This is a genomic window from Thiocystis violacea (genome assembly GCF_016583575.1).
Classification (GTDB): Bacteria; Pseudomonadota; Gammaproteobacteria; order Chromatiales; family Chromatiaceae; genus Thiocystis; species Thiocystis violacea.
Genome location: NZ_NRRG01000021.1, coordinates 1 through 57671 on the forward strand (window position 1 = coordinate 1; position 57671 = coordinate 57671).

43 protein-coding genes, 1 tRNA gene and 1 pseudogene are annotated in these 57671 nt (G+C 64.2%); 14 read left to right on the plus strand and 31 right to left on the minus strand.

The window, feature by feature from the left end; all coding sequences use genetic code 11:
* Positions 1–74: 74 nt before the first annotated feature.
* The 3 genes and pseudogenes from CKO27_RS25280 to CKO27_RS11640 all read right to left on the minus strand — a co-directional run.
* Positions 75–369: pseudogene (locus tag CKO27_RS25280) on the minus strand (IS3 family transposase); the annotation flags it as partial.
* A 92-nt stretch (positions 370–461) separates the two neighbouring features.
* Positions 462–537: transfer RNA gene (locus CKO27_RS11635), tRNA-Asn, on the minus strand.
* Positions 538–644: 107 nt separating this feature from the next.
* Positions 645–1829, minus strand: a complete 1185-nt coding sequence (locus CKO27_RS11640; RefSeq protein WP_200375064.1) for a pyridoxal phosphate-dependent aminotransferase — start codon at positions 1827–1829, stop codon at positions 645–647.
* A 151-nt stretch (positions 1830–1980) separates the two neighbouring features.
* On the opposite strand from CKO27_RS11640, the gene uvrB reads away from it, so the two are divergent.
* Positions 1981–3990 (plus strand): excinuclease ABC subunit UvrB, encoded by a 2010-nt coding sequence (uvrB, locus tag CKO27_RS11645; RefSeq protein WP_200375065.1) that lies wholly within the window; start codon positions 1981–1983, stop codon positions 3988–3990.
* Positions 3987–4808: a glutaminyl-peptide cyclotransferase gene (locus CKO27_RS11650; protein WP_242470869.1), complete on the plus strand. Its 822-nt coding sequence runs from the start codon at positions 3987–3989 to the stop codon at positions 4806–4808. Before uvrB ends, CKO27_RS11650 begins: the two co-directional genes overlap by 4 nt.
* A gap of 22 nt (positions 4809–4830) precedes the next feature.
* Here the strand turns inward: CKO27_RS11650 and CKO27_RS11655 are convergent, their stop codons facing one another.
* Positions 4831–6123, minus strand: a complete 1293-nt coding sequence (locus CKO27_RS11655) for a dicarboxylate/amino acid:cation symporter (protein ID WP_200375066.1) — start codon at positions 6121–6123, stop codon at positions 4831–4833.
* Between the two features lie 258 nt (positions 6124–6381).
* On the opposite strand from CKO27_RS11655, the gene CKO27_RS11660 reads away from it, so the two are divergent.
* Complete coding sequence (locus CKO27_RS11660; RefSeq protein ID WP_200375067.1) at positions 6382–7023, plus strand: carbonic anhydrase; 642 nt, start codon at positions 6382–6384, stop codon at positions 7021–7023.
* Between the two features lie 162 nt (positions 7024–7185).
* Entirely contained in the window at positions 7186–11553 is a 4368-nt protein-coding gene (locus tag CKO27_RS11665; protein ID WP_200375068.1) for a response regulator, read from the plus strand.
* A gap of 37 nt (positions 11554–11590) precedes the next feature.
* Here the strand turns inward: CKO27_RS11665 and CKO27_RS11670 are convergent, their stop codons facing one another.
* The 5 genes from CKO27_RS11670 to CKO27_RS11690 all read right to left on the minus strand — a co-directional run bounded on the left by CKO27_RS11670 (position 11591) and on the right by CKO27_RS11690 (position 16567).
* Positions 11591–12643, minus strand: coding sequence for an HD-GYP domain-containing protein (locus CKO27_RS11670; protein ID WP_200375120.1), 1053 nt, complete (start codon positions 12641–12643; stop codon positions 11591–11593).
* Between the two features lie 513 nt (positions 12644–13156).
* On the minus strand, positions 13157–14551 hold the full coding sequence (locus CKO27_RS11675; RefSeq protein ID WP_200375069.1) for a diguanylate cyclase: 1395 nt from the start codon (positions 14549–14551) through the stop codon (positions 13157–13159).
* A gap of 85 nt (positions 14552–14636) precedes the next feature.
* Entirely contained in the window at positions 14637–14921 is a 285-nt protein-coding gene (locus CKO27_RS11680) for a hypothetical protein (protein WP_200375070.1), read from the minus strand.
* A 72-nt stretch (positions 14922–14993) separates the two neighbouring features.
* Entirely contained in the window at positions 14994–15659 is a 666-nt protein-coding gene (locus CKO27_RS11685) for a PilZ domain-containing protein (protein WP_200375071.1), read from the minus strand.
* A gap of 23 nt (positions 15660–15682) precedes the next feature.
* Entirely contained in the window at positions 15683–16567 is an 885-nt protein-coding gene (locus CKO27_RS11690; protein ID WP_200375072.1) for a M90 family metallopeptidase, read from the minus strand.
* A gap of 200 nt (positions 16568–16767) precedes the next feature.
* Between CKO27_RS11690 and CKO27_RS11695 the strand changes: the two genes are divergently transcribed.
* The 4 genes from CKO27_RS11695 (at position 16768) to ribF (ending at position 19942) form a co-directional block, all read left to right on the plus strand.
* Positions 16768–17400, plus strand: coding sequence for an SCO family protein (locus CKO27_RS11695; protein WP_200375073.1), 633 nt, complete (start codon positions 16768–16770; stop codon positions 17398–17400).
* Between the two features lie 59 nt (positions 17401–17459).
* A complete protein-coding gene (locus CKO27_RS11700; protein WP_200375074.1) occupies positions 17460–17915 on the plus strand; it encodes a copper chaperone PCu(A)C in 456 nt (151 codons plus the stop codon).
* Positions 17916–18147: 232 nt separating this feature from the next.
* The gene (locus CKO27_RS11705; RefSeq protein ID WP_200375075.1) at positions 18148–18777 is read left to right on the plus strand and encodes a c-type cytochrome; all 630 of its coding nucleotides are present in this window, start codon (positions 18148–18150) and stop codon (positions 18775–18777) included.
* A gap of 223 nt (positions 18778–19000) precedes the next feature.
* The gene (gene ribF, locus CKO27_RS11710) at positions 19001–19942 is read left to right on the plus strand and encodes a bifunctional riboflavin kinase/FAD synthetase (RefSeq protein ID WP_200375076.1); all 942 of its coding nucleotides are present in this window, start codon (positions 19001–19003) and stop codon (positions 19940–19942) included.
* Positions 19943–20264: 322 nt separating this feature from the next.
* Here the strand turns inward: ribF and CKO27_RS11715 are convergent, their stop codons facing one another.
* Positions 20265–21281, minus strand: coding sequence for a DNA-methyltransferase (locus CKO27_RS11715; protein ID WP_200375077.1), 1017 nt, complete (start codon positions 21279–21281; stop codon positions 20265–20267).
* 62 nt (positions 21282–21343) lie between these two features.
* Here CKO27_RS11715 and CKO27_RS11720 point away from each other — a divergent pair, with 62 nt between their 5' ends.
* The gene (locus tag CKO27_RS11720) at positions 21344–21580 is read left to right on the plus strand and encodes a helix-turn-helix domain-containing protein (RefSeq protein WP_200375078.1); all 237 of its coding nucleotides are present in this window, start codon (positions 21344–21346) and stop codon (positions 21578–21580) included.
* Positions 21577–22092 (plus strand): PDDEXK family nuclease, encoded by a 516-nt coding sequence (locus CKO27_RS11725; protein WP_200375079.1) that lies wholly within the window; start codon positions 21577–21579, stop codon positions 22090–22092. The genes CKO27_RS11720 and CKO27_RS11725 overlap by 4 nt, the downstream gene beginning before the upstream one ends.
* A 467-nt stretch (positions 22093–22559) precedes the next feature.
* On the opposite strand, the gene CKO27_RS11730 is transcribed toward CKO27_RS11725, so the two are convergent.
* The 13 genes from CKO27_RS11730 to CKO27_RS11790 all read right to left on the minus strand — a co-directional run bounded on the left by CKO27_RS11730 (position 22560) and on the right by CKO27_RS11790 (position 39841).
* Positions 22560–23420 carry a ferredoxin reductase domain-containing protein gene (locus CKO27_RS11730; protein ID WP_200375080.1) on the minus strand — a complete coding sequence of 287 codons (861 nt, stop codon included), beginning with the start codon at positions 23418–23420 and terminating at the stop codon, positions 22560–22562.
* A 97-nt stretch (positions 23421–23517) separates the two neighbouring features.
* A complete protein-coding gene (locus CKO27_RS11735) occupies positions 23518–23685 on the minus strand; it encodes a hypothetical protein (protein WP_200375081.1) in 168 nt (55 codons plus the stop codon).
* Positions 23678–24268: an electron transport complex protein RnfA gene (locus CKO27_RS11740; RefSeq protein WP_200375082.1), complete on the minus strand. Its 591-nt coding sequence runs from the start codon at positions 24266–24268 to the stop codon at positions 23678–23680. The genes CKO27_RS11735 and CKO27_RS11740 overlap by 8 nt, the downstream gene beginning before the upstream one ends.
* Positions 24258–24959 carry an electron transport complex subunit RsxE gene (gene rsxE, locus CKO27_RS11745; protein WP_200375083.1) on the minus strand — a complete coding sequence of 234 codons (702 nt, stop codon included), beginning with the start codon at positions 24957–24959 and terminating at the stop codon, positions 24258–24260. The genes CKO27_RS11740 and rsxE overlap by 11 nt, the downstream gene beginning before the upstream one ends.
* 18 nt (positions 24960–24977) lie before the next feature.
* Complete coding sequence (locus CKO27_RS11750; protein ID WP_200375084.1) at positions 24978–25664, minus strand: RnfABCDGE type electron transport complex subunit G; 687 nt, start codon at positions 25662–25664, stop codon at positions 24978–24980.
* Between the two features lie 112 nt (positions 25665–25776).
* Positions 25777–26829 (minus strand): RnfABCDGE type electron transport complex subunit D, encoded by a 1053-nt coding sequence (locus CKO27_RS11755; RefSeq protein WP_200375085.1) that lies wholly within the window; start codon positions 26827–26829, stop codon positions 25777–25779.
* A gap of 13 nt (positions 26830–26842) precedes the next feature.
* Positions 26843–28237, minus strand: coding sequence for an electron transport complex subunit RsxC (gene rsxC, locus CKO27_RS11760; RefSeq protein ID WP_242470871.1), 1395 nt, complete (start codon positions 28235–28237; stop codon positions 26843–26845).
* Positions 28238–28408: 171 nt separating this feature from the next.
* A complete protein-coding gene (locus tag CKO27_RS11765; RefSeq protein WP_200375087.1) occupies positions 28409–33337 on the minus strand; it encodes a 2-oxoacid:acceptor oxidoreductase family protein in 4929 nt (1642 codons plus the stop codon).
* A 213-nt stretch (positions 33338–33550) separates the two neighbouring features.
* A complete protein-coding gene (locus tag CKO27_RS11770; RefSeq protein WP_200375088.1) occupies positions 33551–34417 on the minus strand; it encodes an RnfABCDGE type electron transport complex subunit B in 867 nt (288 codons plus the stop codon).
* 344 nt (positions 34418–34761) lie between these two features.
* Positions 34762–35628: a COG3904 family protein gene (locus tag CKO27_RS11775; RefSeq protein WP_200375089.1), complete on the minus strand. Its 867-nt coding sequence runs from the start codon at positions 35626–35628 to the stop codon at positions 34762–34764.
* 41 nt (positions 35629–35669) lie between these two features.
* Positions 35670–37262 (minus strand): imidazole glycerol phosphate synthase subunit HisF, encoded by a 1593-nt coding sequence (hisF, locus tag CKO27_RS11780; protein WP_200375090.1) that lies wholly within the window; start codon positions 37260–37262, stop codon positions 35670–35672.
* 99 nt (positions 37263–37361) lie between these two features.
* Complete coding sequence (locus CKO27_RS11785) at positions 37362–38321, minus strand: MerR family transcriptional regulator (RefSeq protein ID WP_338116002.1); 960 nt, start codon at positions 38319–38321, stop codon at positions 37362–37364.
* Between the two features lie 341 nt (positions 38322–38662).
* The gene (locus CKO27_RS11790) at positions 38663–39841 is read right to left on the minus strand and encodes a ChaN family lipoprotein (RefSeq protein WP_200375092.1); all 1179 of its coding nucleotides are present in this window, start codon (positions 39839–39841) and stop codon (positions 38663–38665) included.
* A gap of 108 nt (positions 39842–39949) precedes the next feature.
* On the opposite strand from CKO27_RS11790, the gene CKO27_RS11795 reads away from it, so the two are divergent.
* Positions 39950–42070, plus strand: coding sequence for a M1 family aminopeptidase (locus CKO27_RS11795; protein ID WP_200375093.1), 2121 nt, complete (start codon positions 39950–39952; stop codon positions 42068–42070).
* A 419-nt stretch (positions 42071–42489) separates the two neighbouring features.
* On the opposite strand, the gene CKO27_RS11800 is transcribed toward CKO27_RS11795, so the two are convergent.
* The 8 genes from CKO27_RS11800 to CKO27_RS11835 all read right to left on the minus strand — a co-directional run bounded on the left by CKO27_RS11800 (position 42490) and on the right by CKO27_RS11835 (position 55526).
* The gene (locus CKO27_RS11800; protein ID WP_200375094.1) at positions 42490–45303 is read right to left on the minus strand and encodes a PAS domain-containing hybrid sensor histidine kinase/response regulator; all 2814 of its coding nucleotides are present in this window, start codon (positions 45301–45303) and stop codon (positions 42490–42492) included.
* Positions 45304–45631: 328 nt separating this feature from the next.
* Positions 45632–46609: a sulfite dehydrogenase subunit SoeC gene (soeC, locus tag CKO27_RS11805; protein ID WP_200375095.1), complete on the minus strand. Its 978-nt coding sequence runs from the start codon at positions 46607–46609 to the stop codon at positions 45632–45634.
* A 118-nt stretch (positions 46610–46727) separates the two neighbouring features.
* Positions 46728–47450 carry a sulfite dehydrogenase subunit SoeB gene (soeB, locus tag CKO27_RS11810; RefSeq protein WP_200375096.1) on the minus strand — a complete coding sequence of 241 codons (723 nt, stop codon included), beginning with the start codon at positions 47448–47450 and terminating at the stop codon, positions 46728–46730.
* A gap of 246 nt (positions 47451–47696) precedes the next feature.
* The gene (soeA, locus tag CKO27_RS11815) at positions 47697–50594 is read right to left on the minus strand and encodes a sulfite dehydrogenase subunit SoeA (protein WP_200375097.1); all 2898 of its coding nucleotides are present in this window, start codon (positions 50592–50594) and stop codon (positions 47697–47699) included.
* Positions 50595–50760: 166 nt separating this feature from the next.
* On the minus strand, positions 50761–51033 hold the full coding sequence (locus CKO27_RS11820) for a hypothetical protein (protein WP_200375098.1): 273 nt from the start codon (positions 51031–51033) through the stop codon (positions 50761–50763).
* 370 nt (positions 51034–51403) lie between these two features.
* Entirely contained in the window at positions 51404–52498 is a 1095-nt protein-coding gene (gene metA, locus CKO27_RS11825; RefSeq protein ID WP_200375099.1) for a homoserine O-succinyltransferase MetA, read from the minus strand.
* Positions 52499–52640: 142 nt separating this feature from the next.
* The gene (locus tag CKO27_RS11830) at positions 52641–53492 is read right to left on the minus strand and encodes an ATPase (RefSeq protein ID WP_200375100.1); all 852 of its coding nucleotides are present in this window, start codon (positions 53490–53492) and stop codon (positions 52641–52643) included.
* 135 nt (positions 53493–53627) lie between these two features.
* Positions 53628–55526 carry an ATP-binding cassette domain-containing protein gene (locus tag CKO27_RS11835; RefSeq protein ID WP_200375101.1) on the minus strand — a complete coding sequence of 633 codons (1899 nt, stop codon included), beginning with the start codon at positions 55524–55526 and terminating at the stop codon, positions 53628–53630.
* A gap of 219 nt (positions 55527–55745) precedes the next feature.
* Between CKO27_RS11835 and CKO27_RS11840 the strand changes: the two genes are divergently transcribed.
* The 3 genes from CKO27_RS11840 to CKO27_RS11850 all read left to right on the plus strand — a co-directional run bounded on the left by CKO27_RS11840 (position 55746) and on the right by CKO27_RS11850 (position 57627).
* Positions 55746–56453 carry a Crp/Fnr family transcriptional regulator gene (locus tag CKO27_RS11840; RefSeq protein WP_200375102.1) on the plus strand — a complete coding sequence of 236 codons (708 nt, stop codon included), beginning with the start codon at positions 55746–55748 and terminating at the stop codon, positions 56451–56453.
* 307 nt (positions 56454–56760) lie between these two features.
* Positions 56761–57180 carry a DUF6858 family protein gene (locus CKO27_RS11845; protein WP_200375103.1) on the plus strand — a complete coding sequence of 140 codons (420 nt, stop codon included), beginning with the start codon at positions 56761–56763 and terminating at the stop codon, positions 57178–57180.
* Positions 57181–57225: 45 nt separating this feature from the next.
* A complete protein-coding gene (locus tag CKO27_RS11850) occupies positions 57226–57627 on the plus strand; it encodes a NifB/NifX family molybdenum-iron cluster-binding protein (protein ID WP_200375104.1) in 402 nt (133 codons plus the stop codon).
* Positions 57628–57671 lie beyond the last annotated feature (44 nt).

Genomic DNA, 57671 nt, shown 5'->3' on the forward strand with positions numbered 1-57671 from the left:
GGTGGGCATGGGTTGAGATTCCCTCGGTTTTTCGTCTTCCAAGGGCAGGGGTTCATGCTACCTGTTTTTCTCCCCTGCTGAGTGCCGATCCAGTCTTTCAGGAACTGAACCGGTGATGTGTAGCCGAGGGTGGAGTGCAAGCGCTTGCGGTTGTAGAACAACTCGATGCACTCGAAAGCCGTGGCCTTCATCACTTCCCGCGTGGCGAAGCGCTCATCGAAGATCCGCTCGTGCTTGAAGCTGTTGAACCAGCTCTCGGTGGGGGCCTTTGTCCCAGCCGTTTCCCTGGCGGCTCATGGAGCCGATCATCCCGTATTGGGTCAGCGTGTCCTGGAACAGATGGCTGGCGTACTGGCGGCCCCGGTCGGAGGCGGATTCAGGGGCAACCCGCGACCAACGGCAACAGGAAGGGCGGAAAAGCACAACGGCCTAGACGCATAACGCCTAAGCCGTTGTTTTATTGGCTCCCTGGGACGGGCTCGAACCGCCGACCTAGTGATTAACAGTCACCCGCTCTACCGACTGAGCTACCAGGGAATGTTCCGAGCGCGCCAATTTAATCGTTCGCTCGATCCTCGTCAAGGGTTTCGCTTAAAAAACCGCCTGGCGTGGATCGGGGATCGTCAAGGGGCGCGGTGTCGGGTTCAGCCGGCGGCCTTGGCGATCCGGTCCAGGGCCTGCTCCAGATTCGCGCGGCTGGTGGCGATGGAGATCCGGGCGTGGCCGTTGAGGCCGAAGGCGGATCCGGGTACCAGTGCGACACCGGCCTGTTCGATGAGGTATTCGGCCAATTCCAGGTCGTTGCTCACGCCGTCCAGTCGTTCGATCAGTCCCTGTACCTTGGGGAAGACGTAGAAGGTGCCGTCGGTGGGCAGGCATTCGATGCCGGGGATCCGGTTGAGGCGTTCGACGACGTAGTCGTGACGTTCCATGAACGCCTTGAGCATGACGCCGATGCAGTCCTGGGGGCCTTCGAGCGCGGCTTGGGCGGCGACCTGGGAAATCGAGGTGGGGTTGGAGGTGCTCTGCGATTGGACCTTCTTCATGGCCTTGATGATGTCGGCCGGGCCGCCCGCGTAACCGATCCGCCAGCCGGTCATGGAGTAAGCCTTGGAGACGCCGTTGAGCACCAGCGTCCGGGGCATGAGATCGGGACAGACGTTGACGATGTTGACGAAGGGCGCCTGGCTCCAGCGGATGTGTTCGTACATATCGTCGGTGGCGATCAGCACCTTGGGATAGTAGCGCAGCACCGCGCCGAGCGCCTCCAGTTCCTCGCGCCCATAGGCCATGCCGGTCGGGTTGGAGGGGCTGTTGATCACCACCAGCCGGGTCTTGTCGTTGAGCGAGCCCTTGAGTTGAGCGGGGGTGATCTTGAAGGCTTGGTCGGCGCCGGCATGCACCAGCACCGGCGCGCCACCGGCGAGCAGCACCATATCCGGGTAGGATACCCAGTAGGGGGCGGGAATCACGACCTCGTCGCCCGGATCCAGCAGCGCCTGGGCGAGGTTGAAGAAGCTCTGCTTGCCGCCGCAGGAGACCAGGATCTGGTCATGGGCATAGTCCAGCCCGTTCTCGCGCTTGAACTTGTCGATGACGGCCTGCTTGAGTTCGGTGGTGCCGTCGACGGCGGTGTATTTGGTGAAGCCCGACTCGATCGCCTTGATGGCGGCGGCCTTGATGTGGTCGGGGGTGTCGAAATCCGGCTCCCCGGCGCCGAGTCCGATCACGTCCTTGCCGGCGGCGCGGAGCGCCTTGGCGCGGGCGGTGATGGCGAGGGTGGCGGATGGCTTGACGGCCTGGACGCGGGCGGCGAGCTTGGTGGTCATCGGCGGTGATTCCTGGGTTCCCGTGGTGGCTGGATTCGTTGTGAGTAGCTCCCAATAATAGCGAATCGCTGGATTGACAGCACCCGGATCGAGGGGACGGCGCGAGCGGCGCGCCGGATCCCGGATCGTCGCGCGACCGAGAGGCTTCATCATGTCCGATCGCCCACTTGAACTCGTCAGCCCCTTCGCGCCGGCGGGCGACCAGCCGGAGGCCATCCGCCGGCTGGTGGAGGGTCTGCGCGACGGCGAGGCGGGCATGACCCTGCTCGGCGTGACCGGCTCCGGCAAGACCTTCACCATCGCGAACGTGATTTCCCAGCTCCAGCGCCCGGCGCTGGTGCTAGCCCCCAACAAGACGCTCGCCGCCCAGCTCTATGGCGAGATGCGCGACTTCTTCCCGCGCAACGCGGTGGAATATTTCGTCTCCTATTACGACTACTACCAGCCGGAGGCCTACGTCCCCTCGACCGACACCTACATCGAGAAGGACGCCTCCATCAACGAGCACATCGAGCAGATGCGGCTCTCGGCGACCAAGGCGCTGCTGGAGCGCAAGGACGTCATCATCGTCGCGACCGTCTCCTCCATCTACGGTCTGGGCGATCCCGACGCCTATCTGAAGATGGTCTTGATCCTCAAGCGCGGCGACCGCATCGACCAACGCGCCATCCTGCGCCGGCTGGCGGATCTCCAGTACAAGCGCAACGAGATCGAGCTGGCGCGCGGAACCTATCGGGTGCGCGGCGACGTGATCGACATCCACCCGGCGGAGTCCGACGAGGAGGCGGTGCGCATCGAGCTGTTCGACGAGGAGATCGAGGCCCTGTCACTCTTCGATCCGCTGACCGGCGAGGTCCGACAGCGGGTCACGCGCTACACCGTCTACCCCAAGACCCACTACGCCACGCCGCGCGAGACCATCCTCAAGGCGGTCGAACGGATCAAGCCGGAGCTGAAACAACGGCTCGCCTGGCTGCGCGACAACAACAAGCTGGTCGAGGCCCAGCGTCTGGAGCAACGCACCCTCTTCGATCTGGAGATGATGCTGGAGGTCGGCTATTGCTCCGGCATCGAGAACTACAGCCGCTATCTCTCCGGACGTGGCCCCGGCGAGCCGCCACCGACCCTCTACGACTATCTGCCCGCCGACGCCATCTTGGTCGTCGACGAGAGTCATGTGACCATCCCGCAGCTCGGCGGCATGTATCGCGGCGACCGCTCGCGCAAGGAGAATCTGGTCGAATACGGCTTCCGCCTGCCCTCCGCGCTCGACAACCGCCCGCTCAAGTTCGAGGAGTTCCAGGCGCGCCAGCCCCAGACCATCTATGTCTCCGCCACTCCGCGTCAGTACGAGATCGACCACTCGGGCGCGGTGGTCGAGCAGGTGGTGCGGCCGACCGGGCTGGTGGACCCCGAGGTCGAGGTACGGCCGGCATTGAGCCAGGTCGACGACCTGCTCTCCGAGATCCCCTTGCGGATCGCGGTCGACGAGCGGGTGCTGGTGACGACCCTGACCAAGCGCATGGCCGAGGATCTGACCGACTATCTCAAGGACCACGACGTCAAGGTGCGCTATCTGCACTCCGACATCGAAACCGTGGAGCGGGTCGAGATCATCCGCGACCTGCGTCTGGGCGAGTTCGACGTGCTGGTCGGCATCAATCTGCTGCGCGAAGGGCTGGACATGCCCGAGGTCTCGCTGGTCGCCATCCTGGACGCCGATAAGGAGGGCTTTCTGCGCTCCGCCGACTCGCTGATCCAGACCATCGGGCGCGCCGCGCGCAACGCCAACGGCAAGGCCATCCTCTATGCCGACAAGGTCACCGGCTCCATGCAGAGGGCGATGGACGAAAGCGCGCGCCGCCGCGCCCGGCAGGTCATCGCCAACGAGGCCCAGGGCATCACCCCCCAGACCATCCGCAAGGCGGTCGCCGACATCATGGACAGCGCCATGCCAGGCGCGCCCATGAAGGCCCGCCAGTACGCCAGGGTGGCCGAGCAAATCGCCGAGTACGCCAACCTGACCCCGCTACAGATGGCCAAGCGGCTCAAGACCATGGAGAAGGAGATGTACCAGCATGCGAAGAATCTTGAATTCGAGAAGGCCGCTGCGGTGCGCGACCAGATTCGCGAGTTGCAGGGTCGGGGGTTGGTGGCTTGAGCGCGGATCGTAGGCCGGCCCAGACCAGACCCCTGGGACTCGCCCTGACGATGCTGCTCCTCGGCCTGCTCGGGCTTGGCGGCGCCTACGCGGATGAGGCGTCTCCGCCTTCGGCCCCGGTTCTCGGTTATCGCCTGGTCGCCAGCTATCCGCATGACAGCGGCGCCTTCACCCAGGGTCTGATCCATGTCGATGGACGGCTCTACGAGGGGACCGGCAACTATGGCGCCTCGGTGCTGCGCCGGGTGGACCTGACCAGCGGGCGGGTGGAACGCGAGACACGGCTCCCGTCCAGGCTGTTCGGAGAGGGAATCACCCAGTGGCGCGGCCGGCTGGTGCAACTGACCTGGCGCGAGCGACTGGGCCTGATTTACGACGCCGAGACGCTGAAACCCCAGGAAGCCTTTCGCTACGAGGGCGAGGGTTGGGGTCTCACCCATGACGAGCGGCATTGGATCATGAGCGACGGCTCGGCGGTGCTGCGTTTCCTCGATCCCGACTCGAAAGAGGTCGTGCGACGTCTGACGGTGCTCGATGGCGCGCGGCCCATCGACAGGCTCAACGAGCTGGAATACATCAATGGCGAGATCTGGGCCAACGTCTGGAAGCGGGACCATCTGGTGCGGATCTCGCCCGAGACCGGCGCTGTGATCGCCTATGTGGATCTGGCGGGACTCTACCCGGCCGCCGAGCGCCCCAGCCAGGAGGCGGTGCTCAACGGCATCGCCCACGACGCCGCCAGCGGGCGGCTCTTCGTCACTGGAAAATACTGGCCGCGACTGTACGAGATCGAGGTCTTGCCGAAATCGGACCCATGACAATCAGGCAAGCCGTCGGCCGCTACACGGCCTGGGCCGGCACCGCCGGTTGAAGCACCTGGGTCTCCCCTTCGCTGCGGGCGATGATGACGGCCCCGCAGGAGTCGCTGAAGACGTTCACGGCGGTCCGCATCATATCCAGCACGCGATCCACCGCCAGAATGAGCCCGATCCCTTCCAGGGGCAGACCGACCGCGCCCAGGATGACGGCGATGGCCACCAGACTGGCGGCGGGAATGCCGGCCACGCCGATGGAGGTGAGCAGGGCCAGCGTGACGATCAGGAATTGGGTGGCGAAGGACAGTTCCAGACCGTAGGCCTGGGCGATGAAGACGACCGCCACGCACTCATAGAGCGCCGTGCCGTCCATGTTGACCGTGGCCCCAAGCGGCAGGACGAAGCTGCTGGTGCGGTTGGAAACGCCCGCGTTCTTCTCCACGCACTCCATGGTCACCGGCAGTGTCGCGGAGGACGAGGCGGTGGAGAACGCGGTCACCAGGGCCGCGCCCATGGCCGCGAAATGTCGGGCCGGACTGACCCCCCCGACGAAATAGAGCAGGAGCGGCAGCACCACCAGAATATGCGTCGCGAGCCCCAGCGTCACGGTTAGGAAGAAGAGCGCCAGCGGACCGAAGGCGTCCAGACCCGTGTCGGCCACGGTCTTGGCGACCAGGGCAAAGACACCGATGGGAGCGAACCGCATCACCAGATCGGTGATCCGCATCATGATCTCGAACATTCCCGCGAAGAAATGACGCTGAGTCTCGGCCTGGGTCTCGGCGAGACGGCCGATGAAGAAGCCATAGAGCAGACTGAAGAAGATCAGCCCGAGCATCTGACCCTCAGCCGCCGCCTGGACCACATTGGTCGGAATCATGCGGAGGAAAACATCCACTACGTCCCCGCCATCCTTGTCACCGATCTTTGCCTCCAGGGCCGCCACATCGGCGCTGAACCCGAAGACCTCCTTGGGATCCCCTTCCACCACGCCGGGCTGAATCAGATTCACCAGCAGCAGACCAACCAGGATGGCGAGCAGGCTGGTAGCGGCGTAATAGCCGATGGTCTTGCCGCCCAGGCGGCCCAGATGCTCCGAGCCTCCGAGTCCGGCGATACCCACGATGATCGAGGACATGATCAGCGGCACGATCAGCATCTTGAGGGCATTGAGGAAGAGATTGCCCAGGAAGTCGAAGACGGAATAGAAGGAGACGCCGAAAATTCCGACTTCGCGTCCGACGAGGAGACCGACCGCGATCGCGAGCATCAGGGCGATCAGGATTTGCCAGTGGAGCTTGAGCTTGGTTGGAAACATCGGCGACGACCTGAGTAAGAGGCTGTGCGGGAACGATACCAGGTGAGACGCGGCCAGTCCGCCCCGGAACGCCTCCCACACCATCCTATCGATTCGAGCAAGATCGGATGATTGACGTGAAGACGGCCACCAAGCCGGCCCGGATCCGGGATAATCCGAGCCAATCGGGACGCCGACAGCCCCGAACCCGTTCAGAGAACCAACATCGCCGCGCCGGTTCCGACAACTGACAACCGACAACCTAAGAGAGACACCCGCATGGCCAATACCCTGTCAGCAATCGAGGCGCTTGAGCGCCTACGCCAAGGCAACCTTCGGTTCGCCAACAACCTGACCAGTCTGGACAAGGTGATGACGCATCAGCAACGCGCCGATCTGGCGGCCGGTCAAGAGCCCTTCGCGATCGTCCTCGGCTGCTCGGATTCGCGGGCGCCGGCCGAGATTCTCTTCGACCAGGGGCTGGGCGATCTCTTCGTGATCCGCGTCGCCGGCAATGTAGTGGCACCGTCGCAGATCGGCAGCGTGGAGTTCTCGGTCTCCCGTTATCACACCCGCTTGGTGGTGGTGCTGGGACACTCGCACTGCGGCGCCGTGACCGCTACCATCGAAACCCTGCTGGATGGCGAGAACACCGAGTCCCGCAACATCGCCTCCATCGTGGAACGGGTCAAGCCATCGGTAAAACCCCTGCTGGAGACCGAGCTGCGGCATGATCGAGACGCCCTGCGCCGGGCGGCGGTACGCGCCAATGTCCGGGCCTCGGCCAATCAGTTGCGCCATGGGTCGCGAATCATCGAGTCGCTCATCGACCAGGATGGTCTCCTGGTAATCGGGGCCGAATACGCCCTGGAGACCGGGCTGGTGGATTTCTTCGATGGCGCCCCGACCACGGACGCCTAGCCACGCCAGGGGCCCCCCTAGGCCAGCGGACGGCCCTCGCCGGCCGAGGCGGCGGCCCAATTCGCCGATCCAGAACCCAGGAGTCCGCGCCGGACAGCCGATCGCGCGTCCATTCTGATCCAGCCCTTCTCGACAGCTCGCCTGGAATTTCAGGAGTCGGATTTGGAATCCCTACTCGCCATCCCGGATCTTTACTTCCTGATCGAGGCCGACGGAACCATCGTCGACTATCGCGGGCCGGAGAAGGAGCTCTATGTTTCGCCCGAGGTCTTTCTCGGGAAGCGGATGAGCGAGGTGCTCCCGCCCAGTGTCGCCGCGCTCTTCGAGACGCATCTCGCCACGGCCCTGACGACGAGCGATCTGGTCAGCTTCGAGTATGAGTTGCCCATGCCCGATGGCCCGCGCGGCTACGAGGCGCGGATGAGCCGGCTGGGCATGACGGGCCAATGCCTGACCATCGTCAGGGATTTCACCCAGCGCCGGCGTCTCCTACTCGAACTGGAGTGCGAGCGCGCGCGGCTGCGCGAGCGGGTCAAGGAGCAGCGCTGTCTGCACGAGGTCTTTCGTCTCACCGAGGATATCTCCGCGCCGATCGAGGCGCTCATGCGGCAGGTCGTGGAACTGATCGGTCCCGGCCTGCAGTATCCCGAGCTTGCGGCGGCGAGCATCGAATGGGGCGGACAGCGGTACGCGACGCGCGATTTCGCGACGACCGACTGGATGCTCGCCGTGGACGAAACCACCGACGCGGGCGAGCCGCTGCGTTTGACGATGGCCTATCTGGTGGCCCCGCCAAACCCGGATGAACCCGCGTTTCTCGCCGAGGAAGCCACCCTGGCCGGCGCCATCGCCCGCCGTCTGGTCGAGGCCCTGGACCGTCGACGCGCGACTCGCCGGCTCGTGGAGCAGGAAGCCTGGGTCGAAACCATGTTCGATCAGACCACGGACGCCATCGTCCTGGTCGATCCGGATAGCGGGCGCATCCTCCAGTTCAACGAGGCCGCCCATCTGGGCCTCGGCTACGAGCGCGAAGAGTTCGCGCCTCTGTGCATCGCCGATATTCAGGCCGATCACTCGGCGCAACGGATCGCGGCCAATTCCGCCGCCATCACCACCGGGAGTCTCTCCGGCTTCGAGACCCGTCATCGCTGCCGGGGTGGGGAGATACGGGATGTCGAAATCACCTTCCGTGGGGTGGAGCATGACGGGAAGACGCTGATTTCCGCCGTCTGGCGCGATATCACCGAGCGCAAGAACCGTGAGCGCGAGCAGATCGCCCGCGCCGAGCGACTCCAGTCCTGGACGCGCCTGATTGGGGAATTCAGCCTGTCCCAGGCCGGTATCGATGGCGACATCGAGGGGTTCGCACGCGAAATCACCGAACGTCTCGGTCAGGCGCTCGCGCTCGCCAGGGTCTCGGTCTGGTTGTTCGATCCGTCGGGCGAGCGGCTCGAACTGCTGGATCTCCACGAGAGCGCCAGCGGGCGCCATGCCTCGGGCCAGGTTCTGGAGACGAGCGCGTACCGGGAAGCGTTGGCCAGGGTCATGGCCGATCGCTACGTCGATGCCAGCGATGCCCTGACCGATCCGCGCACGGCCGGTTATCTGGAGACCTACATCAAGCCACTCGGGATCACCTCGATGCTTGACTGCTGCATCCTCTCCGGGGCGCATCCGCGCGGCATCATTTGCCTGGAGCAGGTCGGTCAAGCGCGTGTCTGGGAGTCGGACGAGATCCAGCTCGGCTGCCAGGTCGCCGATCAGCTCGGCATGGCCCTGCTCAATCGCGACCGGCTGACGGCGGTGCAAGAGCTGCGATGCAGCGAGAGCTTCCTGAACCGCGCCCAGGCGGTCTCGCGCACCGGTCACTGGCATCTGGACATCCCCGGCGACCGCCTGACCTGGTCGGACGAAACCTATCGCATCTTCGGTCTGGCGCCAGATGAGCCCTTGACGCTGACCCAATTCATCGGCTGCGTCCACCCGGAAGACCGCCGGGCCGTGATCGACGCCTGGCACCAGGCGATCACCGGGAAGCCCTACCGCATCGTCCATCGGATCCTGGCGAACGGCTCGACCCGCTGGGTCGAGGAGCGCGCCGAGGTCGAATTCGACGCCTCGGGCCAGGCGATCGCCGGGCTGGGTATCGTCCAGGACATCACCGAGCGGGTGGAGACGACCCGCGAGCTGGAAGACTATCGCGGACATCTGGAGGATCTGGTCGCCACCCGGACGGCCGAGCTGGAGGCGGCCAAGCTCTCGGCCGAGAGCGCCAACCAGGCCAAGAGCGCCTTCCTGTCGAACATGAGCCACGAGATCCGCACGCCGATGAACGCCATCATCGGCTACTCGCACCTGATCCGGCGCGACCCGCTCACACCGCGTCAGCTCGGCCAGTTGGACAAGCTGTGCGCCTCCGCCCAGCATCTGCTCCAGATCATCAACGACATCCTGGATCTGTCCAAGATCGAGGCCGAGAAATTGACGCTCGAGGTCGAGGATTTCGAACCGGCGCGGGTGATCGATCACGTCTGCAATCTGGTCGCCGACAGCCTCCAGGCCAAGGAGCTCGATATCCTGGTGGATCTGGATCATGTCCCGCCGGTCGTGCGCGGCGACGGCACCCGTCTGGGCCAGATCCTGCTCAACCTGGTCAGCAACGCGGTGAAGTTCACCGAACGCGGGGGCATCACCATCCTCGGATCCCTGGCCGAGCCAGACCAGGATCGCGGGATGGGTCGCGACCCGCTCTGGATTCGGCTCGAGGTGCGCGATAGCGGCATCGGTATGTCCGAGGATCAGATCGAGCGGCTCTTCCGCGCCTTCGAGCAGGCCGACGGCACCACCACCCGCCGCTACGGTGGAACCGGGCTGGGTCTGGCCATCAGCAAACGGCTGACCGAGCTGATGGGCGGACGCATTGGCGTCGACAGCGAGCCCGGCCGGGGCAGCCGGTTCTGGCTGCTGATCCCCTTCGCGCGTTCCGCGGCCTTGCCGCGACCGGACCCCGCGCTCGCCAGGCTGCGCGACATGCGCTCGCTGGTCATCGACGATCATGCCGAGGCCCGCGAGATCCTGCTCGACCTGCTGCGCACGCTCGGGATTCGCGCCGAGGCCGCGGCGAGCGGCGCGGAAGGTCTGGCGGCGGTCGCTAGGGCGGACCAGATCGGCGATCCCTACCAACTGCTCATGATCGACTGGAGAATGCCCGAACTCGATGGCATCGATACGGCGCTGCGGCTGCGCTCGCTGCCCCTGGGTCATCAGCCCGACTTTCTGATGGTGACGGCCTACGGCGAGCAGCTTCCGCCCGAGGAGGCCGCCCGCGCCGGCATCGTCCAGATTCTCGCCAAGCCGGTGACGCCGTCGGGACTGCACGATGCCCTGGTGGCCGCGCTCCAGCGTCAGCATCGACCCCTGGAGACGCCCGGCCTCGGGCGGCACGATGGCGACCTCGCGCACGCCCAGGGCGCTCGCGTCCTGGTGGTGGAAGACAATCTGATCAACCAGGAAGTGGCCTGCCAGTTGCTGGAATCGTTCGGTCTGCGGGCGACCGTCGCCGACAATGGCCAGCGCGCCCTGGAGATGGTTCGCGCCACCCGCTTCGACCTCATCCTCATGGATATCCAGATGCCGGTCATGGATGGTCTGGAGGCTACCCGCGCGATTCGCCGTCTCCCCCAGGGCCGATCGGTGCCCATTCTGGCGATGACGGCCAATGCCTTCGAGGAGGATCGACGCCGCTGTCTCGCCGCCGGGATGAACGACCATGTCCCCAAGCCGGTCGAGCCGGAGCACCTGTGCCAGAAGCTCGCGCAATGGCTGCCACGACCGGCGCGCGGCAACGAGGATTCGCGAGCCGCGCCAGCTCCGGTATCCGAGACCGCCGAACCGGCCAGGGACACGCCCAACCTGGAGGCGCTCGACGGCGTCGCTGGACTGGATGTCGCGCAAGGATTACGGCCGCTGCGAGGCAATCGGAGTCTCTATCTCAACCTGCTGCGGCTGTTCCTGGACAACCACAAGGACGACGCCGCTCAGCTCTCCGAGCACCTGGCGGCGAGCGATCTGGTCTCCGTTCGGCAGCGAGCCCACGGCCTCAAGGGGGTAGCCGCGACCCTTGGCGCCCCGGCCCTGCGAGATCTGGCCGCCGACCTGGAGCAGGCCGCCTGTTCGGATGAGCCGCCCGAGCGGCTGCGCCCGATCCTGGAGGCGCTCACGCTGGAGCTGGACGCGCTGACCGAGGATCTGAAAGCGGTATGGCCACTGGTCGACACCAGCCAGGCTTCCGCGCTGACCGAGGATCGGCCGAGCGAGATGGACTGGTCGCGGGTGACCGAGATCCTGGCGCGTCTCGAAGCCCTGCTGGCCAGCCACGACACGGAAGCCAATGAGGTGTTCGAGCACTCCAAGGCGCTGCTGAAGGCCGCCTTGGGAGATGTCGTGACGAGACTGGATCGACAGATTCGCGGCTTCGATTACGAGCAGGCACTCGCGACCCTGCGGGCGACCTGGAAACCGGACGCTTGATTCCTGGAAGGCGTCATTCGTCCGCGCCCCGCGCGGCTCATGGAAGGCCGTACCGAACCTCTACTTCCGAGTACCGATCCTTGAATCGGAGCACCTCGGGCAGGGCCTCCAGGAAAAGCGGTACGAGTTGGGGGTCGAAATGGATTCCGGCATCGCTCCGCAGCAAGGCGACCGCCTCGTCCACCGACCACGCCCTCTTGTAGGGCCGCTCGGACGTCAGCGCGTCGAACACATCCGCGATGGCGACGATGCGGCCAACACGCGGGATCCCCTCGGCCGCCAGCCCGCAGGGATAGCCCGTGCCGTTCCATTTTTCGTGATGCGTCAGCGCGACGATGCGGGCCATGCGGAGCAGATCGGAATCGCCCGTGTCACCGATGATGTCGGCGCCGATCTGGCAATGGGTTCGCATGATCGCCCACTCATCCGGATCCAGCTTGCCCGGTTTGCGCAAGATCCGGTCGGGGATCCCGATCTTGCCGACATCGTGCATGGGCGCGGCGTTCATCAAGAGGTCGGCCTCCGACTCGCTCATCCCGATCGCGAGACCGAGGATCCGGGAATAGTGACTCATGCGAATCACATGCAACCCGGTCTCGTTGTCCTTGTACTCGGCCGCGCGCCCGAGGCGCTGGATGATCCGCAGACGGGTTTCATGGAGCTGGGCGGTTTGCTTCTTGACCTCGCGGTCGAGCACCTGGGTCTGATCATGGAGCGCGAGCTGGGCGCGCACCCGCGCCTGAACGACGGGCGGACTGATCGGCTTGGCGATGTAGTCGGCCGCGCCCAGTTCGAACCCCCGGATCTCGTCCTCGATGGCGATCCTGGCCGTAATGAAGATGATCGGGATATGGCGGGTCGTGTAGTCGTCCTTGAGCTGACGGCACACCTCGTAACCGTCCATTCCAGGCATCATGATGTCGAGCAGGATCATATCCGGCGGATCGCCGGAGCGGACGATCCGAAGGGCCTGTTCCCCGCGCGTCGCCGCCTTGACGTTGTAATCGTCCTTGAGACTCCCGACCAGCAGGTCGATATTGGCGGGCGCGTCATCGACCACGAGAATGGTCTGTCGCCGCGCCGATTCCATGCCCTTCCCAGTGAGCTGGGATTCGGGAATTGGCGCCAGCCGATCGGCCCGTCCAGGAATCCCGCTCCGAGGCGGCTCATGGCCTGGTGGAGGCACATCTTCCAAGGGGACGGAATCCAGGGAGGGGGTCTGAACGGTTGCATTAGGCATGCGGGCACCTCGAAGCGTCCGGAATTCTTGGGTCGTGAAGCATCCTGGTCGTGCCTGCAAGATTAGAGACGAACGAACCCTGAATCCGTGACGCATGAAACAGGAGCGGATGATCGGGAGCGCTCGGACCCATCTATTTCGCCAGTGGAAGCATAGCATTACAGACAAAAAACATGGCGATTCGTGTGCGGGATCGTGCCTGTGCGATAGGCCCTCGATGCGCGTCGGCGCGTCGTAACGCGGCCCGGCATCGTTGCTCGGGCACGAAGAGGAACCAGGGTCGTGACCATGGACTGGCGGGAAGGGCCGCGGGGACGGACGGCCAGCCGGATCCCATGCGCCTCGCGCGAGGAGGCCGGCGGGTCAGCGACCGCCGGGAAGAGCGAAAGAATCGCCATCGGGCTTCGCATCCGATCCGGCGCCGTCCGGTCGCTGACTGTGAGGGCCATTCCGAACGGCGGCGGCCAGCCCGGAGCCGTGGACCTCGACCCGGTCGCGTCCGAGTTCCTTGGCGCGGTACAGGGCCTCGTCGGCCCGATGGATCAGCTCCTCGTGGTCGTGCTCGCCGGCGACATCGTCGGCAACGCCGATACTGATGGTCACGACGCCATGCGGCGAGGCTGGATGCCGAATACCGAGCCCGGCGATGGCCTCGCGGATCTGCTCGCCAATGCGCACGGCACCGGCCAGATCGGTGTTGGGCAGCACCACGACGAATTCCTCGCCACCGTAGCGGGCGCAAAAATCACTGCCGCGATGCAGGCTGTCGCGCAGCAGCTCGGCCACCGCGCACAGACAGCGATCACCGGCCTGATGGCCGAAGGTATCGTTGTAACCCTTGAAATAATCGATATCGCAGATCAGCAGCGACAGCGGCATCCGCTCCCGGCGTCCACGACGCAGTTCGTGCACCAGTTGCTCGATGAAGAAGCGCCGGTTGGGAATGCTGGTCAAGGCATCGAAAACGGCCTGGCGGCGGAGTCTGTCATAGGCGCGGGCCAAGAGACGACCCATGACCAGGATGACCAGGATCCCGGCCAGGGCGATGCTCAGGTGGCTGCCGACAAGGGCCGCGACAGGGACCGGAAGGAGCGCCGGCAGCACCACGCTGATGCCGCCGCGCACGTCGCCCAGGGCGTAACCCTGATCCTCGTGACACTTGAGGCAGGGTCGCTCGGTGATCAGCGGCGCCATGTAGCGATAACCCCATTGATCCCCGGCCTTGAAGAGCTGACCCCACTCCTCGGCGCCATCCTCGAAGGCGCGCAGCGCCTCGGCCTCCCAAGGCAGGGCGTGATTGGCGGGGCGGATCGGCTTCAGGCTGGTGATGCGAAACTGCACACCCTTGCCCTCGGCGGCGAGTTCCGCGAGTTGCCGGGTCATGAAGGCGGGATTGATCTTGGTCAGGGTCAGATCGTCCGTGACGGGGATCTCCCGGCGCGGATCCTTCAGGTAGGGATTGGGCTGCGTGTCCTGGGTGATCGGCGCATAGACACCGCCATGCTGGGCGTTCCAATGCCGGGTGAGCACCAGCAGATCGAAGAAGGAGCGGGCGGTCTCCAGGGCGAGATTCTCGCGGTGCCGATCCGCCTGGCGCAGATTCCATCCGAGCGAGCCGGCCACGATCAGCACCCAGGACACCAGGATCAGGACCAGTTTGAGCCAGATGCGGACACCGACGCGCGCGGGATCGGTCCGATCCTGCGCGCCTGAATAACTGGATGTTCCAAGCTCCGATGGGGCGTCCGAGGATGTCATCGTCGAGGTCTATCGCGAGCCTCGATCGGAAACGACGGGGTCCGGTTGTTCGTCATCCAAGACCCGGTGTCGGATTCGGTCAACCTTAGTCGCCATAGATCCAGTTATAACCTTCTCGGGTGGACAGCGGATCGCGCGCGACCCGAGTGACGGCATTGCCGGATCGGGTTCTGGCGATGCCATAGGCCAGATCGTGGATTTCCTCCAGGAACACGAGATCCATCCAGGCGTCCTCGGGCCAGCCGTGGCGATTGCCCCGCCGATCGAGCGTGAGATCCGCGAAGACCAGACCGAAGTATTCAGGATCGCCCCAGCATTCATGCAGGCGATGGATGGCATGAGGGAATTTTTCCTCAAGGGCGGAAATCATGATTATCGCCTCCCTGTCGACCGATGACCACTGGGCCTGTCGCGACCCTGGCCGGATATCCGGGATCCGGTCTCAGGCGTGCGACAGCATGTCCGCGAGATGCCGCAGCTCCTCGCGTGGGTGTTCGAATTTCAGATCCAGCCGAACGAGATGGATCCAGCCATTCCTGGGGGCACGCTCCACCGCCTGGGCGTTGACTCGGGCGCGCAGATGGAACCCCGGAAAATCCTTGGTGCCGCCGATCACCAGCAGGATGCTTTGGTCGATCTCGTAGGCGCCGAAGACGGTCACGAACAGATGCCCATCGGCGATCTGGGCGAGTTTTTCGCGCATTTCCGCTTCGTCGTCGAAAATCAGCTCCAGTCTTTCCATCGTTGGGGTCGAATGGCACGCGGTCTGCCGTTCCTCACGTTCGGCCAGGAGATCGAGCAGCTTTTCGAGCCGAAACTCGCTGCGCTGGGACAGGCTGGAGAAGCGCACGGCAACCCGATGACGACCATCGTCGAGTCGCTCGCGCCGAACGACCTCGGCCTCGATGGAAAACGACTGGCCACCGACCCACGGCAAGATCAGCCCGAGCCGACCGCCATCGCGAACACCGGGATCCGAGGTGATGAACTGCGCGCCGCCCCAGGAGATTTCCTGATCCTCCACCGTGATGGGCCGATCGGAGTCGGGCAGCATCACTTGGATGGATATCCCCAGGCCGAGACGCCGTTGCGACCGCTTTTCACGCATGGCTTGTTCCCGCGGAACTTGCGTTATCGTTGCCTCGCCTTTAAGTCTTGGTCAGCATCGCGAAGGGGTTCGTGATCGACATCAAGCTTCCGAGTTTCTTCGACAATTCGTTTATGACAGACCCTCGACACTGAGCCATCGCGAAGTCTGGCGAGCGGATCTTGCCGATAGAAGTGCGCGAGCTGACGAGAGACATCGGGGTAGACCTCGGCCAGCCGCGCCGGGATCTCGAAAAATGCTTCGCTGGCCACGGCGAAGAACTCGGCGGGCGATTCGGCGGCATAGGGATCCATCTCGGTCTCCTCGCCGGCGTCGACCCGTCGACAGAGATCCGCGTAGGCGCGCGAGAAGGCGCGCTTCCACTCCGACGCCGACATCCCGGCATGCGGCGGGGGACAACCGTTGGCGACACCGTCGCGCAGATCGAGCTTATGGGCCATCTCGTGGATGACGACGTTGTACCCGTCGCGCCGGCGACCGGCGTCCACGTCGGCCCATGAAAGGATCACCGGCCCCTGCTCCCAGGCCTCGCCGCTCCTGGCCTCGCGCTCGGTCCAGACCACGCCGTCCTCGCCCATGACCTCGTGCTCCGGCACGAATTCGTCCGGATAGAGAATGACGGCATACCAGCCGCGATACCAGTCGAGTCCCAGTTCGAGCACCGGCAGACAGGCTTGCAGGGCAAGCGTCAGCTCCATCTCGGCCGTGACCCGGAGTCCCTGGACAGGCTCCAGGGTCTTGGCGCGCAGGAACAGGAGGGCCAACTCCTTCAGACGCTCGACCGCGAGCGGCTCCAGGCCAGCCAACAGCGGGAGCCTCCGCCAGGCGCGTTCCCAGTCCCGGTCGCTGAAGCGCGCGCGCTCGCGCTCCAGGTGTCGTGATCTCCACCAGCGTCCAAGTCCCTTCATGGCGATGACCGGAACCAGGGGCGGAACGCCTCGCCGGGAAGACGACGACCCCCTGGGGCCGCGCCCATCGACTGTGTGATTTGGCGCGATTTCGAGCTAAGCATCGGATCGTTCGCCCCCAACTGACGAGGATCAATCAGAGGCATCAGGCTCTCGCCTAATGTCTCCTTCATTTTGGATACGGAGGCTGAGTGGGTTCCATGACAGGCCATCGACTGCTGATCGCCATCCTGCTGATGGCCGGACTCACAACCTGGCTCCTGCTGTTTTGGGATCCCACCGGCGTCAGCGACAGCGTGCCCGACAAGGGCCAGGTGCCGCTGGAACTCGCCGCGCGGCCCACCGGCGGCGATTTTACCCTCGATTCGGCGACTGGCCCGGTGCGTTTGGCCGATCTGCGTGGCCAGGTGGTCCTGCTCTATTTCGGCTATACCGCCTGCCCCGACATCTGCCCGACCAATCTGGTCTTCATCGCCAACGCGCTCAGGGGGTTGCGCCAGGACGAACTGGAGCGCACGCGGGTGCTCTTCGTCAGCGTCGATCCGGAGCGCGACGAGCCCCGGCGCCTCGCCGAATACGCCGCTTACTTCCACCCCAGGATCCAGGGCATCACCGGAACGCCCGAGCAGGTAGCCCAGGTCGCCAGGCTCTACGGAGCGGCCTATCGGCGCGCGGAGGAAGCGGGGTCGGCGATGGGCTATCTGGTCGATCATTCCGCCTATACCTATGTCATCGATCCTTCCGGAGGTCTGAGCCGCACCCTGGACCATGCCACGCCGCCACTCGAGATCCTGGCCGCGATCCGAAGTCTGCTCGATGCCGAACAGCCCTGACCCCATCGCGGCCAGGCCGTCGCCCTTTCATTCACACCACTCACCGGAGATCTCCGACCATGTCTCGCATCCAATCGCTTATCGCCCTCGCCCTGCTCGCGGGTATCACGCTTGGAACCCAGGCCGCCGACAACATCACCGTCGAGGATCCCTACGCGCGCGCCGTGCCGCCCGGCCAGCCGAACAGCGCGGTCTTCATGGCGATCCTGAACCGGGGCGCGAGCGATCGCGCCCTGGTCGGAGCGGAAAGCCCGGCGGCCAAGGTCGTCGAGTTGCACACGCACGTCCATGAGGACGGGATGATGCGGATGCGTCGCGTCGAGCGGATCGACCTGCCGGCCGGCGAGACGGTCACACTCAAGCCGGGCGGACTGCATGTGATGCTGATCGGACTCAAGGGCGATCTCCAGCCCGGCGACTCGGTGGAGCTGACCCTGATCCATGACGACGGGGAGAAGATCCAGGTCAAGGCGCCGGTCCGTCGTATCGAGATGGGCCAGATGCCGAGCCATTGAACTCGCCGACCTCGGGGACACCGATCGCGACTCGGGGGATCTTTCCGGTTCCGCGCGGGTCCACTGACAGGGACTTTCCGGCGCCATGAGGACGATCGCGGCGGGCATCGAGTTTGACCGGGAGGCCAACTATCTGATATACATCGCCGGATTTTTTCCGCACCCCAAACCCATAGGTCGTCGGTCGACGGGCACGATCCGGCCGTGAACACGAACAGATTAGGCATTTGCGATGAAGAAGACTTGGCTGATAACGGTTTCATTGGCGACGGCGTTGACAAGCGGTCTGTTACAAGCCGCGGAGGGGCTCCAACCAGCGGACCCCAAAAGAGGCGAGACAAAGGCCAACACCATTTGCGTGGCCTGCCACGGACCGCAGGGCAACAGCATCGTGCCGATCTGGCCGAAGCTCGCCGGGCAGCATCCTGAGTACATCATGAAGCAGTTGATGGACTTCAAGGCCGGCAACCGCGCCAACGTACAGATGACCCCGATGGCACTTCCGCTGACGGATCAGGAGGTCGTCGACCTGGCGGCCTATTTCTCGACCCAGGCCCAATCCGGTGGCCAGGCGGATCCGGAACTCGCCAAGGTCGGCGAGGCCCTCTACCGCGCGGGCAACCCAAGCTCCGGCGTTCCGGCTTGCAGCGGCTGTCACGGTCCGGCCGGCATGGGCCAGGGGCTCTCCAAGTTTCCGCGTATCTCCGGTCAGCACGCGGATTATGTGAAACAGACGCTCGGGTATTTCAAAAGCGCCGAGCGCGCGAACGACCCAGCCGGCATGATGCGTGGCGTCACCGCGCGCATGACCGACCAGGAAATCGCGGCGGTATCCCAATACATTCAAGGTCTATCCAAATAGGTCGACCCGCCTGCAAGGGATTGGAAAGGGCGGCCATTGGCCGCCTTTTTTCGTTTTGGACCGGCGAAGCCCACCCGCGATGAGACGCCGGATCTCCACACGCCAGGCATTCCGTCCGGCGCCTCCCCGGCTCGCGTACCATTGGCCGAGCGCGCGATTCGATCACGCTCGACGCCGCTTCCCGCGTATACTCAGCGCTTTTTCGCGCCAGACCGCAATTCTCATGAGGCTGATCCGAGGCTTACACAATCTGCGTCACGAGGATCGAGGTTGCGTCGCGACCATCGGCAACTTCGATGGTGTGCATCTGGGACATCGCTCCGTCTTTCAGCGCCTGCTCTCGCACGGTCGGGCGCTCGGGCGGCCCGTGACCGTCATCACCTTCGAACCCCAACCCATGGAGTTCTTCGCTCCGGAGGCGGCGCCCGCGCGCCTGACGCGGCTGAGGGAGAAGCTGACCGCGCTGCGCGATAACGCGATCGATCGGGTGATGCTTCTGGAATTCGGTCCCAAGCTCGCCGCCATGGAGGCGCGGACCTTCGTCCAGAGACTCCTGATCGAGGGTCTTGGCGTGCGTTTCCTGCTGGTCGGAGACGATTTCCGCTTTGGCCGAGGACGCGCGGGAGACTTCGAGCTTTTGCGGTCGATGGGTCGCGAGGCCCTAGGATCCGGCAGCGGATTCGAGGTCGAGGATCTGCATACCATCACCCATGGCGAGGAACGCATCAGCAGCACCAGGATTCGCGATGCCCTGGCGCGGGGAGATCTCGAACAGGCCAGACATCTGCTTGGACGCCCCTATGCCATGGAGGGACGGGTGGTCCATGGCGACAAGCGGGGGCGCGCCATCGGCTTCCCGACGGCCAATATCAACCTGCATCGCCGGGTGAGTCCGGTACGAGGCGTCTACGCGGTTCGGGTACGCGGGTTGGGCGCCGACCCATGGCCCGGCGTGGCGAATATCGGCACCCGCCCCACGGTGGGCGGACTGAGCGCACGGCTCGAGGTCCATCTATTCGATTTCGACCAGCGGATCTATGGCCGGCATCTGGAGGTCGAACTGGCGCTCAAGCTGCGCGACGAGCAGAAATTCGAGTCCTTCGACGCGCTCAAGGAGCAGATTCGACGCGACGCGGAGGCCGCGCGGGCGTTTCTGGGGGTTTAGTCGCGACGACGGGCGGTTTTCCAGGGACGCCCGGTCTATAATCGCTCCCTTCGCGCGTTCAGGGAGCACCGAACAATGATCGAGCCAGCCGTAGACTTGGCTCTGCTCCGGAAAGCGGCGGATCTGTTGAGCTTTCAAGGATTTAAGATGGCCTGGAAATACCGGTTGCGCGAGGTCGATGAAAATCGTCGAGTGCGGCGGCGCTGTCCCCATCTCGACGCACCGGCATGTCTCGGCATTGTTCGCCGCCACCCAAGTAGTGACGAAAACATCGCCGACGCGAGCCTTGCGGGTGATTCAGGGCGTGCGCCAGAGTCGTTTTTCAGGCGTGATATTTCCGTGCGTCCTCGCGTAAATCGAGGCGCGTTTGCTGAAGATAATCGCCCACATTGATCGACTCGCCAAGCAGTATCCTGGAATAAAGAGACTGCATCAGGTCTGGCGATGCGTTCCTGTCGAGAAAGCGAAAGCAGGAGGCGGCGACATATTCCGGCACGACTTCAAATGATATCCAGCGTCGCCCCTCCGCCTCGGCGACTTGCCCGGTGGTATTGGAGCCCGCGAAGATGTCCACCACGAGATCGTCGGAATCGGTCAGCATCCGAATGAAAAATTCCGGTAGCTTCGCGGGAAAACGCGCTGGATGACCTTTCACACCAGTGGCTTTGCAACCGGACAGGTATTGTCCATTGGATTCCGAGTTGGCAATTTGCAGCAGGTTTGACGGAATCGCTCCGCCGTTATCCTTGGCGAAGCCCTTGCCGATGTCGTGCCCGGAGGGACGGACCTTGGGGGTGTAAAACTTGTCAGGATCCTCGATGAGCTTCTTCATCCGGTCACTATAAGGGGCGAGCACTTTTGTGATGTCGGCCTTCGGCCATTCAGTCTTGCCGAACCACCAGACGGTGTTGATCGAGTCTTTCGCGCGCAGTTTGCGTTTATTCACCCACTCGATCGGACTTGGCAGTTTCGACGGGTTGAACCAATAGAAATCCTCCGCAAGAAAAAAACCCAACTCATCGACCATGCGGAGCATGACACGAAAGTTGTAAAGACTTCGCGCGGGTACGCCTTTCATGTAAGCCCCGCCAAAGTCGACCACGAAGCTACCGTCATCGCGCAGTTTCCGCTGGACGAGCCGCGCAAAGTCCAAGAACCAGTCGACGTACTCGTGCTGTTCGAGGTTCCCGTAGTCTTTCTGACGCTGAAGGGCAAACGGCGGGCTGGTGATGACGAGGTTTACGCTCCCATCGGCGAGCGTCGCGAGTAGTTCGCGGGAATCCCCGATCAATGCCGCGCCTTTGGCTGTGTGGTAGGCCGGCGTGGTCTGCGTTTTCATCAACATGGGCTGCTACTTATCGTCTGTCGACTCATTGTCATCATGAAACCATGATCTCGCGCATGATCAAAAATGACAACCTTTTCGTCACAAGAAAGCGGTTTGCGCTCAATCTAAGGAAGACGCGGGAGCAGCGCGGCCTGTCTCAAGAGGCGCTAGCCGATGCGGCGGGTCTGCATCGAACCTATGTCGGCTCGGTGGAACGCGGGGAGCGGAATATCTCCATCGACAACATTGGTCGGCTGGCGTCGGCACTCGGGGTTTCTCCAGCGTCCCTCCTGGAAGATCCGCAAGCATGATTTTGACGCCACATGACGATTACAGATGTCTGCTGGAAATCTGGCCCGCCATTCAGGACTATCAAACCCTTGCCACGCGGCACGGGATCGATGACATCTTTCAGGACAATGGCGGGAAGTTGCTGCAAGTCCTTCTGCTGACGGGTCTGAAAATTCTGCCAGGCCGCGAAGGCAACGATGCCGTGGATGTGTCCGGTCAAGAATATGAGCTGAAGTCGGTCAACATTGAGCTGGCAAAGGGTTTTTCGACCCACCACCACATGAATCCGACCATCATCGCCAAGTACCGAAAAGTCCCCTGGATTTTCGCGATCTATCGGCAAATTGCACTACAGGCGATTTACCTGCTCACACCGGCCGACCTTGAGTTCTACTTGGCGAAGTGGGAAGAGAAGTGGCAAGCGGATGGCGGAAAGGACATCAATAATCCGAAAATCCCTGTTGCCTATGTCATGGATCACGGGACGCTGATTCATGGAACGCCGCCAGTTTTGCAAACTCGCCGTCGCTGACCGTCTCGTCGATGGACACCCAGGTCGAGCCGTCTTCGGCCAACAAATTCTCGCTCCGTGGCGTGTGGCTGTGTATCGCCAAGAAGCGTCAGCGTCACTCCAGCACTGAGATTCCCTCCGGATGGCGGGCTGAATGGCCGTCTCTGGCGTTGCCGACCGCCGCATACGTGCGCGTCGTAGAGACATCCGCCTGCTCGAAGGCATGGAACAGGCGCGTCAGCACCTCGGGGCGATGCCGAGCTGTCCCGCGCATCGAAGCACGAATTCAGCCCGCCGGCGTCTTCTCCAACAGGATGCCGGGTTGTAGGGGCGAAGTCATTCGCCACGTTGGTGGCTCGGATACCGGCGGTGGCGAATCGATTGGCCGCGTTGGTGGTGCGGATGTAGGGGCGAATGAATTCGCCCCTACAAGGATGCTACGAAGACGATTGATGACACGCCATAGGAGGCATTCAGGAAATCCCCGATCAATCGTAGATCATCTCCGACCAGCGGCCTTCCTCGATCATCCGCAGTTTGAGCTGTTTCCAGTCCGCCTCCGATCCGGCCTGCTTGGCCATCACCTTGTCGAACACCTGGGTCACCTTGCTCAGTCCCGAGAGGAAAACATGGGTATTGGGTTCGCGCATCAGCCGCGAGGAGTCTGCGGCGTGATCGACCAGTCCCTGCTCCAGGGCCTCCGACGAGGTCATGAGCGGCTTGGTCCCGAGGGCGCGAAACGCTTGGAAGGTCTTCTCGTCATAGTAGTGCGCCAGATCGCTGGTCTCGTCATTGGCGTACATGAGATCGAGACCGCTGTGGCCGCCGTAGTAGAGACGCACCTGGCCCTTCCAGTCGCCGCGACGCTCGTAGATGAGCTGGGCGAAGGCGCGGAAGGGCGCGATGCCGGTCCCGGTGCCGATCATGAGCAGATTGGCGCGGTTGTCCAGCGGCATGCGGAAGGGGCTGAGATAGGGTCCGCTGACGGTGATCCGATCGCCCAGCTTGGCATCGCACAGGTAGTTCGAGGCGACCCCCGGATAGCGCTCGCCGCTCACCTCGTCGATGTAGAAACAGCGCCGCACCAGGATCTCCAGGCTGACGCCGGTGCCGACCGGAATCGAGCGGGCATTGGCGATCGAGTAACGTCGCAGATGATCCTGATTGCCGAAGTCGTGCGGCCCAGGCACCAGAACCCCGATGCTCTGACCCTCGACGAACTGGAAGGCCGGATCCAGCACCTCAAGCGTGATGTGACGAACCTCGTCGGTCGTTTCAGGCGTGACACGCTGGGAGGATTTGATGACCGCCGTGGCGGTCGGGCCGATGTAAGTGGTGACTTGACTCATCCAGAGACTCCTCGGACTTGCGGCTCATGGCCCCAAGATATTGATTTAATAGATAGGGAAAACCAGACAATTTCGGGATGGGGAATCGCCAAGCCGCCTAGCGCCGTTCGCAGTGACCCTTACCGCAGGAACAGCCGCCGCCTTCCTCTCGAAAGGGGCCGAGTCGCGGGTGGTTAAGCGCGAAACGCGCGTAGACCCGCTGGACCCACACCCACCCCGCGAGCACGGTGAAAATGATCAGGGGGGCGAGCAGAAATTTAGCCATGCGCCCCCCCGAGCCCGGCGAAGCCCATGAAGGCGAGCGACAACAGCCCGGCGAGCATCAGGCTGAGCGCCGCGCCCTGACTGACGGATGGCACGCGCGCCAGGGCCAGTTTCTCGCGCAGCCCGGCCATCAGCATCAGGGCCAGCATGAAGCCGGCGCCGACCCCGACGGCATAGACGAAACTTTGCACCAGATCGTATTCCTTCGAGGTCTGGAACAGCGCCAACCCCAGTACCGCGCAGTTGGTGGTGATGAGCGGCAGGAAGATACCGAGCGAGCGGAACAAGGTCGGGCTGGTCTTCTTGATGAACATCTCCACCAACTGCACCGCCGAGGCGATGACGGCGATGTAGCAGATGAGCCGCAGGAATTCGAGTTCGAGCGTGGTCAGCAGCCAGTTGATGCCGTAGGCCGCCGCCGAGCTGACCAGCATCACGAAGAGCGTGGCCAGACCCATGTTCCAGGCCGTCTCCTTCTTGGCCGAGACGCCAAGGAAGGGACAGATGCCAAGGAACAGCGCCAGCACGAAGTTGTTGACCAGCGCGGCATTCAGAAAGATCAGGGGCAAGGACTCAGACGGCATTGGCGATCACCCCGGTTTGCTCGGTCATGCGACGCTCCTTGCGCAGACGCCGCCAGTTGAAGAAGAGCAGCCAGGCCCCGAGTACGAAGAAGCCGCCCGGCGGCAGGATCATGATGACCCATCCCTGGAAATTGTCGGAGAAGAGCTGGACGCCGAGGATGCTGCCGTTGCCGAGCAGCTCGCGCACCGTTCCCAGACTGAGCAGGGCCAGGGTGAAGCCAAGCCCGGTGCCGAGGCTGTTGACGATGGTCGGCAACAAGCGCTGCTTGGAGGCATAGGCCTCCGCCCGCCCGAGGATGATGCAGTTCACCACGATGAGCTGGATGAAGGCGCCGAGCGCGGCGTAGAGCTCCAGACTGATCGCCTGGATGAGGTAATCGACGACCGTGACGAAGGTGGCGATGATCACGATATAGCTCGCGATCCGTACCTGCTTGGGGATCCAGTTACGCAGCCAGGACACCAGCGCGCCCGAGCAGATCAGCACGAAGGTGGTGGACAGCCCCATGCCGAGTGCATTGATGGTCGAGTTCGTGACCGCGAGCGCCGGACACATGCCCAGCATCATCACGAATACCGGATTCTCTTCCCAGAGACCGCGAATGAAGGTGTCCGCGGTCAGGGGCTCCTCCCGGTCGAAGAGCGGCGCGGGCGAGCTCGTGCTCGTGCTCTGATTGGATGCTTCAGCCATGCGTTATCTATCTCCCGGTCAGTTCGGTTGCGACAGGCTTGTCAGCTCACGTTGGATGGCTGGAACGGCGCGTTGCGCCGCCTGATCCGCCGCCTTGCCCATTGCCCGCGAGGAGATGGTGGCGCCGGTGATGGCGTCGATCTGCCAGGGTTCGGTCTTGGTGCCGTGCTTGACGGTCACGATTGGGTTGGCGAGCGCCGTGCCCGTGACATCGAGCCGGGCATCCAGGGCTTCGAGATTCTTCAGGAATTCGGGGTCGGTGTCGAGCTTGTCGCCGAACCCCGGGGTTTCGTTGGACTTGAGAACCTTACTGCGGACGATGCAGTGACAACCTGGATCATAGGCGAACATGACCGTGACCGGCCCCGCGTAGCCCGAGCCGGTGCCGCTGATGGCCACGCCCTTGAGCCGGCCCTCCGCGTCATAGGCCGCGTAGATGGGATCTCCGGCAATCCCCTCGCCCGCCGGCGCCAGAGCGCCCTGCTCGGTGACAATGAAGTCCCGTTTGGAGACCGCGCCCGGCAGCACCTGAAAGACCAGGCGTTCGGTCAGGATGCGCTGCTTCTCGGCAATCATAGGCAGGGTGGTCTGGTAGGCCACTACCACCAGCAGGCCGGATATCATCGCGATCCCGCCCAGGGTACGCAGCATCGCCCAGGTCGGCGTGGCCGCTGGCGGGGGTTGGAGCTCGACTTCAATCGTCATATCAGTTGTCGGTTGTCGGTTGTCGGTGGTCAGCGCAAAAGGCTCGGGGGTTTTCCTCAGCCCATCTCGATGGATCGCTGTCGTCGTTCCTGCTCCATACGCCCCAGCCGCCTCAATGCGCTGGCGGCTGCTTGCCCTTGACGGATCCGTAGACGCGCGGCTGGGTCCAGTCGGAGATCAGCGGGCCGATGGCATTGCCGAGCAGGATGGCATACATGACGCCCTCGACCAGACCACCGAACAGACGGATCACGACCGTCAGCACCCCGATGAAGAGCCCGTAGATGATCACGCCGCGCGCGGTCACCGGAGAGGCGACCATGTCGCTGGCCATGAACCAGGCCGCCAGCATGAGACCGCCCGAGCAGAGCACGAACCAGGGGCTCGGATAGAGGCTCGGATCCATCAGCCAGAACGGCAGGGCGGTCAGGGCGGCACCGGCCATGACGCTGGCCGGGATGCGCCAGTCGAGCATCCGCTGCCAGGCAAGCCAGAGCCCGCAGATGAGGATCAGCAGCGCCGAGGTCTCGCCCGCCGAGCCGGCGATCAGGCCGGTGAAGGTCTCGGTGATCGGCGTCTCGATATGCTGGAACTTCTGCATCGCCAGCGGCGTCGCCCCGCTCCAGCCATCCATGTTCAGACCGGCGATCCAGTCGGCGACCGGGATCGGCTGCATGAAGGGCAGGGTCAGGGTCGAGGGGATCAGCTCCGCGAAACGGCCCGGCGCGAAGGCCGGCGTCCAGGTGGTGATCGCCACCGGGAAGGCCGCCTGCACGAACGCGCGCCCGACCAGGGCCGGATTCATGACGTTGTAGCCGAGCCCGCCGAACAGCGCCTTACCCAGCGCGATGCCGACGAAGGCCGCGACCGCCGCCATCCAGAGCGGAAAGCCGGGCGGCAAGGTGAGACCCAGCAGCAGTCCGGTGATGACCGCCGACCAGTCCGCGACCGTATTACCCCGGCCGCTCGCTCGCGCGAAGAACCACTCGGTCGCGACCGCCGCGCCGGTCGTGGTCAGCAGCAGCAGGAGCACGCTCAGCCCGAACTGCCAGACCGCGAAGGCCGCGATCGGCAGCAGGGCCAGGACCACGGTGCGCATGATCCTGTCGACCGATACCGCCCGCTTGAGATGGGGCGAGGTTCTGATTTCGATGATTTTTGGCATGGTTGCTCAGGGATCAGTGGCGCTTGGTCGCATCCAGGTGCTGCTCGTGGCGCGTCTTCGCGTCCCGATTGATCGACTTGGCGATGCGAAAATATTGGGTCAGCGGGATGTTCGACGGGCAGACATAGGCGCAGCAACCGCACTCGAAGCACTGGTCGAGGTTGAATTGCTCGGCCATGGTCCCGTACTCGCGGGCCAACGCCAGTTCGCCCAGCATGGAGGGGTTGAGCGAGATCGGACAGGCGTTCAGACACTCGCCGCACTTGATGCAGGGATAGACCTGACGGCGCGCGAGCGACGGATGCTCCGGCTCCAGCGCCACCACGCCCGAGACCGATTTGGTGACGGGTACGTCGAGCGAGGCGACAGCCATGCCCATCATGGGGCCGCCCAGGATCACCTGACCCAGTGGTCCCTTCAGCCCCACCTGCTCCAGCAGGAAGCGCACCGGTGTGCCGATCGGCACCACGAAGTTACCGGGATTCTTGACGGCGGGACCGCTGACGGTCACCACCCGTTCGATCAGGCCGCGACTCTTGGGCAGCAGATCGCCCATCTGGGCCAGGGTGCCGACATTGAAGACCGCCACGCCCACGTCCGCCGGTAGTCCGCCGGCTGGGACCTCCAGGTCGAGCAGACTCTTGATCAGCATCTTCTCGGCGCCCTGGGGGTACTTGGTCTCGACCGCCTCGGCGGTGATCGGCAGGTGCCTGGCGATGCGCGCGCGCAGATGGGCGACCGCGTCGAGCTTGTTGTCCTCGACCCCGATGATGGCGCGCTCGGCGCGGGTCGCCTTGAGCGCGATCAGGATGCCTCGGATCAGCGCGTCCGTCTGCTCCAGCATGATGCGATGGTCGCAGGTCAGATAGGGCTCGCACTCGCAGCCGTTGACCACCAGGGTGTGGATCACCCGCCCCGCCGGCGGATGCATCTTCACATGACTGGGGAAGGCCCCGCCGCCCAGACCCACCAGCCCGGCATCCTGGACCGCCTGGATGATCTCCTTCACGCTCATCCGCTCCGGGTCGCGCTCCATGTCGTAGAGCACCTGCTGGCTCGCCGCGTGATAGACCTTGAGGAAGATGGCCGGGGTCTTTGGACCCTCGGCGGTCGGAGCCAGCCCGATCGCCCGGATCACGCCTGTCGCGGGGGCGTGCATGGGCACGGAGACGAAGTGATCGGCCTGGGCGATCGGCTCGCCGCGCACGACCTCCTGCCCCACCTTGACCAGGGGGATGGCCGGGCGACCCTTGTGCTGAAGCAGGGGGATGACCAGTTCGTCGGCGAAAGGCATGCGCCGGATCGGCTTATCGGCCGTCAGTTCCTTGTGCTCGATCGGGTAGATGCCGTGATCGAAGGTCTTGTGGCCGTGGAAAAACCTGAGCAGCCCCTGGTCGAGACGCTTCATCAAGCTGGACCGCCCTGTCTCGGGCACGCGCTGCGAGTCCAGTACCGCCGTTTGATGTTTCATCGCTGTACCGCCGATCGATGGATGACAGAAAACCGCGCCCATTCCGCCGGCCCGCGCCCTGGCCGGAGCCTGGACGTAGGCGACGGAGCGAGCCCCGAGCCAGGGTGCCTACTGGTACTTCTCGGCCCGCTTGACCAGCTTATCCAGGCCCGCCTCGGCCGGGTTCCAGGGCATGCCGGGGTGGATGCAGTTGGCGGTGCACTTCTCGGCGGCCTTGACGATGTCCTTGAAGGGACCTGCCTTGGGATCGAGGATCTCGACCTTCTTGTCGCCGTTGTACTTGAAGATCTTGGGATTGATGGTGATGCACTCGTCGCAGGCGGTGCACTCCGGGGTCTCCACCCAGACCGGCTCCCAGCCCTCGGCCGCGCCGTTGCCCGCGCCGTTTGGCTTGGCGTGCGCCGTGCCATTGCCGCCGCTGTTGGCCGGGATGCCGCCCGCGAGCGCGGCGAGCCCGTGGCCGTCGCCGATCGCCATGGCGATGAGGCTGCTGGTGAGCTTCTGGGCCATCTCGGTCTTGGCCTGGTTGCGCACGGCCTCGATGTCGATCTTGTTGAGCTCGCCACAGATGCCGCGTAGCTGGGTCCAGAAACCGCGCCGCTCCTCGCAGCTTTGCACCAGTTCCAGGGCGACCAGTACCCGCATCAGGCGGTTCTTGCCGTCGACACCCCAGATGTAGGGATGCAGACCTTCGCGCTCGTCCTCGGCCAGATCCAGGAACTCGTTGACCGGAACCATGGTGTCGTTCCAGGTCTCGGGCGGCGCCTTGCGGAAGTGCTTACGGAAGCGCCCTTCCATCATGGCGAAGTCGGCGAAGGTGAAAGGCACCTCCATCTCGGCCGGCGCGCCCTTCTCGTTGGTGTATTTCAGGGTCCAACGGATCCAGTCGGCGTCGATGTCGGGGTTACCCTCGACCGAGCAGCACTCCTCGAAGCTGGCGCCCGCGTCCGGGTCATAGCGGAACAGCGGATAGGCGCGCGACTCCACCGCCATGCGGGCGTGCTTCTGCGACATATCGTCGCCGATGCCATGCTCGGGCTGGCAGGAGGTGTAGACGTTGAAGAGGGCCGGGCGGCGCGAGTTGAGACCGTCGATATAGCCTTCCAGCAGATGCGTCATGTGCGAGGCCGAGCTGGTGAGCACGAAGCTGGTGCGGTGCGCCATGCCGATCAGGCCCATCTCCTTACGGATCTCGGTCTTGCCCTTCCACTGCTTGCCGTAGGGCGCCATGTCCGCGACCTGGCCGACGAAGCCGGAGGTACAGGACTGACCGCCGGTGTTGGAATAGCTCTGGGTGTCGAGCACCAGGATCTTGACCGGGGTACCGGACATGAGCGCGCGCGAGAGGTTCTGGAAGCCGATGTCATACATGGCCCCGTCACCGCCGACCGCCACCACCGGCGGACAGAGGCGCCACTCCTCCTCGCTGAAATCCTTCCAGCCGAAGTAGGTCAGGTTGCCGTGAGCATCGGCCGCGTTGAACCGGCCTTCCAGCTCCAGACGCGCCTGACGGATCGCCTTGAAGCCATCGCCCATCTTGCGCATGTGGCCCTCGAAGAGACCCAGCGCCATGGAGGGCGAATCCTGGAACAGATTGTTGGACCAGGGGAAGGGATAGGGGTTGTAGGGGAAGGTCGCGCCCCACACCGAGCTGCACCCGGTGGAGTTGACGATGCCCATGTCCGCGCGCGGCTGGGCGGCGGTGTACTGAGCCTTGAGGTGACGCAGCGCCTCAAGCAGACCCGTGACCCACTTGAGCCACTCGGGATCGACCGGCTGGGCGCGCTTGTCCATCAGCTCGGCGGAGAGACCGGAGAGCGTGAGGTCGCCGTCCTTATGGGTATCCAGCGCCTTGACGATGGCGGCGGAGTTGCTGAGATCCATGCCGGCGGCCAGCTTGAGCCGGATATGCGTCTCCAGACGGTTGATGAGGTCGTCGAGTTCGGCCAGATGACGCTTGACGCGCGGCTGCATCAGGGCGGTCACGGTGGCGGTGAAGAGATGAAGCACCGTCTTCTCGCCGCAGCCCATGCAGGAGCCGTCGCCCGAGACCATCGACTGATAGTTGCTCTTGTCGAGCAGCAGGGTCTCCAGCGCGCCGACCTTGTCGTCCAGATCCTCGATGCGGATGAAATCCGGGTCGGTGGTCGGCAGGTCGAGCCACATCCGCCAGCGGTTCTGCATCTGCTCGATGCTCTCGGGCGTCTGCGGCTCGGCGATCAGGGCGCCGTCGTTACAGACCTCGATGCACTCCATGCAGCCCTTGCAGGTAAAGGGATTGACGGTGATGCTGAACAGCCCGCCGGAGCCCTTCTGCTTCTTCTCGCGGCTGGTCCAGTAGGGCTTGGTGATGGCGAACTGGTAGTCGCCGAGCGCCTGCATCAGCAGACCGAATTCCTTCTCCGCGATCTCCTTCTGCTCCGGCTCGCCGGCGAAGGCGGCCAGGGTCTCCAGCACGGCCTGGTCCATGAGGACGGACAGATCGGCGCTCTCGCCAGCCGCCTCGACCAGTTCGCGCAGACGCTTCTCGACGTTGCGCGTCTCGCGGCGCAGGTGCTGGGTCGGCATGCCTCGCTCGACCCGCGCGATGGCGGTGGCGAAGACGTCCGAAACCTTGTTGACCAGACCGGGAATGGCGCTGTCCGGGCAGACCGAGAAACAGTTTCCGCAGGCGGTGCAGTTCTCGGGCAGGAACTTGGGATAGTCAAAACGGATCTGGGTCATGTCGCGGTAGACGCCGGTGGAGGCCGGCATCAGCGACAGCGCCATGTGCGGGTCGGCGAGGTTGTCGCTACCGCGACCGGAGGCGTAGAAGGCGCCGGTCTGTTCCCAGAAGCGATGCACGTCGGCCACGCCGCCGTCGCCGTGCGGCAGGGCCTTGAGCATGATCGGCAGACCGGGCTCCTTACGGGTCAGCAGTTGACCGGCGACCAGCCCCTTCTCGGTGATCTCGACGATCTCGTCGAAGCCGCGACGCACGATGCGCAGATTGTCCTGCACCACGCGCTCGCCCTTGCCGCCGAACTTGGAGCGCAATTGTTCCTCGATCGAGGCGAACAGACCCTTCTCGTCCAGACCGGCGCGCTCCATCAGCGGGGAGGCGGCGAAGAACGCACCCTGGAAGGCGTTGCCCTGCATGCGGAACTGAAGCTCCGGATTGGACGCCTCCTCGCGAGCGATCTTGAAACCGTCGATATAGAAGACGCGAATCTCCTGATCGACGATGAACTTGCGCGCCGCCGGCGGGAAGCTGGCCCAGACCTGCTCGGCGTTATCCAGGCTGGACTGGATGACGAAGCGACCGCCACGATCGAGACCGGAGAGCGGGTTGGAGTGGGTGAAGACGTTGGGGTCCGGACAGAGGACCACGTCGACATAGGTGTACTCGCAGTTGAGCCGGATCGGCTCGGGCGCGGCGGAGAGGAAATAGGTGGTCGGCTGACCCTTCTTCTCCGAGCCGTACTTGGGATTGGCGCGGATGTCATAACCCAGCAGGTCATAGAGGGTCATGGCCAGGTTCTTGCCCGTGGTCACGGCGCCCCAGCCGCCGACCGAGTGCATGCGCACCGTCACCGCGCCCTTGGGCAGCAGGTTCGGGTTCTCGCTGCCGCGCAGCGACATCTCGCCGATGTTCGGGTAGGCATCGCGCAGACGCTGGACACGGATCTCGTCCTTGGGATCCAGGGCGTCGCGCATGAAGTCGATCGAGAGATAGAAGAACTTGCGGCGCTTGCCCTCGGGCAGCATGTTCTCGACGGTGGCGATCAGCCCCTCGGGCTGGAGATCGCGCGAACCCAGGCCATAGCAGCCGGAGTAGAGACGCGGCATGTCGCCCGACTTGTAGGTCGGATAGCTGGGGAATGGAAGCTCCTCGCCCTTGCCGACCGAGCCGTTCTCAAGGCTCTTGGTCAGCGCCGCGCGGGTCTCGCGCATCAGCGGCAGATCCTCGGCCAGCGGCTGGTCGGTGCGCTCCAGGATGGCGACGCCCTTCTTACCCTGCATCAGACGGCAGATCGCATCGCCCGGAAAGGGGCGGAACATGGTCATGTTGACCACACCGACCTTGAGCTTGCGGGTGGTGCGCAGATAATCGGCCACCGCCTCGGCCTGGGTGACCATGCTGCCTTGACCGACGATCAGATAATCGGCGTCCTCGCAGCGATAGGGCGTGGCGCGATGATAGCGACGGCCGGTCAGGGCATGGAATTCGTCCATGACCTGATCGGCGAACGACTCGATATGGTCGAAGAAATAGGGCCGCTGCGACGCCACCGACTGCATGTAGGCGTCCTGGTTCTGCACCGTGCCGGAGCTGACCGGATTGTCCACGTCCCAGACCAGGGGTACGCGCCGGCGGGTCGCGCCATAGACCAGACGCTGGGACGGGGTCGGACACTCGATGATGTCGTCCGGACGGCCGAGGAATTCCTCGATCAAGGCGCGCTCGGGGACCATCAGCGGCTCGATCAGATGGGTGGTGAGGAAGCCATCCTGACCGACGATCGCGGGGGTCAGGGTCAGCTCGGCGAGCTTGCGGGCGATCAGGTTGAGGTCCGCCGCCTCCTGGGCGTTCTTGCCGAAGACCTGGGAGAAACCCGTATCGTCGATGCAGTGATAGTCGTCGTGCGCGCAGTGGACGTTGAGGCTCGCCTTGGTGATGGCGCGCGAGCCGATGTTGAGCACATAGGGCAGACGCTTGCCGACCGCCGTGTAGAGCGATTCGTGCATGAAGGCCACGCCCTGCGCGGACGAGAAATTGGTCGCGCGCAGACCGGTCATGGCCATGCCGGCGGTCACGGCGGCGGCCGCATGTTCGGACTCGGGCTCGACGAAGAGCAGCGGTTTACCGGAGATGTTGAGATGCCCGTTGGCGATCTCCTCGGCCCAGTATTCGCCCATCTGGGTGGACGGCGTGATCGGATAGGAGCCAGCGGCATCGGAGGCCTCGCGCTCGCACATGATGACGGCGGTGTTGCCGTCCATCGCCATACGGGTGCCAGGGTACTTGAATGGCTTTTCGTCTTTCTTTCCGAACATGGGCCTTCTCTAGTGTTGAATCACCCCTTCGCCACTCTCGGGCCAGGAAGGCGCCAGGGAGGGGAAGGTGTGCTTGTTCGTTATTGATCCAGCGCGGTCGAGGTATCCGTGTCACCGCATCGCTCGCGAGCGATGCGCTCGGCACCAGCCGGGCCATGGACAGGGTTCGATGGCGACATGATCCAGGCCACCGCCCCCGATGCGGCCTGGGCTTCAAGCCACCGGCAACGCCCCCTTACGCAAGACCTTGCGGGCATCGCGCCCCTTCACGACGCTCCCATCCGCTTCCAACCAGACGATCGCGCCGGTCGGGCAGCGCTCGATCGCCACCTTGGAGGCCAGGCTGTTGTTGCCGTAATCGATGATCGCCAGGTTGTCGCGGATCTGGATCAGCCCTTCCGGCGAATCCTGGGCGCAGCGTCCGCAAGCGGTACAGGCGACCTCGCAGTGCTCCTCGGCCTGGTCGCCGAACTCCAGGTTCACGCAGGCCACCCACAGCCGATGGCTGATCGGATGCAGGCTGAACAGATCCTTCGGGCAGACGGTCACGCAGTCACCGCAAGCGGTGCACTTGTCCTCGCTCACCACCGGGATGCCCTGCCGATTCATGCGGATGGCCTCGAACCCGCACACCACCTCGCAATCGCCAAAACCGAGACAGCCCCAGGAGCATCCGCGACCGCCACCCGCGACCAGGGCCGCCGCGCGACAGGACGGGAGACCGCCATAATTGGCCCGCACGTAGGCCACGTTACCGCCCCCGTCGCAGGCCAGGCGCGCCACGCGCTTCTCGCTAGCCCCCAGGTCGACGCCGAGGAAGCTGGCGATGATCTCGTTCATGGACTTGGAATTGACCGTGCACCTGGCGGGCTCGGTCTCTCCGTTGACCAGCTTCTCGGCGAACGGCCGGCAACCCGCGGTCCCGCAAGCGCCACAGTTGGCCATCGGCAACAGGGCCTCGACCTGATCGATCCGCGGATCCTCGAAGACGTACAGCCGCTTGTTCGCGATGACCAGTACGAGGGCGAGCAACAGGCCCAACGCGGTCATGAAACCGACGGCGGTAAAAATGATGGCCATAGACAGCGAATCCAGCGAAGGGCGGTCAGTGAAGCCAGGCGCGCAGGGAAGCGGGTGCCTGCCAAACTCGGGATTTGTGGAGAACGCGACCAGGAAGGCCGTGCCGACGCCACCAGAATCAGGACCGAGTAAGTTTACGGAATTATGATCTATTAATATTAGTAATTATGTAAATCGTGAGTATTTGAAAACGCGGAAGAGCTTGATTGCAAAGCTTTTTAGACGCCATGGACTGGCCAGTTTCAAACGAAGGGGAGGTCTTCTGTCAACCGATTGGTCACGCGACCGTCACAAAGTGCGGAAGGCATCACAAAAACGAGGAAAGCCGGTCGCGACCCCGAGTCTTATTCGAAGCCATCGACCACGCCCGTCACGAGCTTGGTCGCCAGTGCGTCCGACAAGCTGATCAAGAGCACCTGATTGTTCGGGACGGCGGCGGCGGCGATCGCGACATCCGCGTCGACGCCCATTTCGCGCAGATAGAGAAAGGCGTCGGCGACATAGAGCTGACCGCCCTCGTGACTGCTGTAGCGACGCGGAACCTTGCTCTGATGGATCCCGAGCTTGGCCCCGGACGTCACATAGCGTTCGACCCCGCCGGCGAGCACGTCGACGCATGCCGAGGCGCAATAGCCGTCGACGGCGCTCCGCAACCCATTCGCCCGCAGGTAACGGCCCAATTTGCGCGCCTCGTCCACGGATCCGCCCGGACTGTTGATGACCAGCCCGATCGCCTTGCGCCGGCGCAGATCGGCGATGGTGCGCTGGGCGAATCCAGGCACGATCTCGACGTTGTCGATGCGCAGCCAGGCGGTCCGCAGCCTTCCATCGGACTCGAAACGCACCAGGGCGGGCGCGATCCCCGTCAGGTCCGCGAGACGCTGACAGGCATCCACCGCGCGAACGACGAGATCGGATGGACGCCGCTCGTATTCCCGAACCATTTGATTGGCGCGCTCGACGATGGTCGTGATCGCGAGACCGTATTTATCCGCCGCGATGATCACGGTGGCATCCGTCACCGCCACATCGTTGGTTTGGCCCACGCGCAGCAGATGACAGGAGGCGACGGTCGACAACAGCTCGCCCGGCCCCAGGCTGGCCGACCCGACCGCGCCGGTCGATTCGCCGCCACGATCGACGGACGCGCAGCCGGCGAGCGCGAGGAGCAGGAGCGGAAGAGCGGCAAGAGTCGCTACCGGCGTTGGCATGTTCGGTTACCCTGGAAATCGCGCCACGCGCGCCTGGCGCCTCAGGTCCGGATCTCGATCCCCTGCTCGCGCAGATAGGATTTGACGGCCTGGATCGGCACCTCGCGACGGTGGAAGATGCCGGCGGCCAGGGCGGCCTCGACTCCGGTCGCGGCGAATACCTCGGAGAAATGCTCCAGGCAGCCGGCGCCGCTGGAGGCGATCACCGGAATGCCGACGGCCGCGCGCACGGACCGCACGAGTTCCAGATCGAAGCCGGCCCCGGTGCCGTCGCGGTCGATCGAGTTCAGCAGGATCTCACCCGCCCCCAGATCCTCGCAGGCACGGGCTAGCTCGACCACGTCGACATCGCGTCCCTCGCGCCCACCCTTGATGGTGCACTGGAACCAGCAGTAAGGCTCGCCGTTCGGACCGGGCGTGACCGTCTCGACGACGGGATGGCGGGTCGCCTCGGCTGAGTCGACATAGACACGGCGCGGATCGATCGAAATGACCACGGCCTGGTTGCCATAGACCTCGGCGATCCGCTCGATGGCCGTGGAGCCATCCTTCGCGCCTCCGCGCGCCAGATAGGCTTCGACCGCCTCGACCGCGTCCGAGCCGATGGAGATCTTGTCCGCGCCGGCGCGGAAATAGGCGTTGGCGACATCCAGGGCCGAGTAGTGCCGGCTATCGCCATCGGTGAAGGCGCGAATCCCGCCGCCGATGGTCAGCGGCACGAAGACCTGCTCGGAGGTGCGTTGCAGCACCTCCAGCATGGGCTGGTCGGACAGCGGAAAGTCGCGGAAGCCGGTGATGTTGAGGAAGGTGATCTCGTCGGCGCCCTCCTCGTAATAGCGCTGGGCCAGTTCCACCGGCTTACCCAGATTGCGGACCTCTCCAGCCTCGCGCACGTCGTATTGATCGCCCTTGGTGACCACCAGATCGCCCGCGTCGTTGGCGCGCACGTCCAGACAGGCGATGATCCGCTTGGCGAAACGGGTCGGCTCGGCGCGCGAGGCCCAGCCCGCGACCGGAGCGCCGCCCTCCTCCCCGGCCAGGAAGTGGCGCAGCAGCCGCAGCCCGGCCGCGCCGCTCTTCTCCGGATGGAACTGCACGGCTCCGACCCGGCCCTTCTGGACCGCGCTCAGGAAGGGCGCACCATAGTCCGTGGTCGCCAGACACCAGTCGGCGTTCTCGGGATTCGGCTCGGCGCGGTAGGAGTGGACGAAGTAGAGCTTCTCGCCCGCATAGTCGGCGAAGAGTGGCGACTCGCGCTCGACCCGCGCGTCGTTCCAGCCCATGTGCGGAATCGAAAGGCCGGGCGCCTCGAAACGACGGATCCGACCGGGAATCAGACCCAGCCCCGCGACCCCTGGTGACTCGTCGCTGCCCTCGAACAGGGCCTGGAGCCCGATACAGATTCCGAGATAGGGCCGACCCGCCGCCAGGTACTCCTTGAGCGGCTCGACATAGCCCAAGCCTCGCAGACGCTCCATCGCCGCGCCGAAGGCGCCGACCCCCGGAAAGATGAGCCGCTCGGCCTTGAGGATGTCCTCGGGACGCTCGATTTCGGTGAGCCTGAACCCAAGGGCGTGAATAGCGTTGCGCAGACTGCGGACATTGCCCGCGCCATAGTCCAGGAGCGAAATCATATCAGTCGAATCCGAGGGGAGCGGTGAGTGACCCCGGCGTCGAACGCTGGGATCGGACAGGAGTTTCGGTATTCTAGCGCCAACGGTGGTCTTCTGGATTCAGTCTTTGCCGTCGACGTCCAGTCCCGACGCGCGCGCGGCGCGCTCAAGCGCGAGTTCCAGCAGGGCTCGCGCGCGGGCCGCGCAGGCGTGGAGATAGGTCTCTAAGGCCGATTCATCGGGGGCGCGGATCGCGCATTCCCCGGTGAAGGACTCGAAGGCCGCCAGGGTGGCGACCAGATCGACCAGAGGCCCTGAACATTCGCAGTCCCCCGATCCGGCCGCCGCCGCCAGGCGCGCCAGATCGACGTCGGAAAAGCGTCGCCGGGGCAGGAGCACGCCCATCCCGCCAGCCGAATCATCCTCCAGGGCGCAAGCCCAGGGTTGCGCGCGCGCGGACAGGCACCAGGCCGACAGCTCGCGGCTATCCACCGGCGCCCGCCGCGTCATCATTCGGGGCGAGTCGAGCGATTCGACCACCGACCGACTCGCGAAGCCGTAGATCAGAATGGCGCGCGCGGCCCGCGAATGCGCGAACAGGCGGCGGATCTCCGGGATCTGATCGCCGTGGATGGTGGGGAACTCAAACACCGCCACGTCCGGGGTCGGATCGAAGGAGGCCGCGAGGAAGTCCTCCGTCGAGGAGAAGAAGCCAGTGAATTCCAGTCCCGCCAGTGTCCCCGCCTCCTGGCGGAGCCGAGCCGCCAGATAGGGGCCCCGGACCACGACCTGGCAGGGTCTCTCGGACATGGCCAGGCGCTCGGGCAGATCCGCGCCGCGCATCCGCTCACGCAGACCCTCCAGGGTCAGATTCGCCACGCGGCTGATGGCGTCACCGCGATCCACCAGTCGCTTGATCAGGGTCAGACGCCCGACATCCTCCGAGGCATAGAGGCGCGTGCCGGCGTCGGATCGGACCGGAATCACCGCGTGATAGCGGCGCTCCCAGACCCGCAAGGTATCCGCGGGAACGCCCGTGAGGCGTGAAACGGAGCCGATCCGGTAGGTCTGTCCGGACACCAAAGAATCCTGATCGCTCAACTGCTCACCCTCTCGGATAGGTCGCTCGATGATTACCCAACCGAGGGTATGGGTTCGGCACCCGCGCCACGCAAGCCATGCCGATGGAATTTGCCGCCATGGCGGATTTTCCGACCCGACCAACGATCCGCTGGTTTTTCAGTCCGTTACCTTAGGCGGTTTCCGGGAACGTCCATACCCGACCGAAAGCTCCGGAATGGGACAGGATTAACAGGATTCTTCAAGATTTACAGGATTAAAAACAGAGTCTTATAAAACCCTGTCAATCCTGCGAAATCCTGTTAATCCTGTCTATGATCGGGCGGATCGGATGTCGCGGGTCAACGCAGCTCCACCTCAAGGGTCAGGCGCTCCTCGGCGCCGATGAGTCGGTTGCGCGCGACCTCGACGGGAACGGTCCGACCCGGTCGCGCGTCCATCAGGGCGATCCGGATGTCGGCGTAACTCCTGATCGGCTGGTCGTCGACCCGCAGGATCCGATCGCCCGCGCGCAGACCCGCCGCCTTGGCGCCGCTGTCGTCGGCCAGTCCATCCACCAGCAGGCCCTCCCCCGTCATATCGCTGTTCAGCATGACGCCCAGCTTACCCGACGGGGGCAGCTCGGCCGACTGGGGGTAGAGAAAGAAATCGGCCGCCGCGGGATCCGGGGTACGCTGGTTACCGTTGAGCAGGATGGCCATCGGGACCGGCTGGCGGCGCATGAGCCGTTTCGGGATTCCCTGTCCGTACTCGACATGACCGCCGCCGCTGATCACCACCAGGGTCCGCTCCGGGTGCTCGGCCAGATAGCGGGCGGCGCGCTCCGCCATGCCCTCGTCCCAAAGCAGCTGAACGTCCAGGAAGTGCTCGAAATTGGCCTGCTGCTCGGTGGGATGATGCTTGAAGATGGCCTCGATCCGCGCCCGATAGGCCAGATTCTCGCGGTCGATCTCGGCCGGGATCCGCGCCCGCTCTTCCTCGCTCAGGCCACCGATGCCGCTGTCGCCCACCTTGCGGGTCAGCTCGGATTCCAGATTCAGGGCGATCACGGGGATCCCGCGCTCACGGGCGAAGTGGAGAATCGGGCGATAGAGCCGATAGTCGAAACGCCAGCGGTCGAAGTATTGGGTGCGCCGCAGAAAGTCCGGCTCGTCGATCTCGCCGGCGAGATAGGCGTCGATATCCGCTTGATAGGGTTGCTGGAACATCTCCAGGCCGATCGCCAGCGACTTGCCTCGCGCGTGCAGACCCTGAATGACCGCGAGCTGGTTGAGATGGTCCTCGTAGCGGTCGTGGTGCTCGCCGACGAAGATGACGCGCCGATCCGCCAGGCGGTCGATCAGGGACTCGATGTCGGTGAGCAAGGACGCCTCCAGAACCCTGGTCGGGTTGTCCTGGGGCGCGAGTGCCCCACCTTGGGAAGCGGGTCCGTCGTTGGAAACAGGCTCCGCCAGGAGCGACGCGCCGGCGCCGGTCAAGATGGCCGCCAGGGCCAGGGCTGCATGCTGTCGATACGACATCGGATCTCCTCGTCGTCGTGGAGCCGGAAGGCCCAGGTGTCCGGACGCCGCCAGAGGACGTCCCGCTCGTTCATTCTCCGACCATCAAACCGCCGGGAACGCTTCCAAATGTCCAGTTTCAGCGTCTCGCTCGATCCATCGCCGACCAGCCGGTCGCGCCGCGACGCCGACCATCGTCGGCACGCCTCCTGGTGGCTCCTGGCCCTGGCGCTGCTAATGCCCGGTCATTCGCCAGCCTCCGATCCGCTGATCCATCATCGTCTCGAGGTCCAGATCGATCCCGAGACCGGCGTCCTCAAGGTCCAGGACCAGATGCGGCTTCCCGAGGGAAAAAGCGAGTGGACCCTGCTCCTGCACGGCGGCATGAATCCGGAAATCATCGCCGGCGACGCCAGACTCAAGAAGATCGGCGATCTGGGACATCTGACGCGCTACCAACTGCGCACGGACGCGACCGCCGGCTCACTGACCCTCGCCTACCAGGGACGCATCCGTCACGATCTGGAGCGGATCGATGAAAGCCTGGGGCGCGCGCGTCAGTGGTCGCTCGGGACCATCGCCCCGGATGGCGTCTTTCTCGACGGCAACAGCGGCTGGTATCCGCGCCTGCCGGGCACCTTGCAAGCCTTCGATCTCGACATCCAACTTCCCAAGGGCTGGGCGGCGATCTCGCAAGGCGCGGGCTCGACCGATCCCGACGGGGGTCGCGCCCATTGGGCGGAATCCCATCCCCAGGACGACATCTATCTGATCGCCGGCGCCTTCCGGATCTATCGCAAGACGAGCGATGGATTCGAGGCGCAGGTCTATCTGCGCGAGCCGGACGCCGAGCTGGCCGAACGTTACCTGGAGGCGACGCTCAAGTACCTCGGCTTCTACTCCGATCTGATCGGCCCCTACCCCTTCGCCAAATTCGCCCTGATCGAGAACTTCTGGGAGTCCGGCTATGGCATGCCCTCCTTCACCCTGCTGGGTTCCAGCGTCATTCGCATGCCCTTCATCCTCCAGACCTCCTATCCCCACGAAATCCTGCACAACTGGTGGGGCAATGGGGTCTACGTCGATTACGACTCGGGCAACTGGAGCGAGGGACTCACCTATTATCTGGCCGATTACTGGCTGATGGAGCAGGACGGTCGGGGCACCGAGGGGCGTCGCGACATGCTCAAGACCTACGCGGACCATGTGCGCCAGGATAAGGACTTCCCCCTGGTGGACTTCACCCAACGCCATGGGTCGGATTCACAGGCGATCGGCTACGGCAAGGCGGCGATGTTTTTCCACATGCTGCGACGGGAGCTGGGCGACGACGCCTTCCGGCAGGGTCTGCGACGCTTCCATGCCGACAACCGCTTCCGGTCGGCCGGTTACGCGGATCTGCGCCACGCCTTCGAGGCCACCAGCGGCCGCGATCTGAGCCGACTCTTCGAGGCCTGGACGCAACGGACCGGCGCGCCGAGGCTCTCGCTGGAGGCCGTCCAACTGACTCCGTCGGGCGACGGCGTCAAGGTCACCGGGCGCATCGGGCAGACCCAATCGGATCCGTCCTTCCCACTGCGGATTCCGGTCGCGGTCGATCTGGTCTCGGGCGGGTCCAGGGTCATCCTGGTCGAGAGCGACGCCCGCGAGACCCCGTTCGATCTGGATCTCGACTCGCCACCCAGTCGACTGCGGGTCGACCCCGAGTTCGATCTCTTTCGGGAGCTGGCGCCGGGTGAGACGCCGGTGGCGCTCGGCAACCTTTTCGGATCCGACCAGGGCCTGATTCTGCTGCCATCCGAGGCCCCCGCCGCCCTCGGGCCGGGTTATCGACAACTCGCCGAGCGCTGGCGGCAGGGACATCCGAACTGGCGGATTCATGACGACGCGGAATTCAGCGAGTTGCCGACCGACCGGCCGGTATGGCTGCTTGGCTGGGAGAACCGCCATCTCGACGGCTTCGCGCGCGACGCGACCGATTTCGCTCTGGATGCCAGCGCCCACCGGCTAACCCTGGCGGGCATCGAACTGGACCCGGCGCGCGAAAGCCCGGTCCTGACCCGCTGGCGGGACCGACAGCCACTGGCCTGGATGGCGACGACCGATCCCCAAGCCTTGCCGGCGCTGGCGCGTAAGCTGCCCCACTATGGCAAGTACAGCTATCTGGTCTTCAGCGGTCCCGAGGCGACCAACCGGCTCAAGGGGCCATGGCCATCGGGTGATTCCAACCTGGTCCACGCCTTCGAGTGAGAGGTCGTGAAACGACTCAACCCGGCCAGGGCTCGACCCGTGGATGGGCCGCCGTAGGATGGGCAGAGCGAGAGCGATGCCCATCTTTCAAGCCACTGTGAATTCAGGATTGCGCCGGATGACATCGGCAGGGTTCGATGGGCCTCGCGGCGCCGGGAAAGTCCATACCCAGCCTAAAGCTCCGGAAATGGACAGGGTTTACAGGATTCTTCAAGATTTACAGGATTAAAAACAGAGCGTTAAAAATCCTGTCAATCCTGCGAAATCCTGTTAATCCTGTCTATGACGAGGCGGATCTCGGGTACAAGGTTTCCCGGAAATCACCTTGAGCCTCGGAGCGTACAGGATGGGCATCGCTGCGCTCTGCCCATCCTACGAGGGTTTTTCACAAGCTCCGAGGCGCCCAGGGCCTCACTCGCTCATCCCGAGGCCTCGGATCCGATTGCCTCCAGCAATTCGGCCTGGGCCGCCTGCGCCTCGGCGAGCCAGGTTTCGAACTGGATCGTCGATGGCGGATCGCGCAAGCCGGCGATCAACTCGGTCATCAGGGATTGAATCCGCGCGAAACCCAGCGTGCCCGCCACCCCTTTCAAGGCATGCGCCACGCGATAGGCGCCTTCCAGGTCGCCTTCGGCCAGCATATCGCGCAACCGCCGCACGTCATCGGCATGGTGTTGAACATACTTGCGAAGGATCCGCGCATAGAGATCCAGTTCGCCATTCAGGTTACCCAGACCGAAAGCCACGTCAACGCCGGCGAGGTTCGCGAGTCGCGTCACCCTGGACTCGGGCGAGCCCACCTCGACCGGCGTTGGCTGGGTCGGAGTGAAGCGAGGCGGTTGTGCCCTGGCCAGTGTCTTGGATAGCCACTCCAACAAGACGGAATAGAGATGTCGCGGATCGACCGGCTTGGGGATGTGATCATCCATGCCCTCGCTCAGACAATAGCGACGCTCGTCCTCGAAGGCATTGGCGGTCATCGCCAGAATGGGACAGGGCACCCAGGCGCGCCGCGCGCGCAGGATCCGGGTCGCTTGCAGCCCATCCAGCTCCGGCATCTGAATATCCATCAGGATCAAGGCGTAGGGATTGCGGCACGCCATCTCGACCGCCTGCCTCCCGGAGCTGGCGAGATCGACACGCAGCCCGACGATGTTCAGCAGGCGGCTGATCACCTCCTGATTGATCGCGTTGTCCTCGGCGACCAGGATGCGGGCGCCGGCGAATCCCTCGGCCAGACGCCGCTCGGCCTCTTGCCGCGTTGGCGGCGGCGAGGCCGACTCAGGCAGGTTGGAAGCGGAGCCCCTGCCGATCCGCGCCGTGAGCCAGAAACGGCTGCCCTGGCCGGGCTCGCTCTCGGCTCCGATCTCGCCGCCCATGAGTTCGGCCAGCCGACGGGTGATGACCAGGCCAAGTCCCGTACCCGCGTAGCGGCGCGTGGATGAGTTGTCGACCTGGGAAAAGGGCTGGAACAGGCGCGCGAGATCCTCGGCGGCGATGCCGACCCCCGTGTCGATGACCTCGAAACGGAGCAACAGATCGGCCTGGGTCTCCTCCAGTACTTGGACCTGGAGCCTGATGCTACCGCTGTCGGTAAACTTGATGGCGTTGGAGAGGTAATTGAGCAAGGCTTGACGCAGACGTGTCTGATCCCCGCGCAGCACCGGCGGGAGCGGATCGGTGACGCAGGAGAAATCCAGCCCCTTGGCCTGGAGCTGTCCCTGAATCAGTGATTCAAGCGGCTTGAGGAGATCCGTCACGCGGAAATCATCGGCTTGCAGCGTGAACCGGCCCGCCTCGATCTTGGAGACATCCAGGATATCGTTGATGATCGACAGCAGATGATTGGCCGAGTGATCGATCTTGCCCAGGATCTCGCGCTCCTTGGTCGACGCCAGGTCGCGATCGAGCAGATAGGTCAGCCCCAGAATGGCATTCATCGGGGTGCGGATCTCGTGGCTCATGTTGGCGAGGAAGGCGCTCTTGGCCTGGCTCGCCGCCTCGGCCTCCAGACGTGCCTCGGACAATTGGGCCGTGCGCTCGGCGACCAGATCCTCGAGATGCGCGCGGTAATGCGCCAGTTCCTCGGCGATCCGCTTCTTCTCGGTGATGTCCTCCTTGACCGCCACGTAATGCGTGATGCGACCATCCGCCTGGCGGATCGGCGTGATCACGGCCATCTCGATGAACTGGCGACCGTCCGCGCGCTGGTTGATCAGCTCCCCGCGCCAAGCCTGTCCGCCGACCAGGGTGGCCCAGAGATCCGCGTAGGTCGCCGCCGGTGTCCGGCCGGATTTCAGCAGGCGCGGATTCTCGCCGATGACGGCGGCCCGAGCGTAACCGCTGGTGCGCGCGAAGGCTTCGTTCACGTACTCGATCCGGCCATCCAGGTCGGTGATGACGACGCTCTCCGGACTCTGCTCGACCGCCAGGGACAGCTTGCGAATCCGATCTTCCGCCGCCTTGCGTTCGGTGAGATCGATATCCACGCAATACATCTGTGGCTCGCCATCGGGTCCCCGCAAGAGCACATGACTGGAGAAGACATGGGCCGGAGAGCCATCGGCCCGTCTGAGCGTCAACTCCCCGGCCGGGACGCCAGGACCGCCGTTGACCCAGGCATCCACCGCGCCGATCACCCCCTCGCGCATTGGGTCGGGGATGATCAGATCCTCGAGCTGGCGCCCCAGCGCCTCCTCGGCCCTGTAACCGTAGAGCACCGTGCTCGCGGCATTCCAATAGATGAGCTTGCGGTCACGGTCGTACCCCTGGACCGAGACCGAGTCGATCTGGTCGAACAGCTGGTGGAAGCGGGTTTCGTTGTCGCGGGACTGATCGGCCGACCACCAATGCGCCGTGATATCGCGCGCGCTGACCAGGACGGCCCGGAGTCGACCCGAGGCATCGAGCATGGGCGCGTGAACGATTTCAAGGTAGCGAACCGCGCCAGACCCTGGCACCGGCAACGCCTGGACATGGCGCCGCTGCGCGAGAGCGGCGATGACCTCCCGCTCATGTGCCGCGCAGTCGGCGGCGACGGACGGGGGAAGCACATCGGCGTCGGTATGCCCGATGACATCCGCCCTGGACGTCGCGAAGCAACGCTCGAAGGCGGCGTTGCAGAATCGATAGACACCTTCCGGATCCTTGACCCACACAGGATCGGGAAGCGCGTCGAGCAGGGTTTCCGCCGGAAGCTGGCTCGTCCAATCGCCACTCGATATCGCATCCATCGCGTGCTCTTCGTCCTCGCGGGAAAGCCATGGAAAGGCCGGGGGATCCAGGGGCCGACAGCCCGACCATTCCCGCCGACTCAGGTATCAGGAACGGCTCCGTGGCTCCAGCGAAACGCCAGGGAGGCGACCCCAACTCTATCGAACCAGTCTAGCAAACCGACCGGAATAGCCGGCGCGGCTCAATCAGCGCAAGCATAGCCTGACAGATCCACCCTTGCTCGACAGCGAAATCGATCACCCTTCGTGAGGCGGCGATGACCGGGAGATCATGGGGAACTGTCGCGCGAGGATCCCGCGCGACGGGAGCGGAATTGGAGCGAGAGACTCAGGCCACCGACTGGTAGTAGAGGTTCTGCGGGTGCCGGGCCTCGGCGAAGAAGGACCAACGCTCGGCCAGCAGCCCGATGAACTGAGCGAAGAAGGCGGCGATCGGAAGGCTCTGGGACTCGGTGACATAGGCCGCGCCGATCAAGAGCATGGGGATCGGAAAGACCAGAATCAGATACAGATAGCGCACGGTATCGACGACCGCCTGACTTTGGCCGTGGAAGAATTCCCGCGTATTGAAGCTACCGCCGGTGGCGCCCTGGGCCTTCTGGAACAGAACCCTGTGACGCACGCCGATCGCGGTCTGCACCGTGCTCTTGTGCTTGAGATGCGCGTTGCGCGACAGATGAGCCAGCCGGGAGGCCAGACCGGCAAGGGTCAGGATAACCGCCCAGGTTCCGAAAAAGGTCACCAGCGGATTGCCGATATAGGCGGAATAAGCGGCGGCGAGCATGAAGCCGGAGGCCGCGCCCAGAAAGATGAAATTGCTGACCGTCAGGGGCGTGTGCCATTCCTGCAGGAACTTGACGCCCGCGTAGATCATGGCGGTGCAGACGAAGAGCGCCAGGCTGGCCAGCGTGCCCAGGAGACCCAGCAGCAGGGTCGAGTCCACCTGAAGCGCCGCGCCCAGTTGGAACAGCGGGGTCGTCCACTCCATCCAGTGCGCGACGGCATAGGCGAAGACCAGGGCCATGACGATGGGCAGAACGATGACCTCGCGCGACAGCCAGGAGGTTCGCCACATCGCCGCCGCGCGCCAGGCACGCTCGGGCCGGCCCAGGTGGAAAAAGGACGCGACCAGTCCGGCGATCAGGAGTACCAGGGCCACCAGACTGCCGATGGCGTAGAACTGATCCTCCTGAACTGGCAGAAAACGCGCGACCGCGTAGAGCTGGCCCGTGACCATCGCCAGATACAGACCCTGGCCGGCACCGAGCAGCGTGGTCAGGAAGATGACGGAGAAGGCTGGATGCATGGGAAAGTTTCCAGTTGTCAGTTGTCAGTTGTCAGTTGTTGGTTACAAGCGCCTGCGCTTGCTGGTGTCGGTGACAGTCGATTCTCAGCGGCGCCATTCTGCCAACTGACAACTTGCCCTACCAAGCCACATCGTCGAGCGTCTCCTCGCCCGTGTAGTCGGTGAGATCTTCCCGGCGCAGTGGGTTATCGACGCGGGTGAGCTCGTCCTGATCGATATGGATGCGGATCTTCTGGCGCGGCAGATAATGATTGGCCGGCTTGGTGCCCCATTCGGGCATGAGCTGATAGCCGCCGCGCTCGCGAATCGCGACCGAGACCTCGGAGTCGGCATCGTGGACATCGCCGAACAGCCGGGCACTGGTCGGACAGGCCAGCACGCAGGCGGGCTTGCGATCGCGCTCGGAGAGCTTGGCGTCGGTGATGCGATCGATGCAGAGGGTGCATTTCTTCATCACCTTCTGCTGCTCGTCGACCTCCCGCGCGCCGTAGGGGCAGGCCCAGGAGCAATATTTGCAGCCGATGCATTTGTCGTAGTCGACCAGCACGATGCCGTTGTCCGGACGCTTGTAGGAGGCGCCGGTCGGGCACACGGGCACGCAGGGCGGCTCCTCGCAATGCAGGCAGCTCTTGGGGAAATGAACCGTCTCGGTATTCGGGAAGGTTCCGACCTCGAACGTCTGCACCCGGTTGAAGAAGGTGCCGGTCGGCGAGCCGTCGTAAGGATTCTGGTCGACCATGGGACCGGCCCACCCGGAGGTGTTCCACTCCTTGCAGGAGGTCACGCAGGCATGACAGCCGACGCAGACATTGAGATCGATGACGAGTGCGAGTTGAGTCATGCTTCAGCCTTCAGGTCGTAGGATGGGTAGAGCGTAGCGAAACCCATCCTCGAAGCTCCCGGACACAAAGATACCAAGGATGGACAAAAGCCCGAGCCCGGCGCCCTGGATACGGCACCGCCGGCCATGCCCATCCCGGCGGCTCCGAGGATTGGAGGATGGGCACGCGCGACAAGCGTCGAGGCTCGACCCCAACACCCACGACGGGGCTTCGCCCATCCCAAGCCGTGGAATCTCATTGGAATCTCATTTCTTGCCGAATACGCCAGCCATGTAGGCCTGCCATTTACCGCGCTTCCTGTCCTGTCCAGGCAGGCGCGGCATCGGCGTGAACTGGGGCGAGGTCACCTCGGGCTCGCTGGGGTCGGCCTTGTAGACACGCACCCGCACGTCGAACCAGGCGGCCTGCCCGGTCACCGGATCGGAATTGGAAAGGTGATCGCCGGCATCGTGGGCGGGCAACTCCTCGGCGATGAGGTGATTGAGCAGAAAGCCCTTGCGCGCCTCGTCCGCCGACGCGCCCAGACCCCAGGCGCCGGCGGCCTTGCCGATCGCGTTCCAGGTCCAGACCGTGCCCGGCTCGACCGCCTCCGAGAATCGGCACATACAGCGCACCCGACCGTGCGGCGACTCGACCCAGATCCAGTCGCCGTCCCCGAAGCCGTTGGCGATACCGACGCTCGGACTCAGGAACAGATAGTTGTGGCTGTGGATCTGGCGCAGCCAGGCGTTCTGGCTATCCCAACTGTGATACATGGCCATCGGACGCTGGGTGAGCGCGTTCAAGGGGTAGCGCCGGGTGTCGGTGAGCTGCGTCTCCAGCGGGTCGTAATGGAAAGGCAAGGGATCGAAGTAGGTCTCGACACGCTGGCGCAGACGATCCGGCGGCTGGCGCCCAGGCCATTTGCCCTGGGCGGCGAGACGAAATTTCTGGAGCACCTCGGAATAGAGATGCAGCGTGATGGGCTCGGCGTAGCGGATCATGCCGTGGGCGCGCGCCCAGTGCAGATAGCCCTTGTTCCAGTTGCGCATGTACTGATAGTTGCGCGGCAGCTCGTGGTGATAGAAGCAGCCGTTCTGGGCGTACATCTCCCACTGACGCGGATTGGGCTCGCCCTTGAGCACCTGATCGCCGCTCTTGCCGCGCCAGCCGGCCAGGAAGCCGATGCCGGAGCCGGGCGAGGTCTCGTAGTTGACGATGAAATCCGGATAGTCGCGGTATTTGCGGCTGCCGTCGGCCTTGACGAAGGCGGGGAGTTTGAGCCGGGAGCCAAGCTCGATCAGGACATCCTGAAACGGCTTGCACTCGCCCTTGGGCGGAAGCACCGGGATACGCACCGCGTCGACCGGGCCGTCGAACTCGGAGATCGGGCGATCGAGCATGGAGAGCGCGTCGTGACGCTCCAGATAGGTGGTATCGGGCAGCACCAGATCGGCGAAGGCGACGGTCTCGGAGGCGAAGGTATCGCACACCACCAGGAAGGGAATCTTGTAGTCCCCGTTCGGATGCTTGTCGACCAGCATCTTGCGCACCTCGACCGTGTTCATGGTCGAGTTCCAGGCCATGTTGGCCATGAACAGCAGCAGGGTGTCGATCGGATAGGGATCGCCGCGCCAGGCGTTGGTGATGACGTTGTGCATCAGGCCATGCACCGAGAGCGGATACTCCCAGGAGAAGGCCTTGTCGATGCGCACCGCCTCGCCATCGGCGTCCACGAACAGATCCTCCGGCTTGGCCGGCCAGCCGAGCGGCAGGCCGTCGAGCGGGGTGTTCGGCTGCACGGCTTCCGGCCCATGCGGCGGCTTGGGACAGGGCGGAATGGGGCGCGGATAGGGCGCCTTGTGCCGGAAGCCGCCGGGGCGATCGATGGTGCCGAGCACCGTCATGAGGATACCCAGCGACCGGATGGTCTGGAAACCGTTGGAGTGCGCCGCCAGACCGCGCATGGCGTGAAAGGCGACCGGGTTGCCGGTCACGGACTCATGCTCGTTGTCCCAGCAGTCGGTCCACTTGATGGGCAGCTCGATCTTCTGATCGCGCGCCGTGACGCCCATCTCGTGCGCCAGACGGCGGATGGTCTCGGCTGGGATACCCGTGATGGGCGCCGCCCACTCCGGGGTGTACTGCTCGACGCGCTCCTTGAGGAGTTGGAACGAGGGCTTGACCGGGGTGCCGTCCGGCAGGGTGTAGCTGCCCATCAGCCGCGGATCGGCGCCCGGCGTGTGGGTGCTGATGGGACCGTCGATGTCACGATCCCACCAGAGCTTGTTCTGGGGATCGAAGCAGCCTTCCTCGACATGCATCTCGGCCCGGTAGAAGAGACCGTGATCCGCGCGACTCTCATCGTCCACCACCAGTTCCGCGGCATTGGTGTACTGGACAAGGAATTCGCGGTCGTAGAGGCCCTTGCTCAGGATCTCGTGCGTGATGGCCAGGATCAGGGCGCCGTCGGTGCCGGGCTTGATCGGTACCCATTCGTCCGCGATCGCGGAATAGCCGGTGCGGATGGGGTTGATGGAGATGAAACGACCGCCGCGCCGCTTGAACTCGGAGATGGCGATCTTGAGCGGGTTGGAGTGGTGATCCTCCGCCGTGCCGATCATCACGAAGAGCTTGGCGCGCTCCAGGTCCGGTCCGCCGAACTCCCAGAAGGAGCCGCCGATGGTATAGATGAGTCCGGCCGCCATGTTGACCGAGCAGAATCCGCCATGAGCCGCGTAGTTCGGCGTGCCGAACTGCTTGGCGAACATGCCGGTCAGGGCCTGCATCTGGTCGCGGCCGGTGAAGAGCGCGAACTTCTTGGGATCCTCGGCGCGCAGCCTGGCGAGACGCTCGGTCAACATACCGAAGGCTTCGTCCCAGGAAATGACCTCGAAGGCGCTCTCGCCGCGCTCGGCGCCGGCCTTGCGCCGCAGGGGCTGGGTGATCCGCCCCGGCGAGTACTGCTTCATGATCCCCGAGCTGCCCTTGGCGCAGATCACGCCCTTGTTCAGCGGATGGTTGGGGTTACCGTCGATGTAGCGGACCTCGCCGTCACGCAGATGCACGCGGATGCCGCAGCGACAGGCGCACATGTAACAGGTCGTCTCCTTGACCTCGACTCGGCCGACAGTGCTGTCCGAGTGGCTGACTGGGTCCTGCATGGGGTGGCACCTTTGACGGGATGGCGACGGGACAATCGCCACATTCTAATATTCAGGCCACCGATGTTTCAAACCCGATCAATAGTAGACATTGATTTAGACCGGACATCCGGACAAAAAGAAGGGCCGCGAACGGCCCTTACCGGAGGAGGGATCAACGCACCGATCAGGCGGCGGCATACCCGGCCGGCAGCCAGGCGCTCAACCGCTCGCGTTCCTGCTTGATATCGACGGTGAAGAAGTGATTCAGCACCTCGAGTGCCTCGGTCAAATCCTCGCAGGGCCACTCGTTGGTCACGGTGCGGCAGGTCCAGTCCTCGACATGGAAGCAGCAGTGACCACCCTTGGCGGCACCCTCGGCGTCGAAACGGAGCCGATAACCTGTAGATGTTTTCGGATCCCACTTATAACGGATCGCATTTTCGCTTGATTCGAACATGTCCTGGCCTTCGTATCGCAATCGAGTTCAAGAAGACGGCCGTCCCACCTCAAATGCCGCCGGAGCTGCCTGCCGTAATCCCGACGAGTCAGTCACACAACAAGGACTGTCTCATTTAGGCTGCATGCTGCATCTCATGGCCTAATTCTAGTACATGGATGCAACAAACAACAACCTCCGTTCGCGGCGATTTTGTGCAAAAAACGTGATGCATTAATAAGATTTAAGAATCCCGGCATAGAGCTAGGGAATTAGCGCGCGGACCAGCCCCGAAAAAAGTTCCATTTTCACAACAAAAGGCATTGACGGGGAAGCTTCGAACGCCCTTGCAAACCCGATTTCAACCAGCGGCATCGAGTCCAGGGCTTGCCTATGACCAAGGTGTGGCGTCTTTACCCATGCCGAGCCCCAGCGGATCGTCCGGGTCGACGCCCGACATGAAGGTGCGCGTCCGTTCGTTGTTGGTGACCTGATAAACCAGGCCCATCCAGTTGCCGATGACGCCTTCCGCCGTGTCGTGCCAGGTGTTGTGCAGTCCGGCCGTGATGAGCCGCTCCGGAAACAGGGGCGGCTCTCGCCCCTGCTCCAGGGCCGCGAGGATGTGACCGCGATGCTCGTCAAGAATGGCGCGCGCCTGTAACCCGAAATAGCTGTCCGGGAAGGGCGGATAGTCGCGCCGCGCGCCGACGATGAAACGCTTGATCTCGCGCTTGTATTCCTTGAGCAGGGAAATGGTGTCGTACTCGGGATGCCCCTGGAAAAAGACCTGCCGGAACCCGTCGGGACTAACCGCGAGATGAACGCCGGCCTCGGCGCTCTCGGCCAGCACATGCAGACCCGCGGACAGGAACTGGTCGTGGCTGATATCGTTGAACCGGGAGTGCGGAACGTCGAAGCGGGTGTTGACGTCGCCCACCAGCGGATGCCCGTGCGCGACCACCCAATGCGGAAAAACGCCCCAACGCTTCGCGGGCAGCGGTTGGCGGCACTGACCATAGCGGAACTGCATCACCGCGTGGGTCGCGAGACAGGAGCAGAGGGTGGAGCAGACATTCGCGTGAGCCCAATCGACGACCTCGATCAAGGGCTCCCAGAACGGCTCCCGAGACAGATCCGGACCGGTCACGTTGGCGCCCGTGATGATGAGCGCGTCCAGCCCCTCGGCGCGGATCCGCTCGAAGGGCGCATAGTAACGCTCGATGTGGGCGCGCGCCTCGGGACCGCGCTCCAGGCTGCTCAAACTGAAGGGATGGACATAGAACTGGGCGATCTGATTGCTCTCGCCGATCAGCCGGAAGAACTGCCGCTCGGTCGCCGACAGGGCCGTATCCGGCATCATGTTGAGCAGACCGATGTGCAGCTCGCGGATGTCCTGATGGAGCGCCAGATCCGGGTCGAGAATCTGCTGTCCCTCCTCGCGCAGGCGGGCGAAGGTGGGCAGGTCGTTATGGGCGACGATAGGCATGGGTTGTCGGCGTTGTCAGTTGTCAGTTGTCAGTTGTCAGTTGTCAGTTGTCAGTTGTCAGTTGTCAGCTGTCAGTTGTCAGGGAGAGTTTGAGCTGGGGTTTGGCGAATTCCAGGGGCACCGCCCCGGCTGACGTGACACCTCAGGCGGCTTCGCTTCGCTCGATCGCCGTCTCGATGAGTTCGAGAAAATCCCGCTCGTCACGCACCCGTGCGGCGTCCTCGGAGGAGACGGTGTAGCCGTGCGGGCGGGCGATCGCCTCGTAACGCGGAACCCGTGAATGGAAAAGCCGGGGAAAGACCCAGCGGGTGAAGTCGTCCGGATCGATCTCGGCCACGTAGCTCAGTCGGTTCAGTTCCAGATAGTCCTTGACCGCGACTTGCAGGAAGTCGGGCCGGTAATAGAGCGGCTTGGGGTCGGCCTGGGCGCGCTGGATCAGCTTGATCTCGTCCGCCTCCGGCACCCGGATGTAAAGAATCAGGCTGTGCTGGGCGAGCATCTCGATGACGCGCGGCTCCTCCAGTTCGCAGAGACTGCCGCCGACGTCGTTGACCAGATGGGCGTAGCTGTAGATCTCCTGGGCCTTGCGCACGAATTCCGGCAGGTCGAGCATGGCCGCGATCTCGGCCTCGCGATAGAGCGCCTGACGGCGGCTGAATTCATCCAGCGGCAGACCGCCCAGCTCGGGATTGCCGAGCTTGCCGATGAAGCTCAGGACCGGTCCCAGGTCGTGGATCTTGATGATGTTGCGGATGGTGATCCAGTCCTTGCGCAGCAGCTCGCGCAGGAAGGTATCGCGCATGGCGCGCGCCTTGATGAGATCCAGGATCGGCTCGTCGAGGTAGCGGGTGCCGATGCGATAGTCGCCCGAGTAATGGAACCAGTCGCTGCGGCGCAGCATCGCCGAGAGATAGGTCTTGCCGACCCCGGACATGCCGAGCAGGGTCACGCATTTGTGCTTCCAGGCGCGAAATTCCTCGACCGTGAACTTCAAGATCCGCACTCCACAATGACTGACGAGGCCGCGCCCCGGACCGCCCGCGCGCCGAGCGGCGCGCGAGCCATGAATCGATCCCGGATCTTAATGCAGCCCCCACATCCATGACCACCGACACGCGAGGCGCGGTCGTCATTCCCTGGCGGCCAGCGCCTCCCAGCGGGCATAGGCGGCCTCAAGGGCGGCGTCGACCTCTTCCAGCTTCGTCCTGACCTTGACGGCCTCGCCGCCGTCCGCCTGATAGAGCGCGGGATCGGCCAGGCGTCCGTGCAGTTCCGCCTGCTCCAGCTCCAGCGACTCGATCCGCGCCGGCAGCTCGGCCAGTTCGCGGGTCTCCTTGTAGCTCAGCTTGTCCGAGCCGCGCTTGGGCTTGGCCGACTCCGGCTCCTGACCGACCTGGCGGGCCGGAGGTTTGGCCGTTGGCGGCTCGGCGGGTCGGGGACGCTGCGCGAGCCAGTCCTCGTAGCCGCCGACATAGTCGTTGACCCGTCCATCGCCCTCGAAGACCAGCGTGCTGGTCACGACATTGTCCAGCAGGGCGCGATCGTGGCTGACCAACAGCAGGGTGCCGCTGTACTTCACCAGCAGTTCCTCCAGCAGTTCGAGCGTCTCGGTATCCAGGTCGTTGGTGGGCTCGTCGAGCACCAGCAGATTGGCCGGGCGGGTGAAGAGCTTGGCCAGCAGCAGCCGGTTGCGCTCGCCGCCGGAGAGCGCCTTGACCGGCTGACGGGCGCGCTCGGGGGTGAAGAGAAAATCCTTGAGATAGGAGAGAACGTGACGGCTGGAGCCCTCGATCTCGATCTGATCGCTGCCACCGGCCACGTTGTCCCAGACCGTCTTCTCGGGGTCGAGCTGGGCGCGCATCTGATCGAAATAGGCGACCTGGAGATTGGTTCCGCGCTGGATGCGCCCCTGCTGGGGCTCCAGTTCGCCGAGCAGCAGCTTGAGCAGGGTGCTCTTGCCGATGCCGTTGGGTCCGATGATACCGATCTTGTCGCCGCGCAGAATCAGTGTGCTGAACTCCCGGATGACCGGCGCGCCGCCCCAGCCATGGGTCACGCCCTCGGCCTCGGCCACCAGTTTCCCGGAGCGATCCGCCGCACTCACGCGGATGCGCGCCGAGCCCTGAAGTTCGCGGCGCTCGCGGCGTTCGTCGCGCATGGATTCGAGCGCCCGCACCCGGCCTTCGTTACGGGTGCGACGGGCCTTGATGCCCTGCCGGATCCAGACCTCCTCCTCCGCCAGCCGACGGTCGAACTGGTCGGCGGCCTGGGCCTCGGCGTGCAGACGCTCCTCGCGTCGGCGCAGATAATTGGCATAGTCGCCTGGCCAGTCGGTGAGGCGTCCGCGATCCAGTTCCAGGATCCGGGTCGCGACCCGTTGCAGGAAGCGCCGGTCATGGGTCACGAACAGCAGCGCGCCGGGGAAGCCGACCAGGAATTCCTCCAGCCAGGCGATGGTCTCGATGTCCAGATGGTTGGTGGGCTCGTCGAGCAACAGCAGATCGGGTTCGATGACCAGGGCGCGCGCGAGCAGCACCCGCCGCTGGAGACCGCCGGAGAGCGCCTTGAAATCGGCCTCGGCGTCCAGCCCGAGGCGCGAGATCACCTGCTCGGTGCGCTGCTCGATCTCCCATCCGCCCTGATCGTCCAGTTGATGCTGAATATGCGCGAGCCGGGCCAGATCCTCCTCCGAGGCGTTCGCCCCCAGTGCGTGCGAGCGCCGGAAATATTCCCGCGCCAGCTCGCCCAACTCGCCCAAACCGGACGCCACGACCTCGAAGACCGAGGCGTCCTGCCCTTTGGGAACCTCCTGGGCCAGACGGCCGATCCGCACGCCCTGCCCCGCCCGCACCTGACCGCTGTCCGCCTGAACCTCGCCATCGATGATGCGCAGCAGGGTGGATTTTCCGGTCCCGTTGCGTCCGATCAGACAGATCCGCTCGCCGCGCTCGATCGCGAACGAGACCTCATCGAGCAGGGGTGGCTGGCCGTAGGAGAGGCCGATCGCATCAAGGCTAAGCAAAGTCATGAATCTTCCTGGGGAATCTCGGAGGACGGGAGGGGTCCGAGGTTGACGCCGCCGCGCGGAGCCGGGCTTTCCACCCGGTCTGGCGGGGCGAAATCTTGCGGGATTGTCATTTCTCAATGACATCTCGATACAAGGCCGCCCAGCCCGTCAACTTCGATTAATATTGTATCTTTGAGCGGCTTGATGGCTCGATTGGTTTAGGAATCCACTCAAACACCGATGACGAAAACAATCTCACTCCGCGAGGCTTGGTCCGGCGAGGCCAAGTGCATGAATTGCTCGCTACGGACCTCCGTGCTCTTCGCCGGGCTTCGGGAAGTGGATTTCGAACACATCCATGATCCGATCGATCAGTTCACATTGACACCGGGCTCCCACCTCTACCTCGCCGGCGACGCCGGCGAGCACATGTTCACCGTCCGCAGCGGGGTTCTGAAGCTGGTTCAGTATCTCCCCGATGGCAGCCAGCGGATCGTGCGCATCGCGCGTTCCACCGACGTGCTCGGGCTCGAGTCGCTCCTAGATGACCGCTATCAGCACGACGCCGTCGCCCTGCAGGTGACCGAGGTCTGCCGCTTTCCCGCCCGCCTGGTGCGCGATCTCGGCCGCGAGAACCCGGCGCTGCACCGCGAACTCATGTCCCGCTGGCAGCGCGCCCTGACCGAAGCGGATGCCTGGCTCACCGAGCTCTCGACCGGCTCCGCCCGGCAGCGCGTCGCGCGCTTGCTGCTGCGTCTGGTGCGCGACCGCGCGACCAGCGAGTGCCAACTCTTCAGCCGCGAGGATATGGGCGCCATGCTCGGCGTCACGACCGAGACGGCCAGCCGAACCATCGCCGAGTTCAAGCGACAAGCTTTGCTGGTGGAGACCACACCCAATCTCTTCCTGCTCGACATTCCCAATCTGCGACGGATCGCCGAGGATTGAGGTTGATTCACGAGTTCCCGCGCCACTGAGCGAACATCCGGGAGCGGGTGATCGGCCGGCAACTCATTCTCGGTCCGGACGTTGATCGATTTCAATGCCAGCTACCCGGCCCGATCACTAATCTTGCTTTATTCCGTCGCCTAAGGTCGCGATTCCAACGATCTTGGCGGGATTCATGACCCAGTAGACCACCGAGCCGCACCGATCCCGCGTCACGGTTTCATCTCGCAGTCAAGGCCATGGCTTTACTCTTGACGCTGAGGCCGAAACAGCCAATCAGCGACCTACCGCCGATGGAGCCCGCTCGATGAAACAGACCCTATCCCTTGCCGAATATCCGATCTACTGCCTGGAAATCGCGCGCGACGAGACCAGTTTCGACTCGGTCGACGCCATCTGCGGTTATTTCAGGGCCTGCATCGAGGCGCATCGCGCGGCCGTCTTCATCGCCGAGTTCGATCACTACGCGCACACCAAGGGTCTGCCGGAGGGACACATCGGGGAGGGAATCCACGCGGCGCGGAACCTGGTCTTCTGCTTCGGCATATCCCTGCCAAAACCCGAGATGCTCGCTTTCCGTCCACGCTCGATCGGCATCGCCGAGACCGATGAAGGCTTTCTCGTCACCTTCATGGAAACACCCATGCCGGTGGCCAACTCCGTCATGGAGGACTGGGCCTCGGGGTTGTGCAAGGCGCCGCAAGAGGTGCCGTGCAAGGCGGCCTGAGACGACGGACGTTACCCTTCGCCAACACCCGCCACGGAGCACCCGATGCGCATTGCCGTCACCAGCCAGAATTTTCGCACCATCACCGGACATGCCGGCAAGACCCGGCGTTTTCTCATTCTCGAGGCGGATGGCCGAGAGGCCCCGCTCGAGGTCGAGCGCCTGGACCTGCCCGCGCACATGTCGCTGCACGACTACCACGGGGATGATCATCCACTGTTCATGATGAATCTGGACGCCATCCTGACCCAGGGCGCCGGCCGGGGCTTCGTCGAACGTCTGGCCCGCCACGGCATCGCGGTCCATGCCACCAGCGCCACCGATCCGCTGAGCGCCGCGGCAGACCTCGCCGCCGGACGTCCGCTGCCCGTCGCCGCCCCGCACGATGAGAATCACGATCACGGCCATGCGCCAGGCCAGGTCCAACTCCGGATCAAGCCGACCTGATCGGTCGAGAATCCAGCTCATGACCGCGCTCCGGCGGGTTTACT

Bases quoted from the DNA above. Each gene is read 5' to 3' on its own strand.
- rsxC (WP_242470871.1), bottom strand. From the start codon at position 28,237: ATGAAGCGTCTCGACCAGGGGCTGCTCAGGTTTTTCCACGGCCACAAG.
- CKO27_RS11835 (WP_200375101.1), bottom strand. From the start codon at position 55,526: ATGACTTTGCTTAGCCTTGATGCGATCGGCCTCTCCTACGGCCAGCCA.
- CKO27_RS11790 (WP_200375092.1), bottom strand. From the start codon at position 39,841: ATGTCGTATCGACAGCATGCAGCCCTGGCCCTGGCGGCCATCTTGACC.
- CKO27_RS11730 (WP_200375080.1), bottom strand. From the start codon at position 23,420: ATGAGTCAAGTCACCACTTACATCGGCCCGACCGCCACGGCGGTCATC.
- CKO27_RS11715 (WP_200375077.1), bottom strand. From the start codon at position 21,281: ATGAAAACGCAGACCACGCCGGCCTACCACACAGCCAAAGGCGCGGCA.
- soeC (WP_200375095.1), bottom strand. From the start codon at position 46,609: ATGCATCCAGCCTTCTCCGTCATCTTCCTGACCACGCTGCTCGGTGCC.
- CKO27_RS11845 (WP_200375103.1), top strand. From the start codon at position 56,761: ATGAAACAGACCCTATCCCTTGCCGAATATCCGATCTACTGCCTGGAA.
- CKO27_RS11725 (WP_200375079.1), top strand. From the start codon at position 21,577: ATGATTTTGACGCCACATGACGATTACAGATGTCTGCTGGAAATCTGG.
- uvrB (WP_200375065.1), top strand. From the start codon at position 1,981: ATGTCCGATCGCCCACTTGAACTCGTCAGCCCCTTCGCGCCGGCGGGC.
- CKO27_RS11765 (WP_200375087.1), bottom strand. From the start codon at position 33,337: ATGTTCGGAAAGAAAGACGAAAAGCCATTCAAGTACCCTGGCACCCGT.
- CKO27_RS11690 (WP_200375072.1), bottom strand. From the start codon at position 16,567: ATGAAGGGACTTGGACGCTGGTGGAGATCACGACACCTGGAGCGCGAG.
- CKO27_RS11655 (WP_200375066.1), bottom strand. From the start codon at position 6,123: ATGTTTCCAACCAAGCTCAAGCTCCACTGGCAAATCCTGATCGCCCTG.
- soeA (WP_200375097.1), bottom strand. From the start codon at position 50,594: ATGCAGGACCCAGTCAGCCACTCGGACAGCACTGTCGGCCGAGTCGAG.
- CKO27_RS11695 (WP_200375073.1), top strand. From the start codon at position 16,768: ATGACAGGCCATCGACTGCTGATCGCCATCCTGCTGATGGCCGGACTC.
- CKO27_RS11735 (WP_200375081.1), bottom strand. From the start codon at position 23,685: ATGGCTAAATTTCTGCTCGCCCCCCTGATCATTTTCACCGTGCTCGCG.
- CKO27_RS11800 (WP_200375094.1), bottom strand. From the start codon at position 45,303: ATGGATGCGATATCGAGTGGCGATTGGACGAGCCAGCTTCCGGCGGAA.
- CKO27_RS11640 (WP_200375064.1), bottom strand. From the start codon at position 1,829: ATGACCACCAAGCTCGCCGCCCGCGTCCAGGCCGTCAAGCCATCCGCC.
- CKO27_RS11840 (WP_200375102.1), top strand. From the start codon at position 55,746: ATGACGAAAACAATCTCACTCCGCGAGGCTTGGTCCGGCGAGGCCAAG.
- soeB (WP_200375096.1), bottom strand. From the start codon at position 47,450: ATGACTCAACTCGCACTCGTCATCGATCTCAATGTCTGCGTCGGCTGT.
- CKO27_RS11685 (WP_200375071.1), bottom strand. From the start codon at position 15,659: ATGCGTGAAAAGCGGTCGCAACGGCGTCTCGGCCTGGGGATATCCATC.
- CKO27_RS11705 (WP_200375075.1), top strand. From the start codon at position 18,148: ATGAAGAAGACTTGGCTGATAACGGTTTCATTGGCGACGGCGTTGACA.
- CKO27_RS11750 (WP_200375084.1), bottom strand. From the start codon at position 25,664: ATGACGATTGAAGTCGAGCTCCAACCCCCGCCAGCGGCCACGCCGACC.
- CKO27_RS11660 (WP_200375067.1), top strand. From the start codon at position 6,382: ATGGCCAATACCCTGTCAGCAATCGAGGCGCTTGAGCGCCTACGCCAA.
- CKO27_RS11820 (WP_200375098.1), bottom strand. From the start codon at position 51,033: ATGTTCGAATCAAGCGAAAATGCGATCCGTTATAAGTGGGATCCGAAA.
- CKO27_RS11675 (WP_200375069.1), bottom strand. From the start codon at position 14,551: ATGACATCCTCGGACGCCCCATCGGAGCTTGGAACATCCAGTTATTCA.
- CKO27_RS11740 (WP_200375082.1), bottom strand. From the start codon at position 24,268: ATGCCGTCTGAGTCCTTGCCCCTGATCTTTCTGAATGCCGCGCTGGTC.
- rsxE (WP_200375083.1), bottom strand. From the start codon at position 24,959: ATGGCTGAAGCATCCAATCAGAGCACGAGCACGAGCTCGCCCGCGCCG.
- CKO27_RS11850 (WP_200375104.1), top strand. From the start codon at position 57,226: ATGCGCATTGCCGTCACCAGCCAGAATTTTCGCACCATCACCGGACAT.
- CKO27_RS11775 (WP_200375089.1), bottom strand. From the start codon at position 35,628: ATGCCAACGCCGGTAGCGACTCTTGCCGCTCTTCCGCTCCTGCTCCTC.
- CKO27_RS11770 (WP_200375088.1), bottom strand. From the start codon at position 34,417: ATGGCCATCATTTTTACCGCCGTCGGTTTCATGACCGCGTTGGGCCTG.
- metA (WP_200375099.1), bottom strand. From the start codon at position 52,498: ATGCCTATCGTCGCCCATAACGACCTGCCCACCTTCGCCCGCCTGCGC.
- CKO27_RS11670 (WP_200375120.1), bottom strand. From the start codon at position 12,643: ATGGAATCGGCGCGGCGACAGACCATTCTCGTGGTCGATGACGCGCCC.
- CKO27_RS11795 (WP_200375093.1), top strand. From the start codon at position 39,950: ATGTCCAGTTTCAGCGTCTCGCTCGATCCATCGCCGACCAGCCGGTCG.
- CKO27_RS11680 (WP_200375070.1), bottom strand. From the start codon at position 14,921: ATGATTTCCGCCCTTGAGGAAAAATTCCCTCATGCCATCCATCGCCTG.
- ribF (WP_200375076.1), top strand. From the start codon at position 19,001: ATGAGGCTGATCCGAGGCTTACACAATCTGCGTCACGAGGATCGAGGT.
- CKO27_RS11755 (WP_200375085.1), bottom strand. From the start codon at position 26,829: ATGCCAAAAATCATCGAAATCAGAACCTCGCCCCATCTCAAGCGGGCG.
- CKO27_RS11720 (WP_200375078.1), top strand. From the start codon at position 21,344: ATGATCAAAAATGACAACCTTTTCGTCACAAGAAAGCGGTTTGCGCTC.
- CKO27_RS11700 (WP_200375074.1), top strand. From the start codon at position 17,460: ATGTCTCGCATCCAATCGCTTATCGCCCTCGCCCTGCTCGCGGGTATC.
- hisF (WP_200375090.1), bottom strand. From the start codon at position 37,262: ATGATTTCGCTCCTGGACTATGGCGCGGGCAATGTCCGCAGTCTGCGC.